At 70.6% G+C, this 56,494-nt stretch carries 49 protein-coding genes and 1 tRNA gene (2 of these 50 cut by a window edge); 14 read left to right on the top strand and 36 right to left on the bottom strand.

Going from position 1 to position 56,494, the window contains the following annotated elements:
- On the top strand, positions 1–62 hold the end of the coding sequence (locus ACGF2Y_RS17250; RefSeq protein ID WP_392947763.1) for a cold-shock protein. It extends 139 nt beyond the left edge of the window; 62 of the gene's 201 nt are visible here — the last part of the coding sequence; its start codon lies beyond the left edge, outside the window; it ends in the stop codon at positions 60–62.
- On the opposite strand, the gene ACGF2Y_RS17245 is transcribed toward ACGF2Y_RS17250, so the two are convergent.
- A complete protein-coding gene (locus tag ACGF2Y_RS17245; protein ID WP_392947732.1) occupies positions 13–474 on the bottom strand; it encodes an STAS domain-containing protein in 462 nt (153 codons plus the stop codon). The genes ACGF2Y_RS17250 and ACGF2Y_RS17245 overlap by 50 nt on opposite strands.
- A gap of 841 nt (positions 475–1,315) precedes the next feature.
- Here ACGF2Y_RS17245 and ACGF2Y_RS17240 point away from each other — a divergent pair.
- Positions 1,316–2,920 carry an ABC-F family ATP-binding cassette domain-containing protein gene (locus tag ACGF2Y_RS17240; protein WP_392947729.1) on the top strand — a complete coding sequence of 535 codons (1,605 nt, stop codon included), beginning with the start codon at positions 1,316–1,318 and terminating at the stop codon, positions 2,918–2,920.
- Positions 2,921–2,996: 76 nt separating this feature from the next.
- On the opposite strand, the gene ACGF2Y_RS17235 is transcribed toward ACGF2Y_RS17240, so the two are convergent.
- Entirely contained in the window at positions 2,997–3,764 is a 768-nt protein-coding gene (locus ACGF2Y_RS17235; RefSeq protein WP_392947726.1) for a class I SAM-dependent methyltransferase, read from the bottom strand.
- Positions 3,765–4,207: 443 nt separating this feature from the next.
- On the opposite strand from ACGF2Y_RS17235, the gene ACGF2Y_RS17230 reads away from it, so the two are divergent.
- Together ACGF2Y_RS17230 and ACGF2Y_RS17225 are read left to right on the top strand one after the other, a co-directional pair.
- A complete protein-coding gene (locus tag ACGF2Y_RS17230) occupies positions 4,208–5,050 on the top strand; it encodes a hypothetical protein (protein ID WP_096624631.1) in 843 nt (280 codons plus the stop codon).
- Between the two features lie 72 nt (positions 5,051–5,122).
- Positions 5,123–5,809 (top strand): hypothetical protein, encoded by a 687-nt coding sequence (locus ACGF2Y_RS17225; RefSeq protein WP_392947723.1) that lies wholly within the window; start codon positions 5,123–5,125, stop codon positions 5,807–5,809.
- Between the two features lie 211 nt (positions 5,810–6,020).
- On the opposite strand, the gene ACGF2Y_RS17220 is transcribed toward ACGF2Y_RS17225, so the two are convergent.
- From ACGF2Y_RS17220 to ACGF2Y_RS17190, 7 genes are all read right to left on the bottom strand, one after another.
- The gene (locus ACGF2Y_RS17220; RefSeq protein WP_392947720.1) at positions 6,021–6,884 is read right to left on the bottom strand and encodes a cytochrome c biogenesis CcdA family protein; all 864 of its coding nucleotides are present in this window, start codon (positions 6,882–6,884) and stop codon (positions 6,021–6,023) included.
- A gap of 6 nt (positions 6,885–6,890) precedes the next feature.
- Positions 6,891–7,298: a redoxin domain-containing protein gene (locus ACGF2Y_RS17215; protein ID WP_392947718.1), complete on the bottom strand. Its 408-nt coding sequence runs from the start codon at positions 7,296–7,298 to the stop codon at positions 6,891–6,893.
- A gap of 269 nt (positions 7,299–7,567) precedes the next feature.
- Positions 7,568–8,287, bottom strand: a complete 720-nt coding sequence (locus ACGF2Y_RS17210; RefSeq protein WP_392947715.1) for a Crp/Fnr family transcriptional regulator — start codon at positions 8,285–8,287, stop codon at positions 7,568–7,570.
- A 188-nt stretch (positions 8,288–8,475) separates the two neighbouring features.
- Complete coding sequence (locus ACGF2Y_RS17205; RefSeq protein ID WP_392947712.1) at positions 8,476–8,958, bottom strand: hypothetical protein; 483 nt, start codon at positions 8,956–8,958, stop codon at positions 8,476–8,478.
- A gap of 83 nt (positions 8,959–9,041) precedes the next feature.
- Positions 9,042–9,851: a class I SAM-dependent methyltransferase gene (locus tag ACGF2Y_RS17200; protein ID WP_392947710.1), complete on the bottom strand. Its 810-nt coding sequence runs from the start codon at positions 9,849–9,851 to the stop codon at positions 9,042–9,044.
- A 12-nt stretch (positions 9,852–9,863) separates the two neighbouring features.
- Complete coding sequence (locus ACGF2Y_RS17195; protein WP_392947707.1) at positions 9,864–11,456, bottom strand: radical SAM protein; 1,593 nt, start codon at positions 11,454–11,456, stop codon at positions 9,864–9,866.
- Positions 11,453–11,926 carry a MauE/DoxX family redox-associated membrane protein gene (locus tag ACGF2Y_RS17190; RefSeq protein ID WP_392947704.1) on the bottom strand — a complete coding sequence of 158 codons (474 nt, stop codon included), beginning with the start codon at positions 11,924–11,926 and terminating at the stop codon, positions 11,453–11,455. The genes ACGF2Y_RS17195 and ACGF2Y_RS17190 overlap by 4 nt, the downstream gene beginning before the upstream one ends.
- 206 nt (positions 11,927–12,132) lie before the next feature.
- Here ACGF2Y_RS17190 and ACGF2Y_RS17185 point away from each other — a divergent pair, with 206 nt between their 5' ends.
- Positions 12,133–12,408: a hypothetical protein gene (locus ACGF2Y_RS17185; protein ID WP_392947701.1), complete on the top strand. Its 276-nt coding sequence runs from the start codon at positions 12,133–12,135 to the stop codon at positions 12,406–12,408.
- Between the two features lie 1,187 nt (positions 12,409–13,595).
- On the opposite strand, the gene ACGF2Y_RS17180 is transcribed toward ACGF2Y_RS17185, so the two are convergent.
- From ACGF2Y_RS17180 to ACGF2Y_RS17155, 6 genes are all read right to left on the bottom strand, one after another.
- Positions 13,596–14,435, bottom strand: a complete 840-nt coding sequence (locus ACGF2Y_RS17180; protein WP_096624651.1) for a helix-turn-helix transcriptional regulator — start codon at positions 14,433–14,435, stop codon at positions 13,596–13,598.
- A 538-nt stretch (positions 14,436–14,973) separates the two neighbouring features.
- Positions 14,974–15,609 carry a transposase gene (locus ACGF2Y_RS17175; protein ID WP_392947698.1) on the bottom strand — a complete coding sequence of 212 codons (636 nt, stop codon included), beginning with the start codon at positions 15,607–15,609 and terminating at the stop codon, positions 14,974–14,976.
- A gap of 1,120 nt (positions 15,610–16,729) precedes the next feature.
- Positions 16,730–17,881 carry a tyrosine-type recombinase/integrase gene (locus ACGF2Y_RS17170; protein ID WP_392947696.1) on the bottom strand — a complete coding sequence of 384 codons (1,152 nt, stop codon included), beginning with the start codon at positions 17,879–17,881 and terminating at the stop codon, positions 16,730–16,732.
- Positions 17,882–18,101: 220 nt separating this feature from the next.
- A tRNA-His gene (locus ACGF2Y_RS17165) sits at positions 18,102–18,174 on the bottom strand.
- Between the two features lie 120 nt (positions 18,175–18,294).
- Positions 18,295–18,900 (bottom strand): oligoribonuclease, encoded by a 606-nt coding sequence (gene orn / locus ACGF2Y_RS17160; RefSeq protein ID WP_392947694.1) that lies wholly within the window; start codon positions 18,898–18,900, stop codon positions 18,295–18,297.
- Positions 18,901–18,910: 10 nt separating this feature from the next.
- The gene (locus tag ACGF2Y_RS17155) at positions 18,911–20,128 is read right to left on the bottom strand and encodes a helix-turn-helix domain-containing protein (protein ID WP_392947691.1); all 1,218 of its coding nucleotides are present in this window, start codon (positions 20,126–20,128) and stop codon (positions 18,911–18,913) included.
- A 1,037-nt stretch (positions 20,129–21,165) separates the two neighbouring features.
- On the opposite strand from ACGF2Y_RS17155, the gene ACGF2Y_RS17150 reads away from it, so the two are divergent.
- The gene (locus ACGF2Y_RS17150) at positions 21,166–21,687 is read left to right on the top strand and encodes a universal stress protein (protein ID WP_026290787.1); all 522 of its coding nucleotides are present in this window, start codon (positions 21,166–21,168) and stop codon (positions 21,685–21,687) included.
- Between the two features lie 189 nt (positions 21,688–21,876).
- On the opposite strand, the gene glmS is transcribed toward ACGF2Y_RS17150, so the two are convergent.
- The 9 genes from glmS to ACGF2Y_RS17105 form a co-directional block, all read right to left on the bottom strand.
- Positions 21,877–23,706, bottom strand: a complete 1,830-nt coding sequence (gene glmS / locus ACGF2Y_RS17145) for a glutamine--fructose-6-phosphate transaminase (isomerizing) (RefSeq protein ID WP_392947688.1) — start codon at positions 23,704–23,706, stop codon at positions 21,877–21,879.
- 72 nt (positions 23,707–23,778) lie between these two features.
- Positions 23,779–24,054, bottom strand: coding sequence for a hypothetical protein (locus ACGF2Y_RS17140; RefSeq protein ID WP_336680360.1), 276 nt, complete (start codon positions 24,052–24,054; stop codon positions 23,779–23,781).
- An 86-nt stretch (positions 24,055–24,140) separates the two neighbouring features.
- The gene (locus ACGF2Y_RS17135) at positions 24,141–25,022 is read right to left on the bottom strand and encodes a DUF4429 domain-containing protein (protein ID WP_392947685.1); all 882 of its coding nucleotides are present in this window, start codon (positions 25,020–25,022) and stop codon (positions 24,141–24,143) included.
- 130 nt (positions 25,023–25,152) lie between these two features.
- A complete protein-coding gene (locus ACGF2Y_RS17130) occupies positions 25,153–26,931 on the bottom strand; it encodes an IucA/IucC family protein (protein ID WP_392947682.1) in 1,779 nt (592 codons plus the stop codon).
- Positions 26,928–27,482 (bottom strand): GNAT family N-acetyltransferase, encoded by a 555-nt coding sequence (locus ACGF2Y_RS17125; RefSeq protein WP_392947679.1) that lies wholly within the window; start codon positions 27,480–27,482, stop codon positions 26,928–26,930. Before ACGF2Y_RS17125 ends, ACGF2Y_RS17130 begins: the two co-directional genes overlap by 4 nt.
- Positions 27,479–28,756, bottom strand: a complete 1,278-nt coding sequence (locus ACGF2Y_RS17120; RefSeq protein WP_392947676.1) for a lysine N(6)-hydroxylase/L-ornithine N(5)-oxygenase family protein — start codon at positions 28,754–28,756, stop codon at positions 27,479–27,481. The genes ACGF2Y_RS17125 and ACGF2Y_RS17120 overlap by 4 nt, the downstream gene beginning before the upstream one ends.
- Positions 28,740–30,188 carry a pyridoxal phosphate-dependent decarboxylase family protein gene (locus ACGF2Y_RS17115; protein WP_392947674.1) on the bottom strand — a complete coding sequence of 483 codons (1,449 nt, stop codon included), beginning with the start codon at positions 30,186–30,188 and terminating at the stop codon, positions 28,740–28,742. The genes ACGF2Y_RS17120 and ACGF2Y_RS17115 overlap by 17 nt, the downstream gene beginning before the upstream one ends.
- Before the next feature lie 260 nt (positions 30,189–30,448).
- Positions 30,449–31,312: a siderophore-interacting protein gene (locus ACGF2Y_RS17110; protein WP_392947671.1), complete on the bottom strand. Its 864-nt coding sequence runs from the start codon at positions 31,310–31,312 to the stop codon at positions 30,449–30,451.
- Between the two features lie 226 nt (positions 31,313–31,538).
- Positions 31,539–33,014, bottom strand: a complete 1,476-nt coding sequence (locus ACGF2Y_RS17105) for an MFS transporter (RefSeq protein ID WP_392947668.1) — start codon at positions 33,012–33,014, stop codon at positions 31,539–31,541.
- Positions 33,015–33,230: 216 nt separating this feature from the next.
- Here ACGF2Y_RS17105 and ACGF2Y_RS17100 point away from each other — a divergent pair, with 216 nt between their 5' ends.
- Positions 33,231–33,674 (top strand): winged helix-turn-helix transcriptional regulator, encoded by a 444-nt coding sequence (locus ACGF2Y_RS17100; protein WP_392947666.1) that lies wholly within the window; start codon positions 33,231–33,233, stop codon positions 33,672–33,674.
- Between the two features lie 473 nt (positions 33,675–34,147).
- On the opposite strand, the gene ACGF2Y_RS17095 is transcribed toward ACGF2Y_RS17100, so the two are convergent.
- Positions 34,148–34,795: a YdcF family protein gene (locus tag ACGF2Y_RS17095; RefSeq protein ID WP_392947663.1), complete on the bottom strand. Its 648-nt coding sequence runs from the start codon at positions 34,793–34,795 to the stop codon at positions 34,148–34,150.
- Entirely contained in the window at positions 34,792–35,586 is a 795-nt protein-coding gene (locus tag ACGF2Y_RS17090; protein ID WP_392947661.1) for a GntR family transcriptional regulator, read from the bottom strand. The genes ACGF2Y_RS17095 and ACGF2Y_RS17090 overlap by 4 nt, the downstream gene beginning before the upstream one ends.
- 89 nt (positions 35,587–35,675) lie before the next feature.
- Between ACGF2Y_RS17090 and ACGF2Y_RS17085 the strand changes: the two genes are divergently transcribed.
- A complete protein-coding gene (locus ACGF2Y_RS17085) occupies positions 35,676–35,882 on the top strand; it encodes a hypothetical protein (RefSeq protein ID WP_392947658.1) in 207 nt (68 codons plus the stop codon).
- A gap of 81 nt (positions 35,883–35,963) precedes the next feature.
- On the opposite strand, the gene ACGF2Y_RS17080 is transcribed toward ACGF2Y_RS17085, so the two are convergent.
- The 4 genes from ACGF2Y_RS17080 to ACGF2Y_RS17065 form a co-directional block, all read right to left on the bottom strand.
- Complete coding sequence (locus ACGF2Y_RS17080) at positions 35,964–37,130, bottom strand: acyl-CoA dehydrogenase family protein (RefSeq protein ID WP_392947655.1); 1,167 nt, start codon at positions 37,128–37,130, stop codon at positions 35,964–35,966.
- A gap of 67 nt (positions 37,131–37,197) precedes the next feature.
- Positions 37,198–38,151, bottom strand: coding sequence for a hydroxymethylglutaryl-CoA lyase (locus ACGF2Y_RS17075; RefSeq protein ID WP_392947653.1), 954 nt, complete (start codon positions 38,149–38,151; stop codon positions 37,198–37,200).
- A complete protein-coding gene (locus ACGF2Y_RS17070) occupies positions 38,148–40,109 on the bottom strand; it encodes an acetyl-CoA carboxylase biotin carboxylase subunit (RefSeq protein ID WP_392947650.1) in 1,962 nt (653 codons plus the stop codon). Before ACGF2Y_RS17070 ends, ACGF2Y_RS17075 begins: the two co-directional genes overlap by 4 nt.
- Positions 40,110–40,116: 7 nt before the next feature.
- Positions 40,117–41,739: a carboxyl transferase domain-containing protein gene (locus ACGF2Y_RS17065; protein WP_392947647.1), complete on the bottom strand. Its 1,623-nt coding sequence runs from the start codon at positions 41,737–41,739 to the stop codon at positions 40,117–40,119.
- Between the two features lie 128 nt (positions 41,740–41,867).
- On the opposite strand from ACGF2Y_RS17065, the gene ACGF2Y_RS17060 reads away from it, so the two are divergent.
- A complete protein-coding gene (locus ACGF2Y_RS17060; RefSeq protein ID WP_392947644.1) occupies positions 41,868–42,485 on the top strand; it encodes a TetR/AcrR family transcriptional regulator in 618 nt (205 codons plus the stop codon).
- Between the two features lie 22 nt (positions 42,486–42,507).
- Here ACGF2Y_RS17060 and ACGF2Y_RS17055 read toward each other — a convergent pair whose 3' ends face one another.
- The 3 genes from ACGF2Y_RS17055 to ACGF2Y_RS17045 form a co-directional block, all read right to left on the bottom strand.
- Positions 42,508–44,778 (bottom strand): DUF4328 domain-containing protein, encoded by a 2,271-nt coding sequence (locus ACGF2Y_RS17055; protein ID WP_392947641.1) that lies wholly within the window; start codon positions 44,776–44,778, stop codon positions 42,508–42,510.
- 132 nt (positions 44,779–44,910) lie between these two features.
- Positions 44,911–47,946, bottom strand: a complete 3,036-nt coding sequence (locus tag ACGF2Y_RS17050) for an acyltransferase family protein (protein ID WP_392947638.1) — start codon at positions 47,944–47,946, stop codon at positions 44,911–44,913.
- Between the two features lie 265 nt (positions 47,947–48,211).
- On the bottom strand, positions 48,212–49,981 hold the full coding sequence (locus ACGF2Y_RS17045; protein WP_392947635.1) for a glycosyltransferase family 2 protein: 1,770 nt from the start codon (positions 49,979–49,981) through the stop codon (positions 48,212–48,214).
- Positions 49,982–50,462: 481 nt separating this feature from the next.
- Here ACGF2Y_RS17045 and ACGF2Y_RS17040 point away from each other — a divergent pair, with 481 nt between their 5' ends.
- Entirely contained in the window at positions 50,463–51,284 is an 822-nt protein-coding gene (locus tag ACGF2Y_RS17040; RefSeq protein ID WP_392947632.1) for a phosphatase, read from the top strand.
- 131 nt (positions 51,285–51,415) lie between these two features.
- Here the strand turns inward: ACGF2Y_RS17040 and ACGF2Y_RS17035 are convergent, their stop codons facing one another.
- From ACGF2Y_RS17035 to ACGF2Y_RS17025, 3 genes are read right to left on the bottom strand one after another with little or no spacing between them, the layout of a single operon-like run.
- The gene (locus tag ACGF2Y_RS17035) at positions 51,416–52,432 is read right to left on the bottom strand and encodes a cation diffusion facilitator family transporter (protein ID WP_392947629.1); all 1,017 of its coding nucleotides are present in this window, start codon (positions 52,430–52,432) and stop codon (positions 51,416–51,418) included.
- Between the two features lie 38 nt (positions 52,433–52,470).
- On the bottom strand, positions 52,471–53,355 hold the full coding sequence (locus ACGF2Y_RS17030) for an acyl-CoA thioesterase (RefSeq protein ID WP_392947626.1): 885 nt from the start codon (positions 53,353–53,355) through the stop codon (positions 52,471–52,473).
- A 17-nt stretch (positions 53,356–53,372) separates the two neighbouring features.
- Complete coding sequence (locus ACGF2Y_RS17025; RefSeq protein WP_392947623.1) at positions 53,373–54,530, bottom strand: acyl-CoA dehydrogenase family protein; 1,158 nt, start codon at positions 54,528–54,530, stop codon at positions 53,373–53,375.
- A 230-nt stretch (positions 54,531–54,760) separates the two neighbouring features.
- Here ACGF2Y_RS17025 and ACGF2Y_RS17020 point away from each other — a divergent pair, with 230 nt between their 5' ends.
- The 4 genes from ACGF2Y_RS17020 to ACGF2Y_RS17005 form a co-directional block, all read left to right on the top strand.
- Positions 54,761–55,102, top strand: a complete 342-nt coding sequence (locus ACGF2Y_RS17020; RefSeq protein ID WP_392947621.1) for a DUF5713 family protein — start codon at positions 54,761–54,763, stop codon at positions 55,100–55,102.
- A gap of 52 nt (positions 55,103–55,154) precedes the next feature.
- Positions 55,155–55,574, top strand: coding sequence for a helix-turn-helix transcriptional regulator (locus ACGF2Y_RS17015; RefSeq protein ID WP_392947618.1), 420 nt, complete (start codon positions 55,155–55,157; stop codon positions 55,572–55,574).
- 10 nt (positions 55,575–55,584) lie between these two features.
- Complete coding sequence (locus ACGF2Y_RS17010; RefSeq protein ID WP_392947615.1) at positions 55,585–55,998, top strand: VOC family protein; 414 nt, start codon at positions 55,585–55,587, stop codon at positions 55,996–55,998.
- Between the two features lie 134 nt (positions 55,999–56,132).
- Positions 56,133–56,494: the beginning of an excinuclease ABC subunit UvrA gene (locus ACGF2Y_RS17005; protein WP_392947612.1), read on the top strand. The gene runs 2,026 nt beyond the window's last position; 362 of the gene's 2,388 nt are visible here — the first part of the coding sequence; it begins with the start codon at positions 56,133–56,135; its stop codon lies beyond the right edge, outside the window.

The raw sequence follows: 56,494 nt of genomic DNA, 5'->3' as shown, positions 1-56,494 counted from the left end.
TCGAGTACGAGGTCACGCAGGGCCCGAAGGGCCCCCAGGCGAGCGCCGTGACCGTGATCTGATCTGCCCCGGCCCTGCGGCCGCTGCGGTGTACCCGGTCGCTGTCCGCTGCGGTGGCGGGCTGCCGGGACGGCCGGCGGGCTCGATGGTGAACGCGTCGCTGGTGTGGGTCAGCCGCAGCAGTCGGGCCACGGCGGGTGGCACCGCCCGCAGCCGCAACTCGGTGCCGTGTTCCTTCGCGCGGTGACGGGCGGCCAGCAGGGCACTGAGGCCGGTGCAGTCGCAGAACCGGACACCGCCCAGGTCGATGACCGTGCACGGGTAGGTCAGCACGGCCTGCTGGAGGACGTGGCGCAGTTCCTCGACCGCGACCGCGACCACGTCCAGGTCCCCGGCCACGGACACGTCACAGCAACCGGGAGTCCGGGGCCGGACTTCCACGCGGAACGACTCGAGCACGGTGCCCTCTCTCATGTGCCGACACGGGCTTCTGCTTCCAGGGAACGCCCCTGGTGACGCGATGTCCACATGGTGACGTGGTGACCGGCTGCGGCCTCGGAACGCCCCTGGTGACGCGATGTCCACATGGTGACGTGGTGACCGGCTGCGGCCTCAGCCCGACACGATCCGGCCCGATGAGCACCCGGAGAATGGGAGCGGCCAACAAAAGGCAGTATGGGCAGGAGAGTAGGACCAGCCGGTTCTCGGCCTTGTGAAGGAGCCTTGATCGGTGACCTCCGGCCGTCACCGGGCGGAGCACTTGGCACGGTCGGGGACGGCGAGCGGCTGCAAGCCCTGCTGTGGCGGGCGCGAGCCGGCCGGCGGATGAGTCAAGCAGCGCGGTCCGCGGTGGAGGTATGGGCGAGCGAGCCTGGGTCCTCAACGCCCAGAGCGCCCAGGTCTCTCAACGGCTGCCGTCGCCCTGACCTCGACCGGCATCTTGAGGAGCGGTTCCGTGGTGCCGGCATGCGTGGCCGAGGTGCTGGGCTGGTGAGGCCCCCGATGTCACCCGCTACGGGCGTGTGCGCGACAGTGGCGTCGAGACCGTCGTCACGATGGCTATCCAGGGCTGTCAAGCAAACCCGCTGGTCGTTGGCAGCTGAGTGGACAAGGCGAGTAAGGCAAGCTGAGGGTCAGCGCGCTCCGGAGTGGTGTCCGCAGACGAAGCCCTGCCGTGGCGGCAGGTGCGTAACGGAAATGCGCCTGGTGAGGGGTTTGGGTATTCTGAGGACATGTCTACGCCCCGAGTTTCTTAGCTCAAGGACCCGCTTCCACGCCACTCGTGTGTCCTTCTGCTGTCTCGGAGCGTTACCTTATGATCACCATTCGTGGTGTCGATGTGCGCGCAGGCGCCCGTCTGCTGCTGTCCGACATCTCCTTCACCGTCGCCCCCGGCGACCGCATCGGCCTGGTCGGGCGTAACGGTGCGGGCAAGACCACCCTGATGAACGTCCTGGCCGGCCGGGCGAAGCCTGCCGCGGGAACCGTCACGCACTCCTCGCCGGTCGGGTACCTGTCGCAGGACTCCCGCGCGGCCGACCCCGGTGCCACCGTCACCGACCGGATCCTGTCCGCCCGGGACCTTGATCTGGCCGTCCGTGCCCTGCGCAGGGCCGAGGCGGCGATGGCCTGCACGACGGACGCGGCCGCGCAGGAACGGGCCATGGGCTCCTACGTCCGCGCCGAGACGGAGTTCCAGACCCGCGGCGGTTACGCGGCCGAGGCCGAGGCGGCCCGGGTGGCCGCGGGGCTCGGCCTGCCGGCACGGGTCATGGACCAGCCGGTCGGCGACCTGTCCGGCGGTCAGCGGCGTCGCGTCGAGCTGGCCCGTATCCTCTTCGCCGGCCACCACGGCACACTGCTGCTGGACGAGCCGACCAACCACCTCGACGCCGACTCCGTAGCGTGGCTGCGCACCTTCCTGTCCGGCCACCAGGGCGGCCTGGTGGTCATCAGCCACGACACCACGCTGCTGGCCGACACCGTCAACCGGGTCCTGCACCTCGACGCGCAACGCACGACGATCGACGTGCACAACACCGGCTGGCACGCCTACCTCACCCAGCGGGAGACCGACGAGCGGCGCCGCACCCGCGAGCGGGCCAACGCCGAGCGCAAGGCGGCGAGCCTGCACGCCCAGGCGGACAAGATGCGGGCCCGGGTGGCCACGGCCGTCGTCGCGAAGAACATGGCCCGCCGTGCCGAGCGCATGCTCTCGGAACTGGAGCCCGCGCGGCGTACGGACAAGGTCGCCAGGATCCGGCTCCCGGAACCCGCCCCGTGCGGACGGACACCTCTCGCAGCCGTCAGCCTGACCAAGGCCTACGGCGACCACCGGGTGCTGACCAGCGTGGACCTGGCCGTCGACCGGGGCAGCCGGCTGGTGATCCTCGGCCTGAACGGCGCCGGCAAGACCACCCTGCTGCGCCTGCTGGCCGGTCAGGAAAGGCCCGGCAGCGGGCGGGTGGTGCACGGGCACGGCCTGCGCCTGGGCTACTTCGCCCAGGAGCACGAGACCCTCGATGCCACTCGCACGGTCCGGGAGAACCTTGCCGCCGCCGCACCCCACCTCACCGACGGCGAGGTACGCCGGGTGCTCGGGGCATTCCTGTTCACCGGGGACGACGCCGACAAGCGCGCCGGAGTGCTCTCCGGCGGGGAGAAGACCCGCCTCGCCCTGGCGGGTCTGGTCCACAGCGGTGCGAACGTGCTCCTGCTGGACGAGCCCACCAACAACCTCGACCCCGCCTCCCGCCACGAGGTCCTGGCCGCGGTGGACACCTACCCGGGCGCCATCGTCATGGTCACCCACGACGAAGGCGCCCTCGACGCCCTGCACCCCGACCGCGTCCTGCTCCTCCCGGACGCGGAAGAGGACCTGTGGAGCGAGGAATACCGGGACCTGGTCGCCCTCGCCTGAGAGCGGACCGGCCGGCAGCGCAACGCATCGGTCCGCGGATCAGCCAAGGCAGCTGATCCGCGGGCCGGTGCGCGCGTCAGGTGTGCCGGGGCTTGCGTGCCTCGATGAGCGTGCGGCAGGAGTGGGCGACGAACGGACCCTCGGCCTCGATCTTTTCGTGGAGTTCACGCAGCCGGTCGCGGTACCCCTCGACGGTGAACCCGGGGACCGTCCAGATCACCTTGCGCAGAAAGTAGATGACCGCCCCGATGTCGAAGAACGCCATCCGCAGCCGCTCCGTACGAAGGTCCGCGATCTCCAGCCCTGCCGCCCGCGCCTGCGCCGTCTCCTCATCTGGGTGGCGCTTGCGGCGCACCTCCTCACCGAGCGGGCCGAGGAAGACCTCGGTCAGCTCGAAGACGGTCTCCGGTCCGACATGCTGCGCGAAATACGTGCCACCGGGCTTGAGCACCCGGGCGATCTCCGCCCACCACACCGTCGCCGGGTGGCGGCTGGTGACCAGGTCGAACGCCGCATCCGCGAAGGGCAGCGGCGGCTCGTCCGGGTCCGCGACGACCACCACGCCGCGCGGGTGCAGCAGCTCTGTGGCCTTGGCCACGTTCGGTGGCCAGGACTCCGTGGCGGCCATGGCCGGCGGGAACTTCGCCGCCCCTGCCAGCACCTCCCCACCACCGGTCTGGATGTCGAGAGCTGATGATGCGGACGCCAGCCGCCCACTCATCAGCCGCTGATAGCCCCACGACGGGCGCTCCTCGGTAGCCCGCCCCACCAGCCAGGAGAAATCCCAGCCATCCACCGAGACAGCGCCTGCCTCGTCTGCAAGTTCCTCGAAAGTTCGTGACATAACGACATCATCAGCCCCAAACTCCACAAAAGGCAAATACCATTTCGGACTCAACTGGCAGGCCGGGAAGGGCATTTCGCCTGCGCTCGTCTGCTCACGGCCCGGCGCCGCCTGCCTTGCCGGGCCAGCAGGAGTGGCCAGTGAGGAAGTGGTCCACTGCCCGAGCCCGCAGACCGGCTTACGTGCGCTGCGCACACCGCGCCCTCAGCAGCCGGTACCCGGGGTCGGGTCTTGCGGGCTTGGTGCCGACCTCGACATTGATCCCCGCGGCCTCCTCATCGTCGCTGACGCGGGTGCAGCCCGGCCCGACTTGACGTTCCAATCGCGCTGATCAGAGCCGGTGAGCGTCAACACGGCACAGCGCAAGGCATCTTGGAAGATCAAACGGTACGCATTCACCCGATTACTCTGTGCGCTCATCATGTCGGTTCAATGAGATCCGTATGAGCTACACAGACCAGGACGTGCGCGAGGGCCGCCGGCTGATGAACGAGGGCTGCGAGAACCGCCTCGTCATCGGCGACAAGCTGCTGGCCGTCACGGCCCCGGGCGGCCAGGACAGCGCTTTCGACCGGTACTGCGACGAGATCGGCCTGAGCCCCAAGACGGCCCGGCAGTACCGGCACACCGCCCGCATGTGCACCCCGCCCGTGCGGCGGCTCGTGGCCGACAGCGGCGTCCATGTCAGCTACAGCGCGCTTCGCGAAGGGGCCCGTCTGGCGCCCTCCGGCAAGCCGTACGACGAGGACTACAGCACCCTGCGCAGGCTGCTGCGCGAAACGAGCGAGGCCGGGACCGGCCGCATCAGCGCTCCCCGGTACCGCCGAGCGCTGGGCATCGGTCCTGCCTTGCAGGACTTGTTGGACCCCTCCAGCAACACATCCTTGGCGGACTATCTCGCCTCCCTCGCACCCCAGGAGCGTGATCAGGCTCTCCGGGACCTGGTGGAGAAGAAGACGGAGGTGCACAACGCTCTGAAGCGGGTCATGGACCAAAAGCGTCGCCGGGACCGCGAGACCCGCGGTCCCGAGTGCGGTGGCGGGAAGCCCGACAGGGCCGCGGTCGTGGCCCGGGACCTGGTGCGGCTCAGTGACCAGGGGGCCGCGTTCATGAGCCGCTACCCGCCTTCCGCCTCGCTGGCCTTCACCAACGAGCAGAGGGCCGCCTGCAAGGAAGCGCTGGGGACCCTGGATGTCCTCGCCACGTGGATCAGGGTCAGGGTCCTCGACGACCAGTCGGCTGCCGCTGACAACCGGACCGAGACCCGCGATCTGGTGGGTGTGTGATGGAGCCGTCCGCAGCAGACTGCCTTTCACGAAGCCTGGAAGCGGGCGGCCGCAGACGGCATCGTCCCGCCGGTGAGCGACCTCACGCCCGGCGTCCATGTCGACCTGCCGGACGAGGAGGAGGCCCCGTTCTTCGGCGAGCACGGCTACTACCGCAGCTACGAGACCCGCATGAACAACGGCGAGCGACGGCAGGCGATCGAGCAGGAAGCCGAGCGGGCCGGGATCAAGCCGGGCTCCCCTGTCTATGTGGCTCAGCGGCCGAAGGCTCTGAAGACGGCGATCCTGGCCGACGCGGATACCCGTGCCGTCGCCCAGGAAGCGTTGGCGGAGTTCGAACGGCGCGAAGCACGGGCGGACTTCGAAGACCGTGCAGCAGCCCGACAGGCGGCCGAGGCAGGCGACCGCGCGGAGGATGTGGAAGAAGCAGCCCCAGGTCATCAGGTGCGGGAGGCGGAAGCCGAGGAAGCCGAGCGGGCGGTCCGCATCACGTCGAGGGAACAGTCCGAACCCGACGTGGCTCTCCAGGTCTTCACCGAGATGACCGAGGTCCGCCTCGCGACGCTGCGGGCTTTGTCGCTGTTGCAGCGTCACCAGGTGGAGTTCACCGGCGACCGCAGTCGGGCCATCACTGACCTGTGCACCGCGTCGGAGGCTGCCCTCGCCTTCATCCGCGACCTGGCCGCCGGCCCCTACACGGCGCTGAACGACGACGCTCTGCAAGCGTTCCTGGACGAGAGCGAGAAGAAGCTCCGGTGAGCCCCAAACGCGACAGAGACACTCCCTCCCAGCTGGAGCAGGACGCCATCGACGTCCTGCTGTGGCTCGGGCCCAACGCGGGCCGTGAACTGTCCTACACGGACATCTCCCGTGGTACCGGCATCCCTGACGGCAGCCGCCTGCGGCGTGCGGTGTGCGGGGCGGGCGGCTGCCCCGGTAGGTGCGGCGCCGGCCAGGACCGCGCAATGAATCAGCCCTGCTCGGGACGGGAGGGCCGGCGTGTCCGCCTGCGGCGGATCGCCCAGGCCGTCAGGAGCAGGGCGGCAAGGAGTCCGGCGATGACGGCGGGTCCGGCGGAATCGAGGGTGTCGGCGAGGACGCGCTGGACGGCGCCGGCTCCGTCGATGACGGGGTCGGTGGTGGCGGGGTCACGCTGGACGCGGATTTCGTACCAGCCGTAGTAGGCGACGTACGCGCCGACGAGGAGGAGGAGTCCGCCGCCGATCCTGGGCGCGAGTGCGCCGGCGCGGCGCAGGTGGCCGACGGCGGTGCTGCGGGTGAGGGCGACGGTCAGGGACGCGACGCCGACGATCAGTCCCATGCCGGCCGCGTACGCGGCGAACAGGATGATTCCCTCGCCCGTGGAGCCGCTGCGGAAGGCGGAGACGACGATGGCGAGGAACGGGGCGATGGTGCAGCCGAGTGAGGCGGTGGCGTAGGCCATGCCGAACAGGGCCATCGAGGGGACGGTGCGGGTCACCTTGGGTGCCCGTCGGACTTTCGGCATCAGGGCGGGCAGCTGGCGTCCGGCCAGCAGCCAGGCTCCGGCCAGGGCGATGAAGATGCCGAAGGTGATGGTGAACCAGGGCAGGTGTTCCTGGACCTGTCCGGCGATGGGCTGGATCGCCAGGCCGAATATCCCGAACAGGGTGGCGAAGCCGACGGTGATCGAGGCGGTCGCGGTCAGGGCCCGGCCGACGGCGACGGCGCGGGTGGGGCTGTCGTCGCCGAGGACGAGCAGGGAGAGATAAGCGGGAAGCAGGGCGAAGCCGCACGGGTTGACGGCGGCGAGGATGCCCGCGGTGAGCGCGAGCGCGAGGGGGAGGTCGGACATCGTGGTTCAGCCGGTCAGTCCGGCGACCTTCTCGGCCAGTCCCTTGCCCCCGGGCAAGACTCCCTCGTAGACGGTCTTGCCGTCCTTGTCGAGGATGACGTAGCGGCTCTGCTCGGTGACCTCGAACCGCTTCCAGACCTCGCCCTTCTCGTCCGACAGCTGCGGGAATCCGCCGGTCGTGGTGTCGGCGACGAAGTCCTTCATGGCGGCGTTCTTGTCCAGCCCCGCGACGCCGACGACGTTGACCCGGCCCTCGTAGTCGGCGGCCACCTTCGCGGTCTCGGCGGCCTGCGCCTTGCACTTGGGGCACCAGGGCGCCCAGAACCACAGCACGGTCGGCTTGCCCGCCAGCGTTGCGGCGTCGAAGGGCTTGCCATCCACCGTGGTCGCGGTGAACTGCAGCGCCTGCGGCACCGCGGGCTTGGTGGTTGTGCTGTCGCCCGCATCGGGTGAGGCGGGCGGCTGTGCCGGGGACGAAGCGTTCGAGGGGGGAGGTGCCTGCTGCCGCGTCGTCGGAGCCGCTGCCGGATCCGCATCCCGTCAGGGTGATGAGGGCGGCGGCGAGGGCTGCGGGCAGGACGGTGCGGGCGCGCATGGAGGGCTCCTGTGTGCTCGGGATGAGTGTGACTGTAGATCCAGCGTGCCTGCCTTGTGGGGGGTGGTGGTCTTACGGTTCGGTGACGTCAGCCCGCGGCGTCCTTGAGCTGGTTGAGGTCGAGGACGGTGATGCGACCGCGGGCGAGGCGCAGCAGGCCGCGGTCGGCGTAGTCGTGCAGGACCTTGGTGCAGGTTTCGCGGGACGTGCCGGCGAGGGCGGCGAGCTGTTCGTGGGTGAGGGCGATCTGCGGGTGGCGTCCGACCGGCCGCAGCGGTCCGGCGGCCGGCTGGGCACTGGTGAGGGTGGTCAGGGTGGTGGCGATGCGCTGGGCGACGGTCTTGAACACGCTGTCGGACAGCCGTTGCTCCAGTTCGGCGAGGCGCCGGCCGAGAATCGCGGTGATGCGGGCGGCGATGCGGGCGTCGGTCAGCAGCAGCCGGTGCACGTCCGCGTGGCTCATCACGCACACGATGGTGTCGTCGAGGGCTTCGGCGTAGTTGTCGTACATGTGCTGTCCGAGCAGGACCATCTCGCCGAAGATGGTGCCCGGGGAGATGATCGCGGTCGTCAGAGCGCGGCCGTCGGCGGAGACCCTGAAGACGCGGACCTGGCCCTTCTTGAGGATGAACAGCACCTCGGAGGGCTGGCTGGGCGAGTACAGGATCTCGCCCGCCTGGTAGGTCTTCATCGGTGCCGCGGCGGCGATGGCTTCCATCTCCGACTCGGACAGGTCGCAGAAGATGTCGACCTCGGCCAGGCACCAGGTCCGCTCCGCTTCCTCGTCGCCGGTCGCGGTGTGGTCCATGTGGTGTGTCTCCTCGCGTCGTCCCGGCGCCCACGGCGGAGGCGCGGCACCCCACACCGGGCTGGCCAGCGCCTCGGCGCTGCTGAGCAGACAGTAGGGCACCGCACGACTGTCGCCGGGCATGCGGCGCGGCGCCGCGCCCGGCGCAGGGGCGGCGGCGGGGGAGGCCGGCGTGGGAGCCTTGGGGTTCATCGGGCCGGGCCGGTGCGCTTGCCCATGGCCTGGGCGATGCCCGCGAACGTCGCTCCGGCGAGCAGGCCGAAGACGAGGTGGGCGCCGAGGCTGGAGGCGGTGACGTCGTTCCACTGGAATACCGGCATGCCCATGTTGGCGGGCATGATCCACAGCGCGCCCAGCACCCACCACGCGGCGCCGTAGAGCAGGCCCAGGACGACGGCGGGGGCCAGGCGCTGGGCGAACTGGCCCAGCACCACGCCGAAGGTGATGCCCGCGAAGGTGGCGATCGAGAGGTGGATCAGCCAGCCGGCGAAGGCGTTCGTGGAGCCGAGGAGACCCGCGACCATGGTGATCATCGCGGTGTCCATCGTCGGCCGGGACACCGACATCCAGATGCCCATCCCGACGCCGCCTACCAGCCCGGCCGCGGCACCCCACATCGCGTGTACGGGGATCGCGGCCATCCTCGACGATGCCTGCACGGTGGTGGCCATGATGATCGTCCTCCTCGATCGGCAACACGTCCTACTTGTCGCTGACGCTAGAAGCCGTGGACAGCGCGGGTATGTGAGCGCGGTTACGTACCCGTGGGTAGACCGCCGGATGGTTTCACGGCGGTCAGCAGGGCGTAGCCGAGGACGCCGTCGGTGACGGCTGTGCGGGCCGCGTCCAGCACGGCCGGGGCGGCGTCCAGGTCCACGCCGGCGTCGGCCAGGCGGTCGGGGGCGGTGATGCGCAGCAGGCTGAGGCGGGCCTGGATCTGGTCGATCATGCGGAGCATCGCCTCGTCATGCCGCTCGGTGACCAGGATGCGCAGACCGGCGGCGGCCAGGATCTCGGCGTACGCCTGAATAGGGCGGGCGTCGGCGATGCAGGCGATGCGCGCGCCGAGCGTGGACAGCTCAGGCGGCAGGCGGCCGGGTGTGGCGGTGACGTCGGTGATGCCGACCCGGCCTCCGGGCCGCAGGACGCGGGCGAACTCGGCTGCGGCCCGCGCTTTGTCCGGGAAGGTGCACAGGGCGCACTCGCTCACCACCGCGTCGAAGATGCCGTCGTCGTAGGGCAGGTGCTCGGCGTCGCCGGTGGTGAAGACGGCCCTCTCGGCCAGGCCGGCCGCCTCGGCGGCGCCCTGGGCGAGGGCGGTGTTGGCGGGCGAGTAGTCGACACCGTCGGCTCGCACCTGGTAGGCGTCGGCGAGCAGGAGCGCAGTGGTGCCGCGGCCTGAGGCCACGTCCAGGACCCGCATGCCGGGGGCGAGGGCGAGGCGGTCGGCGAGGCGGCGGGTCAGTGCGGTGCCGCCGGGATGGTAGGAGTCGCCGAGCAGCATCGCGACGATGTCCATCGCGTAGGCGTCCGCGCAGCACGCTTTGATCTCCTCACGGTTCACGGCCGGGCCTCCTCAGTCCTCGGTGCGGGTCGTCTTTGAGCCGTAGGGGGTGGTGGTGAGCCGGTCGGCGAGGGGCAGGGCATTGGGGGCTACCTGGGCGACGGGGACGCCGGACATCTGGGCGCGGACCTGTTCGCGGTAGCCGACGGAGTTGTAGGCGCAGAAGGGGATGAGGCGGCCGTCGGGGGTGATCTCCTCGACGCAGCACTTCATCAGCTGTTTGACGTTGAGGGTGTAGGGGTCCTGGAAGTCCTGCACGACGATCATGAATGCCTTGTCGTTCAGCTGCTTCACGGTCTCGGGAAGGTCGATGCCGCACGTTTCCGCGCAGTTCAGGGCCTCGGCGGTGGCCCGCAGCTTCTCCTCGGTGGTGGCGGTTCCCATGAACGCGGAGGCGGACCACAGCTTCTCCAGGGCCTCGCGGATACCGGCGTCGGGCATGACGCGGTTGGTGACGTAGTCGAGGTAGTCCTCGACGTTCAGCAGCCTCGGGATCGGCACGATCGTGCGGTTGCCCGGTTCGCCGTCCACGAGGAGGTAGGTGATGGAGCGGCAGGTGGGGAAGCAGCAGGGGACGGGGAAGAAGTCGCCCTTGGCGAACCACTGCGGGCGTTGGGCGTTGATGAGCTTGATGACGTCGGGGTTGGTGAGCCGGTTCAGCGGGTCGAAGGCCACGTGCCGGCCGGAGTGGGTGACGGGCTGGAAGGCCACCGACCGGACGGCCGGGTGATCGATGCCGTACTCGACGATGTCGCCGAGCTCGTGCTCGTTCAGGCCGCGCTCGACGGCGGCGACCAGGGTGACGGTCAGCCCGGCCTCGGCGCAGTTGTCCAGCGCCTTCTGTTTGAACGTGCGCAGGTCCCGGCCCCGGATCTCCAGGTGTGTGCGCTCGTCGAAGCCGTCGAACTGGAGGTAGATGTTCACCGACTTGCCCGGGGTCTGGTTGCGTTTGCCGAGTTCGGCGACGAACGTCTTGTCGGTGGCGAGGCGGATGCCGTTGGTGTTGAGGTTGACGTTCTTGATGGGGCGGGCCTGGGCGAGGTCGATGAAGTCGAGGATGTGCTTGTGGATGGTGGGCTCGCCGCCGGAGAACATCACCACCTCCGCCTCGCCCTCGGAGGCGACGAAGGCATCGAGCATCCGCTCGCACTGCTCGTGCGTGATGGAGTAGCCGTCGCTCTGGTGGCCGGAGTCGGCGAAGCAGATGGGGCAGTCCAGGTTGCAGCCGGTGTTGACTTCGATGATTCCCAGGCAGGCGTGCTGCTTGTGCTCCGGGCACAGCCCGCAGTCGAGCGGGCAGCCGTCCTTCACCTCTGTCTGGAAGACCAGCGGGATCGTGCCGGGTTTGTTGAACCGGGCGGAGGACAGGTACTCCTCCGCGTCCCCGTAGACGAGGGCCTCGAACTCGCCGTGCTCGCGGCATCGTTTGCGCAGGTACACCTTGTTGTCGCGGATGTTGACCTGGGCGTCGACGGGTGTCTTGCACAGGGGGCAGATCGACTTGGTGAACTCCACGAACACCTCGTCCCGGTCCCGTTTGGCCCGGGGCCCGGCCTGCGGGACCGCTTCTTGCTGTACGGGCTGCGTGCCCTCGTCCGCCGTCATCGGGTGGGTCCCTTCCCTGCGTAGTGTGCTGCGTCGCCACTGTGGTGAGCGGTGATCGCTGGTGCCGGTCTGGCGCGGCGGGCACCGCGCAGGAGCAGGGCCGCGTACAGCAGGAGGAGTGCGTCCTGCGCCAGCACGAACCAGGAGAGCCGCTGGGACAGGTAGACGCCGAAGCAGCCGCAGTTCTCGACCACCAGGCCCCGGGCGAACGCCTGTACCGCCAGCGCGCTCCAGATCACGGACACGCCGGTGAACACCCACACCGGGGCGATGGCCGTCGAGCGCGGCCGGGCCAGGAACCACGCTGCACACGTCAGCTCTCCCGCGATCAGCAGCACGGTGAGCGCGGTCGCAGCAGGGCCGTCCACCAGCCCGTACGAGCCGAGAATGCCGGGCATGGCGTCGAAGGAGGCGAGCTGCCCGGCTGCCATCGCCGCGTAGAGGGTTCCCAGCACCAGTCGCAGCACCATGCCCACCACGCTACGGGTGAAAGCGGCCCCAGGTATGGAGCGGCGCTCACCGTAGCCGGGCAGCTACCGAATCCTGCCGAACGGACCGGGCTGCTCCTCGTCCGAGGGCTGCGGGCGCCGTCGTAGGAGGGCAGGCCGCGAACTGTCGGGAGAGCCCTGGCGGCTCCCAGGGGCGTAGCCGCGCCGTGCGAGGCAGAATCAAGGGTGTGCGCAACAGCGCCGGTCTGGTTGGCAGGCCCGGTGAGGAGCGGCGCCGCGCGTCGTCGGCAGTCCAGGGTTCGGCCCGATGGGAGGTTCGCGGCATGGTTGCCTTCCTGCTTCTGATCATCGCCGCGTTCGTCCTGGGGATCATCGATGCCACGGTCGCCAAGCTGGGCTACCTGCTGATCATCGCGATCGTCCTGTTCGCCGCCGATGTGGTCGTCGGCGTCTGGCGCTGGTCCCGGCAACGAGGGCGGCGTGCCGAATGTGCGGCCGGATGAAGCCCTGGAGGCAGGACCTCGGCATGGTCAGCGCGGGACACGCTGGGGATCCCCCGCTTTGAGGAGACCTGGCCGGTGGCGCTGAGTCGTGCTGCCGGGGACGCTGCACCAGAGGGAGTTCTGTACGTGTTGTCCTTCTGGCTCGAAGAGCCGCATGCGGGTGCCGGCCCGGCCCGACGGCCTGAGGGTCGTGAACGACGCGTTCGACGCCACCCCCGACTCCGTGGCGGTGCCCCTGGCCGCGCTGGCCGGTACACGGCGTACGATCGCGGTCCTGGAGCGGGATGAAGGAGCTGGGCGGCCAAGCCCTCGGCGGACACCGGCAGGCTGGCAAGCTCGCCCGACTGCGGCATCCAGGTCCTGGTGGCCGTGGGAGGCGACCTCGTCCAGGAGTTCGCCGAGCGCAGCCATCGGCGCTCCTGCGGCGGTCAGTGCCGAGAGTGCCCGGAAAACGGTGGAAGTAATCTCTACGAACAGTGATCTCCGCTGGTCAGCGGCAGCGTATGGCTGTCTCTGTCCGCCAGATCCACCGTTCTCCGGGCAGTCTCCGTCAGAGTCAAGCTGAGGCCGGACAACCTTGAGGGAGGCTCACGACTTGTCCTGGGTCGTTGCGATCGCCCATAGCACGATGGCCTGGTCGTCGCTGATGCTGAGAATGACGGTCGTGTACCCGGCGGGGTCGAGGGAGGCCATTGTGGGGCCGCACGGGGTATGAGGAAAGCGGTGCCGGGTTCCCTCGGCGGTGTATCCGGTGGGGGCGGCCGAGCCCTGAGCGTGGCAGCGGTAGATGATGCGGCGGGTCCGGGGGGCCGTTCCAGGTGGCACCTGTAAGGAAACGGGGAGACCTGCTTTCGAGGTTCCGGAGTCCACCACGACTTCGCCGCTGGGGCGGGAGTTGGGAACGTCGTCCAGAAACTGTCGGTAGGCGCCTGCCGCCGGGTCTTCTCGGGGAACCCGTGGTGTGGTTGTGGTGAGGGATCCAGACGCCACCAGGACGATGGAGGCCAAGCCCGCTACCACGACGGCGAGCACGTTGGCGGTGCGTCGTCGGGCGTAGGGATGAAGGGTGTCGTCCTCGGCTCTTGGCATGGTGGGCCTCGGGCGGTGGTGCTGTGATTCCATGGGGCTTCTGCCTTCTGCCGGGAGCCGGCAGGGCCCGGCACGGTCGGGCCCCACCGATTCGGCGTTCAGAAGCGCAGAGCGTCGGCGATGAGGTTGAAGACGGGGCCGCCGTGCACGGCCAGTTCGGTCAGGCGTCTGAAGTCATCGAGGTAGAGATTGACCTCATGCTTCTGCTTTACCGTCAGGTAAGCGGAGACGAGTTCCACGTTGACCTGCCGCTCATCGAAGATCCAGAAGTCTTCGACGGGCGGCATGAGAGTGCGGTCGGTGGTGCGCGGGATGATGCCGATGAGCACGTTGGGCAGGACTGCGGCCTTGACGAGATGGCCGAGTTGCTCGGCCATCACGCCCGGCTGCCCGACCCGTCTGTAGAGGACGGTCTCCTCCAGGACGAAGGCGAACTTCTTGGCCGGGTCGTTCAGCACCTTCTGCTTTTCCACCCGAGAGGCCACGGCCTCCTCGACGTCGTCGGTGAGTCGACGGCGTTCACGGATGGCTGTGAGGACGGTCCGGGTGTATTCCTCGGTCTGCAGCGGACCGGGAATCAAGTTCTGCGAGTAGGACTTGAAGTCTTTCGTCCTTGCCCACAACGGCCGTACCAGATCTTGTGCCGGCCGCAGCCCTCTGCCTTCCATCGACCGCCACTCGACGTACATGACCTCGATGCTGCGGGCCGCTTCAATGAGGTCCTCTGCCTCGGACTCGGCTCTGCATGCCTGCGCCCAGGCCCGGATCGTCTCGGGCGACGCTGGAGCCCGGCCGTTCTCAATCCGGCTGCACTTCGCCCGGTCCCACCCACACCTGCGTGCTAACTCCGCTGCCGTGAGCCCGTTGTCCTCGCGCAGTCGGCGTAGACGCTGACCAAGCGCTAGACGGGCTTCGGTGATGCTGGATGAGGTAGGCATGCGGCCCAGTGTGCAGTCCTGAGCACGAAGCCGTGGAACAGCCCGCACAGCACCAAACGCACCATATGCAACAGTTTATGACTGTATGTCGGCTCTTGGGATTGCGTGGACGTGCGACTCCGTCCCCGGCTTGGGGAAGAGTGGCAGGAGCCTCTTGGGGAACTCGACGACGGTCTCGTGGTCGGGGACTGTGATGGACGCCAGCCTGGCTGCGTCGACCACCTTCCAGGACTGGAGCAGGTAGCTGTCGGAGACGTCGTCATAGTACAAGGTCGGACTGCCATTGTTCGGGCTCTCCGGGTCCTTGCACAGCAAATGAAGCGCCATTGGTCCTCCAAGTGGTCAGGTGACTGCTGACGGTCTGAGCGTGATCCGTCGCGCAGAGCCCATCGCTACGTGATTGCGTGATGTTGCGCCCTGAAACTTCGAGAGAGCCAAGGGTGTGCGCATTGTTGCGGTGCTGTGAGATCGGTCATGCCTGTCGTTCGTCGCGGCAGTGCCCCGCTCGGGCGCCCGAAGGGGTGATTGCCATCAGCGATCAGATGACCGCTCCGGGCTTCTGATCGTCGCGGCGATGCCGGGTCCATGCCCCGCCATCCCCCGCACACTCGAGGACCGGGTGGTGGAGACGGTCGCCGGACGCGGTCGGCCTGGGCTTGCCGTGCTGCGCACGGTTCGTGGAGTGCATGAGCGGGTGCGGACCGGCACTTCGCACGTCAGCGAAGGCTTGTGGGCGCACCGCCATGTCGTTCCCGGGGCTGAGGGCGAAGACGCGTGTCCGCGACGGCCCACAACGATCCCGGTATGGGCCTGGGGCTCTCCGGGCGGATCGGGCCGCGTCGCTGGGATCGGTCTTGCGGCCCCGAATCCCTTTGAGGTGGGCCGGGTTGACCAGCATCAGATTCAGATGCGGCTGCAGCAGGTAGTAGACCGGACGCCAGTAGTCCGAGGTCGCCTCCATCACCACCACCTCGACCCGCCGCTCCAGCAGCCAGGCCAGCAAGCGCCGGACTTCAGCCGTCGTGGTACCGAACCGTTCGGTCTCCAGGGACCAGCTGCCGGCCCGTTTCGTACTCGGCGTCCGTACGCATGCAAGCAGGAACCGTTTGCCGAGGTCCACGCCGGCGGACCGTAGATGGAATACCTCGTCCTTGGAATCCTGGAGCCGGGCCATCCTGTTCTCCCTCCCGCCCGATACATCCGTGTGCGGCGGGCGTCCCGGAGGGGCCAAGGAAGTGGCGGAATCTGACACGCGTGCTCCAGGCGGCAGACAAATACCGCCCTGGCAACAATCCGTGGTCCCCTGGCCGGCCCCCATCGCCATCCTGTAAAACGAGCTTGCCAGCATCGCAGGCCCATCGGCTGACCGGGACGTCCGACCCCATTTTCCCGTACCCGAGGTGATCAGCGCAGCCAATCTCGCCCACCTATAAAACGTTCGGCTCTGTCTCACATCCGGTGGTAACGGACGGTGAGTTTCGTTGCAGAGAGTGCGGTTGGCGTTCTGGCCTTGATGTCTTTGGATCGGACGGTGCTGCAGCGGGATGCCAGCCCCGGTACGTCGGGCTCGCATCGGCTGCTGCCGCGCAGGCCGGCCGATTCCGTCAACGATCGCTGCAACGTCCGGACCTGCGACTCCGTGATACAGGGTCCATCCATCGCCATCACTACCGTCCGTCACCACCGGATGTGAGACAGAGCCGCTCGTTTGACAGTCCCCGGCCTGGCTGGCCTCTCCGTCCTCGTGGTCGTGCTTGTCAGCTTCGTGGGGCTGCGCCAACTGGCGTCTGCCCTGTCCGAACAACCTGGCGCAGGCGGCCACAGCCACGGCGGCGGCTCTGAACCGGAGCCCGAAGAGCACGCGCCACAAGAGGAAGACCGGCCGGGCGGCGCGTCCTTCCCCGCAGAATCCCCGAAGGCGAACACCTCGACGGCAACAGGGGGCGACGCTGCGGAATCCGGGAACGAAGACGGCCACAGCCACTGACCTGGCGGTCCCCCGCGTCACCGTGAACCGTCCCGGGCGGACTGGAGGACGGATCCCTGGCCGTACGAGGCATTGTGGAAGCTCTACAACTCGCGTGGCGCTCCTTGTTGCCGTCATCGGCGCGCCTCTCGGTGGCCAGTCGGTGGCCGGACGCCTTTGGACGACGTGATACGAGCGAGCACAGACCAATCAGCCGCACCTGCTCTGATCAGGCAGGACGTCACTCAGTAGCACGGTCAGGCACCACGCAACATGATCGCTCACGGTCTCGTAATGCGTAGGTCCTTGAAGGGCTCCCGGGTGTCGCTCAAGCGCCGACCAACCGCAGGCCGCGATCAGACGGCGGCTGGCCTCCCATGGCCGCCTGTACGGCGGCACTGATGTCCGAGTCGAGTGCCCTGACCAGGTGCCCGTAGCGGTCGATCGTCGTCTGGATCGACTCGTGGCCCAGCCGGGCCTGGATGGCCGGCAGAGGGATGTTCGCAGCCACCAGCCAGGCAACATGGGTGTGCCGTAGGTCGTGAATCCGAGGTTGGCGGGGGAGGCCGGTCTCCATCGCGGCAGCGACGGCGGGTATCCATTTCCGGTTGTAGAAGTTGGCATGCCTCCACGCTTTGCCCGTCGGCGTGCGGAAGACGAAGGCCTCCGATGGCATTCCATGCGTCAGCTTCTGCGCGAGGTCCACCTGCGTCGGGGCAAGAGCGACCAAACGGCGCGCCTTCTTGGTCTTGGGGGGCCCGAGGAAGAAGGAGCTCTGCGCGCCCCTGGGGGACCTCTTCCAGGCCCTCTGGACGTTGGCTGTCGGTACGGGGCCGCCAAGTCGAAGATCTTGTACCTGGAGGGCCGTAGCCTCGCCCCAACGCATGCCTGTACCGATCAACCAGTCGGCGAGGTCTCGCGCCGCTGGGTCGGGGAGGTGCTTGCGGAGGAGTTGGTACTCCTCCTGCTCCAGAAAAACCATCTCCTCGGACGTCCCGTCGTCCACGCGCGGAAGGCGGGTGTTCGCACAGCAGTTCTTGGTGCGCAGCGGGGGATCGGCATCGATCGCCGCTTGCACGATGCACCACAGCAGGCCGTGGCGATTGGCTGTGGACTTCGGCGAGGCCGGTCGACGGACCCACCGCCCTGCCTTCGTGTCCGGCTGGCCTGCTTCCTGAAGCCGAACCCAGTCCTGGACGTCGTCAGCGGTGATGTTCCCGATCGTGGCCGGCATCACCAATCCCGATCGGTTGGTGTGCACCATGAGGGAGATGTGCCGGTCCACCTCGCGCCGGTAGTCGTCCCGGGTCCGCGGATCGATACCGGTGAGCCGGTCGACGTAGCGCCGGGCCCAGTCGGTCAGGAGCACGTCGTCAGGGTTTTGCTCGGGCTCGACGAAGCCCTGGCCGGGGACCCACCCGTAGGGCCACTGCTGCTTGTGGGCGTCGACGAGCTTCTTGAACGCGTCGGCCTGCTCCACGTCCTCGAACCTTTCGGCTTCCCAGGTGCCGCCCCGCCCTCCCTGGAGCCAGCGGACCTGGTAACTCGCCGTTCCGTCCTTGCGGACCCGCTTCCTGATCGTTGCCATGGGGCGCACGTTAGGTCGAAAATCCGGCCGCGTTTGGCCGCGGTTTGGCCAGCCCGGAACACGAAGAAGCCCCTGCCCTGCGTTTCCGCAGGTCAGGGGCTTCTCCTTCAAGGGTGAGTAACGGGACTTGAACCCGCGACATCCTGGACCACAACCAGGTGCTCTGCCAGCTGAGCTATACCCACCATGTCGCCCGGTCGTTTCCGACCGGCCGAGAAAAAGTGTACAGGGTCCGGGAGGGTGCTCGCGCCCCCGTTCCCCGGGGCCGGTCCACGGGCGCTTCCGCGCCCGTGACCAGCGGGTTCCTACGGTGCGGCCGGAGCCGCCGAGCGCGCCGCGATCTCCTTGGCGCGCTCCGAGTCCGGGCCGGGCTGCGGCACGAAGACCGCCTCCCGGTAGTAGCGGAGCTCCGTGATGGAGTCACGGATGTCCGCCAGCGCCCGGTGGTTGCCGTTCTTGTCCGGGCTGTTGAAGTACGCCCGGGGATACCAGCGCCGGGCCAGCTCCTTGACCGAGGACACGTCCACGATCCGGTAGTGGAGGTAGCCCTCCAGCTCCCGCATGTCCCGAGCCAGGAACCCGCGGTCGGTACCGACCGAGTTTCCGCAGAGCGGGGCCTTGCCGGGCTCCTTCACATGCTCACGGACATAGGTCAGGACCCGCTCCTCGGCGTCCGCCAGGGTGGTGCCCCCGGCCAGCTCGTCGAGGAGACCCGAGGCGGTGTGCATCTGCCGCACCACCTCGGGCATGGTCTCCAGGGCCGCGTCCGGCGGGCGGATCACGATGTCCACCCCTTCACCGAGCACGTTCAGCTCCGAGTCGGTGACCAGGGCGGCCACCTCGATGAGTGCGTCGTCCGTCAACGAGAGCCCGGTCATCTCGCAGTCGATCCACACCATGCGGTCGTTCATGCGCCCCACCCTACGGGGCACTCCGCTGTCCCGGCAGGGCCGGGCGTCCGGGAACGTACGCGTCAGGACCTGGCAGGGAGTGCTCCCCGGACCCCACCGACGCCGCCACGGCGACGGCCGCGGCGGACACGGGCGAGCCCCGGCGCCCGGACGACGGCCCCTGGCTGGGCACCATCGTCTCGACCACCGTCGCGGCGCTCTCCGCCACCCCGTGCGGACGGCGGGACCGATAGGCGGCCCGGTACGCGGCGGGGGACGAGCCGAGCTGGCGGCGGAAGTGCCCGCGCAGCGCGACCGGGGAGCGGAAGCCGCAGCGGCCGGCGACCTCGTCGACCGAATAGTCGGAGGTCTCCAGCAGCCGCTGCGCCTGCAGCACCCGCTGGGTGATCAGCCACTGCAGCGGTGCGCTGCCGGTGAGCGAACGGAACCTGCGGTCGAAGGTCCGTCTGCTCATATAGGCGCGCGCGGCGAGCGTCTCCACGTCGAACTGCTCGTGCAGATGCTCCAGGGCCCAGGACACGACCTCGGCGAGCGGGTCGGACCCGATCTCCTCCGGCAGGGACCTGTCCAGGTAGCGCTCCTGCCCGCCACTGCGCCGCGGCGGCACGACGAGCCGGCGGGCGAGTGCCCCGGCGGCCTCCGTGCCGTGGTCGGTGCGCACTATATGGAGGCAGAGATCGATGCCGGCGGCCGTGCCGGCGGAGGTGAGCACATCACCGTCGTCCACGAACAGCTCGCGCGGATCGACGTGCACCGACGGATAGCGCTTGGCCAGCGTCGGTGCGTACATCCAGTGTGTGGTGGCCGGCCGGCCGTCCAGCAGGCCGGCGGCCGCGAGTACGAAGGCTCCCGTGCACAGACCGACGATGCGGGCGCCCTCCTCGTGGGCGCGGCGCAGCGCGTCCAGTGCCTCGGCGGGCGGCGGCGAGGTGATCGACCGCCAGGCGGGCACCACCACGGTGCCGGCTCTGCTGATCGCCTCCAGGCCGTACGGCGCGGTGAGTTCGAGCCCACCGGTGGTGCGCAACGGCCCTTCCTCGCCGCCGCAGACCAGCAGGCGGTAGCGGGGAACTCCCGCGTCCTGCCGGTCGATTCCGAAAACGGAGAGCGGGATGGAGCTCTCGAAGATAGGGCCGCCGCTGAACAGCAGCACGGCAACGACTTCCCGGCGTCGCCGCCCGGTCAGCTTGCGTGCGGCCTCCGTCGCGGCGGCGGAGTCCTGGCTCATGACGCTAAGCCCCCCTTGGTGTTCGCGTCTCCCTGGTCCTTACGGGCCTGTCGCTCCTGCACGTTTCCCCTCGGTGTCGCACGTGTCCCCAGTCTCCGATTTCCAAGATCGAATCTACTGCGTTGCGTGGTCCCGCCGTGACACCTTCCCCCACCAGCTCAATGTCGATAAGGAAACGTGGCGTGAAGCGTTCGATCACGAAGCGTTCCACTCGCGAAGCGCACAGGGAAGTGCCCTTCGACAACGTGGCCCGTCCGCGTCGGGTGAAAGCGTACCGCGCGGTCCGTTCCTGCCTGGTGGGCGGTGGGGTGTCCGGCCATCCGGCGAAGGATTCGGCACCCGGGCGAAGTTGGCTGAAAATCATCGGTTGTGTGTGCTGTATCCGGTCACGCCGGGCGCACAACCACCGTGTGACAGCCGCGCCGGTGCGCTCCCTCGAAACCGTGCTCCATGGCCCGTCGGGCTCGCCGCGGGGGCTTGCGGCGGGCCGTCGTGGCACGGCCGGTGCCGGGGTTCCACGGGGCCGCAGGACCGACCGATGTGCCGTGGGACACGAGAACCGCAGGTTCGGGCGGCCGACCGGCGGCGGCCCGCCGGACCGTGTCGTCCGCCGGTCCGGGCGCCGTCGCCGGGCTCACTTCGGGCGGGGGGCGCGCCGGGTTCGGCGCGGCGTCACTCCGCGGGGTGCGGGCCCGGTGGCAGGGTGGCCAACGGAGGCCGGGTGCGGGCCTCACCGGCGGTCTGCGCGACGGTCGCCGGCCGTCGCGCGGCCGTCACGAAAAACAGGACGGGCGACAGTGTTCGACCCCTCCGAGGCCCGTGTACCACGCAACCGGCATTGCCATCCCGGACACGCTCGGGCATGCTCCCTCCAGCGTCACGCACGCTTTTGCGAGGGTCTGGGCGGTGGAGGAATGACCCCGTACCCTTGGGGGTATGGGGTTGGGAAGATGATTCCCGGACAGAGCTTCACCACCAGCTGATGCACCTCTCGAAACCGTTCCCTCCTCACGAGGACTCTCTTCGCCGAGACACCGATGGCCGGTCACGAAATCCCTGAACCCAAAGACCGCAAGCCGGTAGCCGACCCCGGGTCGGAACCGCGGACGGTCGAAGAAGCGCGCCATGCGTGCGATCCCGCCTTCCGGCACGGAGTCGTGGTCGGTTTCGACGGCTCCACGTCCAGTGAGCGGGCTCTCGCCTACGCCATCGGCATGGCCGGACGCTCGGGCTCCGGCCTGATCATCGTCCATGTCGCCAACCGGCTGCCGACCACGGTCTGGGCGGGCTGCGAGCCCCCCGTCTTCGTCGACGTCCCCGATCACCGCACCGAGGTCCTCGGCCTGGAACTGGCCTGCGCGGACTACCTCTCCGAGGTGCCCTGGGTGCTCGTCGAGCGCGGCGGCGACATCTGCCACGAGCTGGAGGAGGTCGGCCGGGAGTACGCCGCCGACGCCATCGTCGTGGGCTCCACGCACGGCATCGTCGGCCGGATCTTCGGGTCCGTGGCCGGCCGCCTCGCCCGCCGCGCGCAACGCCCGGTCATCGTCATTCCCTGAGCGGCCCGAGGCACCTGAGCGACCTGAGCGGCCCGAGGGACCTGAGCGATCGGAGCGGCGCAGCCTTGAGGGAGCCGGGCGGCGGCCGGGAGGGGGTCTGAGGGTTCGTCAGAAGGCGCCGGAGCAGCACGAGACCGGCCCCGTACCGTCGCGCGACGGTACGGGGCCGGTCTCGTGCCGCTCCGGCGCCTACTCGACCGTCACGGACTTCGCCAGGTTGCGCGGCTTGTCGATGTCGCGGCCCATCGCGAGGGCCGTGTGGTACGCGAAGAGCTGGAGCGGGATGCCCATGAGGATCGGGTCCAGCTCGTTCTCGTTCTTCGGCACGACGATGGTGTGGTCGGCCTTCTCCTGCACCTGGTGGGCGACGGCGAGGATGCGGCCGCTGCGGGCCTTGATCTCCTCCATCGCGGCGCGGTTCTTCTCCAGCAGGTTGTCGTCCGGCACGATCGCCACGGTCGGCATCGCGGGCTCGATCAGTGCGAGCGGGCCGTGCTTCAGCTCGGAGGCCGGGTAGGCCTCCGCGTGGATGTACGAGATCTCCTTCAGCTTCAGCGATGCCTCACGGGCCACCGGATAGCCGCGCACCCGGCCGATGAACATCATCGACCTGGCGTCCGCGTACTCCGCCGCGAGCCGCTTGATCTCGTCCTCGTTCGCGAGGATCTCGCTGATCTGCTCGGGCAGCCTGCGCAGCCCGTCGATGATCCGCTTGCCGTCCGCGACCGACAGGTCACGGATCCGGCCCAGGTGCAGCGCGAGCAGCGCGAAGGCGACCACGGTGTTGGTGAAGCACTTGGTGGAGACCACGCAGACCTCCGGGCCCGCGTGGACGTACATACCGCCGTCGGCCTCCCGGGCGATCGCGGAGCCGACCACGTTGACCACGCCGAGGACCCGGGCGCCCTTGCGCTTCAGCTCCTGGACGGCGGCCAGCACGTCGTAGGTCTCACCCGACTGGGAGACCGCGATGTACAGGGTGTCGGGGTCCACGACCGGGTTGCGGTAGCGGAACTCGGAGGCCGGCTCGGCGTCGGCGGGGATGCGGGCCAGCTCCTCGATCAGCTGGGCGCCGATCTGGCCCGCGTGGTACGAGGTGCCGCAGCCGAGGATCTTGATCCGGCGCACCCCGCGCGCCTCCCGGGCGTCCAGGTTGAGCCCGCCCAGGTGCACGGTGGAGAACCGGTCGTCGATCCGGCCGCGCAGGACGCGGTCCACGGCGTCGGCCTGCTCGGAGATCTCCTTGTGCATGTACGTGTCGTGGCCGCCCATGTCGTACGACTCGGCCTCCCACTCCACGGTGGTCGGCGTGGCCGTCGTGGTGGAGCCCTCCGTGGTGTACGTACGGAAGTCGTCGGCCTTCAGGGTGGCCATCTCGCCGTCGTCCAGGGTGACGACCTGGCGGGTGTGGGCGACCAGGGCGGCGACGTCGGAGGCGACGAACATCTCCTTCTCGCCGATGCCGAGGACGACCGGGGAGCCGTTGCGGGCGACCACGATGCGGTCGTTGAAGTCGGCGTGCAGCACGGCGATGCCGTAGGTGCCCTCGACCGAGCGCAGCGCCTCGCGGACCTTCTCCTCCAGGGTGTCCGCACGGGCGCGGGCGATCAGATGGACCAGCACCTCGGTGTCGGTCTCGGAGAGGAAGACGATGCCCTCGGCGGTGAGCCTGGCGCGCAGCTCGGAGGCGTTGTCGATGATCCCGTTGTGGACGACGGCGACCTTGGTCTCCGCGTCCATGTGCGGGTGGGCGTTCTCGTCGCTCGGCGCGCCGTGGGTGGCCCAGCGGGTGTGCGCTATGCCGGTGGTGCCGGCGAACCGCTTGGGAACCTTGGCCTCCAGCTCGCGGACCCGGCCCTTGGCCTTGACCATCTTCAGCGCGCCGGGCTTGCCCGCCGCCGCCTTGCCGGTGATGACGATGCCCGCGGAGTCGTACCCCCGGTACTCCAGCCGCTGCAGGCCTTCCAGCAGCAGCGGAGCGACGTCACGCCTTCCGATGTATCCGACGATCCCGCACATGAGTTCTCTGCCCCTCCATCGACGTACCCGTACACACGCGTTCGGCGCCCCGCGCACGGGCGCCCGGCTCGCTCAGCCGTAGACGATGCGGCGCAGCTGGCGGAGCGAGAGCTCCGGCGGCGCCACGGCGCGGTGCGGCAGCTCGGCCGCGATCCGCTCGAAGATCTCCGTGTTGACCAGGCCGCCGGACCGCAGTTCGCGGTGGCGGCGCCGGACGAAGTCGTCGGTGCTCTCGTCGAAGTACGCCAGCACGTCGAGGATCACCCGGGCCGCCTCGCCGCGCTGGAGCGCGGTGGAGCGTACGAGGTGATCGATGAGGTCGTCGTGCGACGAGCGGCGTTCAAGCACTCGTCGATATTGCGTGTCAGGGCGTGCTTATGCAAGAAATCTGCCCGGAATCGGGCAGAGATCCCCCGGAAGGCTGCCCGATCGCGTCACATGCTGCGCAGAACGGCCTGTTTCGCGGTGCTGAACTCCTCGTCGGTGAGCACTCCCGCCCGGTGCAGCTCGCCCAGCTCCCGCAGCCGCCGCAGCAGCGCGTCGTGGTCGCCCGCGGGCGGGGCGGCGGGCCCGGCCGCCTTGGTCAGGGCCGGGGGCGCCTCCGGTGCGTCCGGTGCCGTACGCGCCCCGGGCAGCCGCACCAGCACCGCCGCCGCGACCAGGACCGCGGTGTACTCCTTCTTGGACAGCCCCCACAGGTCCAGGGCGTACGTGTCGAACTTCGGCGGAGCGGAGACGGCCCCCTCGACCGGGTCGAAGCGCAGATAGCCGTTCTCCAGCCCGATCGAGGGCAGCCACCGCACGCCCGCGATCCGTGCCAGCGGCAAGGTGGACGGACCCCCGGCGGTCTTGGACTCCTCGGCCTTCCAGTTCCAGGTCAGCCGGACGGTCTCGCCGTCGAAGGACGCCGTGCCGTCGCCGCCCCCGCCGGAGACCGGCAGTGCGGGGCCGGGCAGCAGGAAACGGTCCACGGGGCCGTCCGGGACCTGCTCGATCAGCAGCGCGTTGCGGACCTCGTCGACGAAGTACTCCGCGACCCCCGTGCGGTCCTTCTCCACGCTCAGCACATAGGGGTCGGCGCCGTCCTTCAGACGGCCGTCGGCGGCCCGCAGCACCGGGCACGCGCCGCCGCGCAGCCGCAGCCGCAGCCGCCCGCCCTTGCGGTCCGGTTCGAACGAGATGCCCGCCACGGCCTGCACGGGTACGGCGGTCTCACCCAGCTCCTGCCGGACGGGGTGCGCCTTTCCCCCCGGCACGATGCGCACGGTGTCCCCGTCGAACGTCCACGTTCCGTCCCGCTGGATGATTTCTGCCATGGCCCCGATTCTGCCAGCCCGCCGCCCGCCCGCGAGGAATCCGTCCTCCCGGGAAAGAAGGTGAGCGCCCGAGGGACCGTCCTCGGGCGCTCACCGGCCGTGGGGCCGCCGCGATCCGGCGGCCGGGGTCTCAGAACCCGGCGATCGGGTTCCGCAGGCGACCCACCAACTGGAGCGCACCCGCAGGGTCGTTGAGGTCGACCATCTGCTGGTTGTCGCGCAGCTGGAGGCGGTTGAGGCAGGAGAGCGCGAACTCCGCCTCGAACAGGTCGTACTGCTCGAACTTGTCCGCGAGGTAGGGGACCGACTCCTGGTAGTCGCGCACACACGCGGCGACCGTCCGCCAGAAGGCGTCCTCGTCCAGGATGCCCTCGGTGGCCAGGCCCGCGCCCAGGAAGCGGAAGAAGCAGTCGAAGACGTCGGTGAAGACCGACAGCAGCTTCATGTGCTCGGGGACCTCGGCCCGGATCCGCTCGACCTGCTGCGGCAGCACCGCGTCCGGGTCCATCACCGCGATCTCCTCGGCGATGTCCTTGAAGATCGTGCGGGTGACGACACCGTCCTCCACGACCAGGATCACGTTCTCGCCGTGCGGCATGTAGACCAGGTCGTAGGCGTAGAAGCTGTGCAGCACCGGCACCAGATAGGCGTCCAGGTAGTGCCGCAGCCACACCCGCGGGTCCAGGCCCGACTCGGCGATCAGCGCCCCGGCCACCGAGCCGCCCTCGTGGTCGGTGTGCAGCAGGGAGGCCATCGTCGCGACCCGCTCGCCCGGCTGGAGACCCGGCACGGGGCTCTCGCGCCACAGCGCGGCGAGCATCTTCCGGTACGGGGAGCCCTTGACGGTGGCCGCCTCGTAGGACCGGTGGTGGTAGCCGATCGCGGCCCGCTCCCGGATGATCGAGAACCGGGCCCCGCGCAGCAGGTCGTCGCGCTCGATCAGACCGGACAGCCAGTCGTTGATCGCGGGCGTGGCCTCCATGTACGCGGCCGAAAGCCCGCGCATGAAGCCCATGTTGAGGACGGACAGCGCCGTCTTGACGTAGTGCTTCTCGGGGTGGTCGGCGTTGAAGAACGTGCGGATCGACTGCTGGGCGAGATAGCCGTCCTCGCCCTCGCCGAGCACCACCAGATGCCGCTGGGCCAGCTCTCCGGCGAAGGTGACGGCGAGCTTGTTCCACCACTGCCAGGGGTGGACGGGCAGCAGGAAGTAGTCGTCCGGGTCGAGGCCGAGCCCGCGCAGCGCGCCGTCGAACCGCTCCCGGGTCGCCTCGCTCAGCTCGCTCTTCACCAGCGCGTCGTAGTCGAGACCGGCGCCCGCGGTGAAGGTGGCCCGCTCCCGGTGGGCGGCCAGCCAGACCAGCCGGATCTCCGAGGCCGTCTCGGGGGCGTACGCCCGGTACTCGTCCACGCCGAAGCCGAGCCGCCCGTTGTTGGCGACGAAGCACGGGTGGCCCTCGGTCATCCCGGTCTCGATGGCCTGGAAGCCGGCGGCGACGAGCGCCGCGGAGGTGGCCGGTTCCTTGGTGAGTTTGTAGGCGGTTCCGGCCAGGGTGGAGGAGATCTCCTCCAGGTAGACCGGCAGGACCTCCTCGGAGATCCCGAGGGTGTTCCGCAGCTCGATAAAGAACTCCACTGCGTCCAGAGGGAGTTCGGAGCCGTGCCGGTGCCGGGTGATGGTCTCGGCCTCGACCTGCCAGTGGTCCAGGGCGAAGAGGTGCGCGGTGAAGCCGTACTCGGTGGACGCGTCGTCGCTACGGACGGTGTACCGGTCCTCGCCGAGCGGCGTGGGGGGCAGCAGCCGTTCGTGGCTGAATTCCGCCAGTGCTTTACGTACCAGCAGTCGGTTTGCGGTGGCCCAGCGTCCGGGGGAGAGGTGGGCGACGCTGTCGGTGAGGGCGGTCGTCATCGGTCGTTACCTCCGGTTGCTGCTTCGAACTGCTCACGGGTGCAGGCGCTGAGAAGGGCGTCCTTCTCCGGTTTGGCGATCTCCCGGAGCACCTCGAAGCCGACGGCCTTGTTGAGGGCCTGCACGGCGCTGTTGGTCACGTCGGGCTCGACGACGACCCGGCGCACCGAGGGGTCGGCGAACAGGAAATCCATCACGGCGGTGATCACGGCCCGGGTGAAGCCGTGCACCGGGGTGTCGGTCGGGGCGACCAGGAAGTGCATCCCGACGTCGCCGGGCTCCGCCTCGTACAGCCCCTTCAGCTCGACCTCGGTGGGGTCGTAGCGTTCGATCAGGAAGGCGGGTGCGCCGTCGTGCAGCCCGATGAACGCGTCGTGGTGCGGGTGGGCGGCGATGTCCCGGTACTCCCGTTCCACGTCCGCGAGTGCGGCGCCGCCCATCAGCCAGAACGCGGCCTTGGGGTGGGTCACCCAGCCGTGCACCAGCTCGGCGTCGGCGGCGGGGTCCAGCGGGCGGACGGAGAACACGCCGAGTTTGTCGGGGCGGCTCATACAGCGAACTCCTGGAAGGCGATGGACTTCTCGACCGGGTAGTACTCGCGGCCGAGCAGCTCGCCGATGATGTACGCGTTGCGGTAGGCGCCCATGCCGAGGTCGGGCGAGGTGATCGAGTGGGTGTGCACCGAGGCGTTCTGGAGGAAGACCCCGCGCCCGGTGGTGTCGATGCTGTAGTTGCGGGCCACGTCGAAACGGCCCCGGCTGTCGTGGCGCAGCCGCCCGGTGACCGGCGCGAGGAAGGCGGGCGCCTCGTACCGGTAGCCGGTGGCGAGGATCAGGCCCTCGGTGGTCAGGGAGTAGTCCTTGCCCTGCTCCTCCTGGCGCAGCCCCAGGCTGTACGCGCCGCCCTCCTCGTCGTAACGCGCACTGACGAGCGCGGAGTTGGTCAGCAGACGGGTCGGGGCCGGGCCGGACAGGTTCTTCTGGTAGAGCAGGTCGAAGATCGCGTCGATCAGCTCCCCGTCGATGCCCTTGAACAGCCCCTTCTGCCCGGTCTCCAGCCGGTAGCGGGTCTCCTCGGGCAGCGCGTGGAAGTAGTCGATGTACTCCGGGGAGGTCATCTCCAGCGTCAGCTTGGTGTACTCCAGCGGGAAGAACCGCGGGGAGCGGGTGACCCAGTTGAGCCGGTAGCCGTACGTGTCGATCTCGGAGAGCAGGTCGTAGTAGATCTCCGCCGCGCTCTGCCCGCTGCCGACCAGGGTGATCGACTGCTTCTTCTGGAGCTCGGCCTTCCCCTCCAGATAACGGGAGTTGTGCAGGAAGTCACCGCCGAGCCCCTGGCAGGCGTCGGGTATGTACGGCGGGGTGCCCGTCCCGAGCACGAGGTGCCGGGCGCGGAACTCCTCGCCGGAGGCGGTCCGTACGGTGTAGAGGGCCGTGCCCTCGTCGTACGTCACCGTCTCGACGGTCTCGTTGAACCGGATGCTGCTCAGTTTCGCGGCTGCCCACCGGCAGTAGTCGTTGTACTCGGTCCGCAGCGGGTAGAAGTTCTCCCGGATGTAGAAGGAGTAGAGCCGGCCGCGCTCCTTGAGGTAGTTCAGGAACGAGTACGGCGAGGTCGGGTCGGCCATGGTGACCAGGTCCGACATGAACGGCGTCTGGAGATGGGCCCCTTCGAGGAACATTCCGGCGTGCCACTCGAAGTCCGGCTTGGACTCCAGGAAGACGCCGTTCAGCTCGCCGATCGGCTCGGTCAGGCAGGCGAGGCCGAGGTTGAACGGGCCGAGCCCGATCCCGATGAAGTCGTGGGGTTCAGGAAGCGCGGACAAGGGATTCTCCCAGGTACTTCTCGGCGTGGCCGGAGATCAGATCGAGGACCGCGGCGATGTCCCGCACGGTCGTTTCGGGGTTGAGCAGGGTGAACTTCAGGTACTGGCGGTCGCCGACCTTGGTGCCCGCGACGATCGCCTCGCCGGAGGCGAACAGCGCCTTGCGGGCGTGGAGGTTGGCGCGGTCGATCTCGTCCGGGGCGGTGACACCGGACGGGATGTAGCGGAAGACGAGAGTGGAGAGCTGCGGCTCGACGACCACGTCGAAGCGCGGATCGGCGGCGAGCAGCTGCCAGCCCTCGGCGGCCAGGTCGCAGACCTCGTCGAACAGCTCGCCGATACCGTCCGCGCCCATGACGCGCAGCGTCATCCACAGCTTGAGCGCGTCGAAGCGGCGGGTCGTCTGGAGCGACTTGTCGACCTGGTTGGGTATCCGCTCCTCGGCCATCCGGCGCGGGTTCAGATACTCCGCGTGGTACGTGGCGTGGCGCAGGGTCGCCCGGTCGCGGACCAGCACCGCCGAGGAACTCACCGGCTGGAAGAAGGACTTGTGGTAGTCCACGGTGACCGAGTCGGCGTGCGCGATGCCTTCGAGCAGCCCGCCCCGCTGACGGGAGGCGAGCAGCCCGCAGCCGTACGCGGCGTCCACGTGCATCCAGGTGGCGAACTGCTCGCAGAGCGCGGCGATCTCGGGCAGCGGGTCGATGGACCCGAAGTCCGTGGTGCCGGCGGTGGCGACGACGGCCATCGGGACGGACCCTTCGGCGACGCAGCTCTCCAGGGCGCGGGCGAGGGCCACGGTCTGCATGCGCTTGTCGCGGTCCACGGGGACGGAGACGACCGCGTCCGGGCCGAGGCCGAGGAGTTTGGCGGACTTCTGCACGCTGAAGTGGCTGCACTCGGAGGTGAAGATCCGCAGCCGGGTGTAGTGCTCGGGCCGGACCTTCGCCTCCTCGCGGGCCAGCAGCAGGGCCTGGAGGTTGGACTGCGTACCGCCGCTGGTGAAGATGCCGTCGGCGGCCGGGCCGAGCCCGATGCGCTCGGTGGTCCAGTCGATCAGCCGGCGCTCGATGAGGGTGCCGCCCGCGCTCTGGTCCCAGGTGTCGAGGGAGGAGTTGATCGCGGAGAGCACGGCCTCGCCGAGCACGGCGGGTATGACGACCGGGCAGTTGAGGTGGCCCAGGTAGCGGGGGTGGTGGAAGTAGACGGCGTCGCGGAGGTAGACCTCGCCGAGCTCGTCGAGGGCTGCGGCGGCATCGCCCAGCGGCCGGTCGAGGTCGATCGCGTCGACGACGGAGGAGAGCTCGTCGACACCGACCCCGCTGAAGGGGCGCTCGGTGGCGGCGAGGGTGGCCGCGACCCGTTCCACTCCTGCGGAGACGGTGCTCCGGTAGTGCTCCGCAGTCGTGTTGTTGAGCAGGTGCGAACGCATGAAGGGGTCCTCCCGGGTGAGGGGAACTTCATCGCGGCCTCCGGGCAGGAAGAGGGTGCGAGGGCGCGATGTCGAAGTAAGGGGAGCCTAACCTAACTCGAAATCGATCGTTCCCCGCCCCCCGGGGGTGCGTAGGTTGTCCGCTTTGCTTCTGCTATCCGCTTGGTTGCTCGTTCTGCTTCGCTTTTGGGTGATCTGCGCCGCTGCTCCGGGGGCCGTCGCAGTCTGGGCTACGCGTGCTTGTGCTTGTGCTCGTGCGCCTACGTCTGCGTCTGCGTCTTTGCTTCGACTTCCCGCGCCTGTTCCGCGCTGAGTCCGCGACGCCAGTACGCGGCGGACGTCACCCGCGCGGGTTCGAAGCCCCGCTCCCGGACCAGGTGGTGGTGCAGTGCCCGCACCCCGGACGCCTCGCCCGCGATCCACGCGTACGGCGTGCCCCCGGGCAGCTCGGCGGCGCGCACGGCCTCCACGTCGCAGACGGCCCCCTCGTTCCGGACGAGCCAGCTGATCCGGGCCTTCGCCGCGGTGTTCAGCGCCTGCCGGTCCTCGGTGTGCGGGACCTCCAGCCAGACCCGGGCCGGCAGCCCCGTGGGCAGCCGCTCCAGGGCGGCGGCCGCGGCGGGCAGGGCGGTCTCGTCGGCCCGGATCAGCACCCAGTCGGTGTGGGCCGGCGGCCGGAAGCGTACGGCGGCGTTGTCCGCCACGGTGGGGCCCAGCACCTTCAGCCGGTCGCCGGGTGCGGCCGTCATCGCCCAGCGGGAGGCGGGGCCGCCGTCGCCGTGCAGGACGAAGTCGAGATCGACCTCGGTGGAGCCGTCGGCCCGCAGCCGCTGGGCCCGTACGGTGTACGAACGCGCCACCGTCCGTACGTCCTCGGGCAGCGCCCGCCACTTCCCGGTCCAGGTCCCGCTCCCGCCCGCCGGGGCCACGGGCTCGCGCTGCCCCGGGCGCGGCAGGAGGACCGACAGGCTCTGGTCGCGGCCCCCGCTGCTGAAGCCCTCGGCTCCCGGCCCGCCGAGCGTGATCCGGAGGATGGACGGGCCCAGCCGCCTGGTCCGCAGAACGGCCAGGTCGAAGAGCCGGAACGGGGCGGCTTCGGGGGCGGTGGCGGTCGTCGACGTCAACGGGAGCTCCTCCGGGACGGGCCGGAGCGGCGGGCGGACGGGCCCGGCTTCCGGCGGGGGCGATCCGAAGGAAGGTTAGCCTACCCTTGCCTAATGGGGTGGGCGTGTGGGCCGGGCGACCCCGGCCGCGCGCCCGCCGGTTGCGGGTCCTGGGCCCGCGCTCACCTGTTGCAGGTCCCGGCCGCCCGCCCGCCTGTTGCAGGTTCCGGCCCGCGCGCCCGTCTGTTCAGGCCCCGAGCCCGACCGGCTGCTCGGTCCCGCCCGGGGCGCCGGTCCCGCCCTGCGCGGTCCCGTCACCCGGAGGGGTCCCGCCTCCGGGGGAGTTGCCGTCCGTCGTCGCCGCGCGCCGGGCGCGGAGCCCGAACGCGCTGACGGCGGCGGCGATCAGGGCGGCGGCCAGCGGGACGACCAGGGCCGCCCGGTATCCGTCGAGGAGGGCAGCCGGTGAAGTCCCGTCCGTGGCAGCGACGTTGACGGCGGCCACGGCGGACAGCCCCAGCGCGGCGCCGAACTGGAAGGAGGTGTAGAGCAGTCCGCCCGCCACGCCTTGCTCCTCCTCGGCGATGCCGTCGGTGGCCACGATGGTGAGCGGCCCGTAGACCAGGGAGAAGGCAACGCCCAGGAGGAGCAGGCCCGGGAACATGGCCGCGTACGTCCAGTCCGCGGCGATCGGCAGGAACAGCGCGTACGACAGCGACGCGAGGAGCAGCCCGCCGAAGATGAGCCGGGCGTTGCCGTACCGCGCCACCAGCCTCGGGGTGAGGAGCGGCGAGAGGGCCGCGTCCACACCGATGACGATCAGCGCGAAGCTGGTCTGCAGGGACGACCAGCCGCGCAGTTCCTGGAGATAGAGCACGGCGATGAACTGGAAGCCGAAGAATCCCGCGGCGAACAGCAGCCCCGACACGTTGGCGCGGACCAGCGACCCGCAGCGGAAGATGCCCAGGCGCACCAGCGGTGAGGAGGAGGCGCGTTCGATGAGGACGAACGCGAGGAAGAGGAGCAGGGCCGCGCCGATCGTGACGACGGTCGTCGAGGCCGCCGCGTGCGCGGCCCGCTCGACGCCGAAGACGAGCAGCAGGATCCCGGCGGTGACGGTGACCGCTCCGGCCAGGTCGACGCCCTTGCCGGTGCGGTCCGGGCGGGGCGAGACGGGCACGAGTGCGAGCGCGGCGACCAGGATGGCGAGGGAGAGGATGACCGGCGCGAAGAACACCCAGCGCCAGTCGATGGCGGAGAGCAGCCCGCCGACGACCAGGCCGATGGAGAAGCCGCCCGCGGCGGTGCCCGAGTACACGAGCAGGGCCTTGTTGCGCTGCGGCCCCTCCGGGAAGCCGGTGGTGATGATCGACAGGCCGGCCGGGGTCATGAAGGCCGCGGCGATCCCCGTCACGAAGCGGGCGAGGATCAGCATCCAGCCCTCGGTGGCCAGGCCGCCCAGCCCGGAGAAGAGCAGGAACACCACGAGCCAGAGGATGAACATCCGGCGACGGCCGAACAGGTCGGCCGCCCGTCCGCCCAGCAGCATGAAACCGCCGTAGCCCAGGACGTACGCGCTCATCACCCACTGGAGCGTGCCGGTCGGCAGGTCCAGATCCTCACGGATCGCGGGCATGGCCACGTTGAGCATGGCCACATCGATGCCCTCAAGGAAGATCGCGCCGCACAGGACGAGCAGCACGCCCCAGGCGCGTCCGGTCATGCGGTCACTGCTCGGACCCGAAAGGGATGGTGATGAGGACACGGGACTTCTCCTTGTGCGCGGACGAAACGGGCGCGGTGCAGTGCCGCAACAGCGGTCAGGTGGTACGGGGTTCGCGTGCGGAGGCCTCAAGCAGCGCGAAGCAGAGGCGAGTTACCGAACTGCAGGTCGGTTCCCTCTTGTAACCACTTGAAGCTTGCGGCACCGTGGGGAGGTATGGAAGAAGGCACTTCGAAGTCACCGAGTCACTGCGCGGATACCGGCGTCGGGCAGGACTACGACATCAGTCAGTGGGACGTCCGCGAGGGATGCGAGGTGCGGCAGATCCTCGACCGCGTCGCGGACAAGTGGTCGCTCCTCGCCATCGCCCACCTGGAACGCCGCACGCTGCGCTTCTCCGAGCTGCGCCGGCTGATCGAAGGCATCAGTCAGCGCATGCTGACGGTGACCCTGCGTCAGCTCGAACGCGACGGACTGGTGCGGCGCACGGTCTACCCCGTCGTCCCGCCGCGCGTGGAGTACGAGCTCACGGAGCTGGGCGCGACGCTGCACACGACGATCCGGTCCCTGGTCGACTGGACCGAGAGTCACCAGCAGGAGATCGCGAAGGCGCGCGCCGACTACGACAGCCGTCAGGGCGTCGGGGCGCCCGCCCCCTGATGGGCGTCTCGCCAGGTCCACGCGGCCCGGTCGGCGCCGCACCGCGGTGAACCGGAGACCACACCTCAGCGAAACGCCGTGTCGCGCGTGGACGAGGGCGACTGCGAGCGTGCCGTGCGGCGCATGGCGGGTGCCCAGGGTCCTCAAGGTCGAGTCCGCCCTCGGGCGGGTGCGCCGTCCGGTGGCGAACTGCGCCACCCCGCCGGTTCATCCGGCACCCTGACGTCCCCTGGGCGCGGGTGCGGGCTGTCCGATCAGAGACAGGCCCGGCCGGGAACGGCTGCGGTCTCCTTTCCTTCGGCACGCAGCTCGACGAAAGCCATGATCGCGGCGACGATGGCCAGGACGACGATGTAGACCCCTACGAGGAAGTCGGCGGTGCCTTCCGCGGCAGAAGTGCAGGTCGTTGCCCACGTGTCACGCTGCGTGCGAGTACCGTTCGAGAGGCCGGGGCGGGGACGTCAGGCCGTGTCCTACCGGACCAGCCGACTCGTGAACCCGGCGTCGACCAGGCGCTCGTACGCCGCCGCGACCTCGTCCGGGACGGGCTGCTCGGTCATGAAGCCCTGAGCCGGGTAGACGAGCAGCCTGTGCAGGGTGCCGACGAGCATGTCGATGACCATCCGGTCGTCCCCGATCGAGGTCACGTACTCCTCGAACGTCATCGGGCTAGACGCGCTGACGACGTCCACGCCCGGCCACAGCCTGCGGGCCGTGGCGTACGACCGCCGCTCCTCGTACGGCTTGCTGACCAGCAGCACGGATTCCACGTCCACCCCGGCCTCGTCGAGGACGGCCCGCGAGAACCGGATGTTCTCCCCGGTGTTGCGCGCCTTCGGCTCGACGAGAACGGCGGAGTCCGGCACACCGAGTGCGAGGGCCCGCTCCCGGTAGTGCACGGCCTCTCCGCGAGGCATGCGGTGGCGGGTGGTGGGGCTGGTCGCGCCGGTGAACACGATGAGGGGGGCCAGCCCGCGCAGGTAGAACCCTGCCGATACGTCGGCCACTCCCAGGTCATGGCTGCCGAGCCCGACGATGACCGAACAGGGGCGGGGCGTGTGGTGCATGAGGTGGTGGTTCCACACCTGCCGGGCGTCCGACCAGGACTGGGGGGAGATCATGACGTATTACCCTTCCTCCGAGCCGAGTCGGGTACCGCGAAGTCGTACGTCCACCGGAACCTGGACGCGGCGTGCACGCCGATGGCGAACTCGACCACCGTTCCGTCTGCGGTGAAGGCGGTTCGATGGAGCTCCACCACGGCTTCACCGCTCGGAAGCTGGAGCAGTTTCACCTCCTCCGGCATCGCGGGGCGGGCGAACAGCTCCTCACGCATGTGGTTGATCTCGTACCCGGCGTCGTACAGGACGCGGAACCCTCCACCGCGCCCCGCAGGGCCGGGCGCCGGGTCGACGAGGCGTGTCCCCTCGACATGTTCGGGGCGGTAGTAGCTGGTCAGGGTGTGAGTGGGGTGGCCGCTCTCCTTGACCAGGCGAGCACGCGCGTACACATCGGACCCTGGTCGCAGACCAAGGGCGACGGCAACGGCCGCCGTCGCCCCGACGCGGCTGACCGTCTGCGTCTGGTCGCCACGGTTGTGCGGCCGTCCTGAGGCGACTCGGTCCGCGATGAAGGCGACTTCGTCGCCGTCGCGCCACTTCGCCTTGTCGTAGCGGTCGATGCCTAGCCGCTTGAGTGCCGTCGGCGGCCGCACGACCGTGCCGTGACCGCGCGAGGAAGTGACCAGACCTTCCGCCTCCAACGCCTTGTACGCCGCATGAACCGTGGACTTGGAGCCTTCGCCTGCTGCCACGAGATCCCTGATGTGCGGCAGCTGCTGGCCCGGCGCGTACTCGCCGCTCCTGATGCGTTCGGCCAGTTTGTCGGCCAGGTTCCGCCACTTGGGCGCCATGCGTCGCTCCTCTCAACAGGAGCAGTCGAGCACAGCAGGGAGCGGTCTGACAGTCCCGGGACTGCGCGTCGCGATGAGCTGGACTTGAGATGGCGGAGAACAGTGGTGGGCGGCAATACCTCTCTCGACTCATGCGGGAGCTGGGCAGCGACGGAGTCCTCATCGTCCCGAACGCCGACCCCGGCCAGGGTGGCATCGACGCCGACCTCGTCCCCGGCGCCGCGCTCCGATGGCCGCCCTGCGAGTGTGGGTATTCACTGTGCCCCGACCTGGTGCCGCCGGAGGGCGACCAGTGACCACGAGCTGACACGTCCGCCCCGGACGCCGTGAAAGCAGCTCTCGGCGTCCGGGGCGGTCAGTGCGTCAGGTGGTGCGGCTCAGCCCGGCAGCCCCAACTCCCGCGCGATCAGCATCCGCTGCACCTCGCTCGTCCCCTCGCCGATCTCCAGGATCTTCGAGTCGCGCCACATCCGCGCCACCGGGTACTCGTTCATGAAGCCGTAGCCGCCGTGGATCTGCGTCGCCTCGCGGGCGTTGTCCACCGCGACCGTGGAGGAGTACAGCTTCGCGATCGCCGCCTCCTTCTTGAACGGCTCGCCCGCCACCAGCCGCGACGCCGCGTCGCGCCAGCCCACGCGGGCCATGTGGGCCCGCATCTCCATGTCGGCGATCTTGAACTGGATCGCCTGGTTCGCGCCGATCGGCTTGCCGAACGCGTGGCGCTCGGCCGCGTACTTCACCGACTCGTCCACACAGCCCTGCGCCAGGCCCGTGGCCAGCGCCGAGATCGCGACCCGGCCCTCGTCCAGGATCCGCAGGAACTGCGCGTAGCCCCGGCCCGGTTCGCCCAGCAGGTTCGACGCCGGGACGCGGACGTCGGAGAAGGACAGCTCCCGGGTGTCCGAGGCGTTCCAGCCGACCTTGGAGTACGGGGCGGCGACCGTGAAGCCGGGGGTGCCGGAGGGGACGATGATCGCGGAGATCAGCGGGCGGCCGTCCTCCTTGTGGCCGGTCACCGCGGTGACCGTGACCAACTCGGTGATGTCCGTACCGGAGTTGGTGATGAAGCACTTCGAGCCGTTGATCACCCACTCGTTCGTTGCCTCGTCCAGCACCGCGGTCGTGCGCGTGCCGCCCGCGTCCGAGCCGCCGTCCGGTTCCGTCAGGCCGAACGCGCCGAGCGCCTCGCCCGAGCAGAGCTTCGGCAGCCACCGACGCTTCTGCTCCTCCGTGCCGAACAGGTGCAGCGGCATCGCGCCCAGCGAGACCCCGGCCTCCAGGGTGATCGCCACCGAGGAGTCGACCCGGGCCAGCTCCTCCAGGGCGATCCCGAGCGCCAGATAGTCGCCGCCCATGCCCCCGTACTCCTCCGGGAACGGCAGCCCGAACAGGCCCATCCGGCCCATCTCGCGCACGATCTCGTACGGGAACTCATGGCGTTCGTAGAAGTCGCCGATCTTCGGCGCGACCACGTCGTGCGCGAACGCCTCGACCGTGCGGCGCAGTTCCTCGTGCTCGGCGGTCAGCCGGTGGTCCAGAGACATGGGGTAACTCACTCCTTGTGGGAGGCGGGAGAAGAGGAGAGGGAGGGGCTGGGAGGCGTCCGGCGGATCACGGCCGGACACCCCCCAGGGCGCGGACCGTGCGCGATGGGCTCGGCCGGCCCAGGTGTTCGGCCAGCCAGACGCTGGCGGCGGTCAACGCGTCGAGGTCGACGCCCGTCTCGATGCCGAGGCCTTCGAGCATCCACACGAGGTCCTCGGTGGCGAGATTGCCCGTGGCGCTCTTCGCGTACGGGCAGCCGCCCAGGCCGCCCGCCGACGCGTCGACCGTGCTCACCCCGTGCTGGAGCGCCGCCAGCGTGTTGGACAGTGCCTGGCCGTACGTGTCGTGGAAGTGGACGCCGATGGAGGGTGTCGCCACGCCCGCCTCGTTCAGGGCTGTCAGCAGCGCCGTCACGTGGCCAGGCGTCGCCACCCCGATCGTGTCGCCCAGCGACAGCTCGTCGCAGCCCAGGTCCATCAGCGCCTTCGCGACGCCGACCACCCGCGCCACCGGCACCGCGCCTTCCCACGGGTCGCCGAAGCACATCGACAGATACCCGCGCACGTGTGCCTTCTCCGCCTTGGCGCGGGCCACCACCGGCTCGAACATGGCGAGGGACTCGTCCACGGTCCGGTTCAGGTTGCGCGCGGCGAACGTCTCCGTCGCCGAGCCGAACACCGCGATCGACCGGGCCCCGAGCGCCAGCGCCCGGTCCAGTCCGCGTTCGTTCGGCACGAGGACCGGGAGGGAGACGTCACCCACGTCCGCGATGTCCCCGAGAAGGGGGAACAGGGCTTCCGCGTCAGCCAGTTGGGGCACCCACTTCGGGTGCACGAAGCTCGTCGCCTCGATGGTGGTCAGGCCGGCCACCGCCAGGCGGCGGATGAACTCCGCCTTCACCTCCGTCGGGACGACGCCCTTCTCGTTCTGGAGGCCGTCCCGGGCCCCCACCTCGTGGATCCGGACCCGGGCGGGCAGCCCGGGGGCCGGGACCTTCATGGGGAGCGTGCGTGTGCTCATGCGTCCTCCTGATCCGAAGCGGCCGCCACCGGAGCTACTACCGCCAGGACCTGGTCCATCGCCACTGTCGCGCCCGCCGTGACGTCCAGCTCGGTCACGGTCCCCGCGTGCGGGGCGGAGATCACGTGCTCCATCTTCATCGCCTCCACCACGAGCAGGCTCTGACCGGCCACGACCTCGTCCCCGACGGCCACCTTCACCACCGTGACCGTGCCCGGCATCGGGGCCGCCAGCGTGTCCGCCCCGCCCCGGCCCGCCCCGCTCAGGGACGCCTCCACCGGGTCGTGGTCCTGGACGTGCCAGGTGTCGCCGTCCCGGCCGAGCCAGTCGCCGGAGCGGTGGAAGTGGCCCACCGTGCCGTCGAGTTCGACCGTGACGCGGTCCGGCGTGACCATCGCTCCCGCCGGAGCCCCGTACGTCACCGGGTCCGCGCCCGACACCCGCAGCGGGAAGCGCGGTGGCGTCGGCACACCCCCCGTCCGCCACCCGCTCGGCACCGAGAACGGGTCGGTCCAGCCGCCCGCGTCCGGCCGGGGCTCCAGCGCGTCCCGGCGGACCGCGGCGGCCGCCGCGTACACCTCGTCCGGCACCCCGTCCGGCACCAGGCCCGCCGCCTCGCGCTCCACCAGACCGGTGTCCAGGTCGCCGGCGACCACGTCCGGGTGGGCCAGCAGGCGGCGCAGGAAGCCCGCGTTGGTCGGGACGCCCAGGATCACCGTGTCCGCGAGGGCCGCCCGCAGCTTGCGCAGGGCGCTCGCGCGATCGGGGCCGTACGCGATGACCTTCGACAGCATCGGGTCGTACAGGCTGCCCACCGGCACGCCCTCGCTGAGCCCCGAGTCCGTCCGCACCCCGCCGCCCTGCGGTTCGCGCAGCGCCAGCACCGTACCGCCGGAGGGCAGGAAGCCGCGGGAGGGGTCCTCGGCGCAGATCCGGGCCTCGATGGCGTGGCCCGTCAGGCTGATGTCTCGCTGTGCGTACGGGAGTTGCTCGCCGGACGCCACCCGCAGCTGCCACTCCACCAGGTCAATCCCCGTGATCAGCTCGGTCACCGGGTGCTCGACCTGGAGGCGGGTGTTCATCTCCATGAAGTAGTACGAGGCGGGGTCGTCGCCCGGGACGATGAACTCCACCGTGCCCGCACCGGCATACCCGCAGGAGCGCGCCGCCTGTACGGCCGCCTCGCCCATCGCCGCCCGGGTGTCCGGAGTGAGCAGAACGCTCGGGGCCTCCTCGATGATCTTCTGGTGGCGGCGCTGGAGCGAGCACTCGCGCTCACCGAGGTGGATCACGTTGCCGTGGGTGTCGGCCAGCACCTGGATCTCGATGTGGCGCGGCCGGTCGATCCACCGCTCCACCAGCAGGGTGTCGTCGCCGAAGGAGGCGCGGGCCTCGCGCCGCGCCGCCGTGATCTCCTCCGCCAGCACCGCCGCGTCGCGGACCAGGCGCATGCCCTTGCCGCCGCCGCCCGCCGAGGGCTTGAGGAGGACCGGGGTGCCGATCTCCCGCGCCGCTTCCTCCAGTTGGGCGTCGGTCAGACCGCTGCCCGAGGATCCGGGGACCACCGGGACCCCGGCCGCCGCGACCGTCTCCTTGGCCCGGATCTTGTCGCCCATGAGCGAGATCGCGGCGGCGGGCGGGCCGATGAAGACCAGCCCCGCGTCCGCGCAGGCAGCGGCGAAGGCGGCGTTCTCCGCGAGGAAGCCGTAGCCGGGGTGCACGGCCTGCGCGCCGGTGCGGCGGGCCGCCTCCAGCAGGGCGGGCACCGAGAGATAGCTCTCCGACGCGGCCGGCGGGCCGATCCGTACCGCCGTGTCCGCCTCCCGTACATGCCGGGCGTCCGCGTCCGCGTCGCTGAAGACCGCGACCGAGCGCACTCCCTGTTCCCGCAGGGTCCGGATCACCCGGACCGCGATCTCGCCGCGGTTGGCGACCAGAACGGTGTCGAACATCGTCATCTGTTCCTCACATCCGGAAGACGCCGAAGCCGGGCCCGGCCGGGTCCTTCTGGGGCAGCGGGGCATTGGCGCAGGCGGTCAGGGCGAGGCCCAGCACCTGCCGGGTGTCCACGGGGTCGATCACGCCGTCGTCCCAGAGCCGGGCGGTCGCGTAGTACGCGTTGCCCTGGGTCTCGTACTGGGCGCGGATCGGGGCCTTGAACGTCTCCTCGTCCTCGGCGCTCCAGTCGTCGCCGAGCTGGTCGCGCTTGACGGTGGCGAGGACCGAGGCGGCCTGCTCGCCGCCCATCACCGAGATCTTGGCGTTCGGCCACATCCACAGGAAGCGCGGCGAATACGCCCGGCCGCACATGGAGTAGTTGCCCGCGCCGTACGAACCGCCGACGACGACCGTCAGCTTCGGCACGCGGGTGCAGGCCACGGCCGTGACCATCTTCGCGCCGTGCTTGGCGATGCCGCCCGCCTCGTAGTCCCGGCCGACCATGAAGCCGGAGATGTTCTGGAGGAAGACGAGCGGGATGCCACGCTGGTCGCACAGCTCGATGAAGTGCGCGCCCTTCTGGGCCGACTCGGAGAACAGGATCCCGTTGTTCGCGACGATCCCGACCGGGTGGCCGTGGATCCGGGCGAAGCCGGTGATCAGCGTCGTGCCGTACTCCGCCTTGAACTCCTGGAACCGCGAGCCGTCCACCACCCGGGCGATCACCTCGCGTACGTCGTACGGGGTACGGGAATCCACCGGGACCGCGCCGTACAGCCCCGCCGGGTCCGCCTTCGGCTCCTCGGCCGGCTCGACCGACCAGGGGAGCGGGGCGCGGTCCGGGAGCGTCGCGACGATGTTGCGGACGATCCGCAGGGCGTGCGCGTCGTCCTCCGCGAGATGGTCGGTGACCCCCGACGTACGGGAGTGGACCTCGCCGCCGCCCAGCTCCTCCGCCGTGACGACCTCACCGGTGGCGGCCTTCACCAGCGGCGGGCCGCCGAGGAAGATCGTGCCCTGGTTGCGGACGATGACGGCCTCGTCGCTCATCGCCGGGACGTACGCCCCGCCCGCCGTGCAGGACCCCAGCACCGCCGCGATCTGCGGAATGCCGGCCCCCGACATCCGGGCCTGGTTGTAGAAGATCCGCCCGAAGTGGTCCCGGTCGGGGAAGACCTCGTCCTGCATCGGCAGGAACGCGCCGCCCGAGTCGACCAGGTAGAGGCAGGGGAGACGATTCTCCAGCGCCACCTCCTGCGCGCGCAGGTGCTTCTTCACGGTCATCGGGTAGTACGTGCCGCCCTTGACGGTCGCGTCATTGGCGACGATCACGCACTCGCGGCCACTGACCCGCCCGATCCCGGCGATCACCCCGGCCGCCGGGGCCGCACCCCCGTACAGCCCCTCGGCCGCCAGTGGCGCCAGCTCCAGGAACGGCGAGCCCGGGTCGAGAAGGGCGTCCACCCGGTCCCGGGGGAGCAGCTTGCCGCGGGCCTCGTGGCGGGCCCGTGCCTTCTCACCCCCGCCCAGCCGTGCCGTGGCGAGGCGTCCCGCCAGCTCGTCGGAGAGCGCGCGATGCGCCGCCTCGTTGGCCTGCCAGGCCGCCGAGGCGGGATCGGCCGCGCTCGCCAGGACCGGTGCCTGCTGCATCGTGTCGAGCCCCCTTGCCCGTACCGCGATAGTCAGCCGCCGCCGTGGTCGGCCGCTGCTGTTAATGAGCGTTAACGCGTTTCCATCAGGTTAACGAGCGCTAACGACCCTGTCTAGAATGAATCCTCATGAGCACCCATGCCACCGCCCGCGTCGCGGCTCCCACCCGCCGCGAGCAGATCCTCCGGGAGGCCGCCCGGCTCTTCGCCGAGCGCGGCTTCCACGGTGTCGGCGTCGACGAGATAGGCGCCGCCGTCGGGATCAGCGGTCCCGGCCTCTACCGCCACTTCCCCGGCAAGGACGCGATGCTCGCCGAGCTCCTGGTGGGCATCAGCGAACGCCTGCTGGAGGGCGGGCGGCTGCGGGTCACGGAGGACGCCGCCCGGGGCGACGGCTCCCCGGAGGCCCTCCTGGACGCGCTCATCGAGGGCCATATCGACTTCGCCCTCGACGACCGCCCCCTGATCACCCTCCACGACCGCGAGCTGGACCGGCTGCGCGACACGGACCGCAAGCGGGTGCGCCGGCTCCAGCGCGAGTACGTCGAGGTCTGGGTCGGCGTCGTCCGCGCCCTGTATCCGTCGCTGGCCGAGAACCGGGCCCGCGTCACCGTGCACGCCGTCTTCGGCCTGCTGAACTCCACCCCGCACCTGGCCCGCCCCGAGGCCCTGCCCGGCCGCGCGGCGACCGCGGCCCTGCTGCACCGACTGGCGCGCGGGGCGTTCGCGGCCGCGGAACCCTCCTGAGCAGCGGTTTCGAAAAAGGCCGTCAGCGGCGGCCGACGGCCCGGATGTCCTGCAGTTCGGTCAGCCGCCGCACGACGGCGATGGACAGGGCGATGCCCGGGACGCACAGCAGGTTCAGGAAGATGCCCCAGTGGGTGGCCGAGAGCATCCGGTCGAAGTAGATGGCGTTCGGATAGTCGACCGCGCCCCTCATCACATCGGGGAGGAAGAGGACGACGGTGGCACTGACGCTGAAGGCGATGCTCCACGCCCACCACAGGCTGAGCAGCCGCCGCCCCGGCCACCGCCGGGTGGTCTGCCAGCCCCACTCGTCGGGCCTGCCGCGGTGCCGGTCCTGGAGCGAGGCGTACCAGATGTCGAAGGTGATCCTGGCCGGGATGATCCAGCTGGCGACCGGGATGAACCAGCTGCCGATCGCCATACCGGGGGAGTAGCGGTGCTCACCCGGCGCGAACCCCTCGGCGTTGGTGCGTACGCGCCAGAACCACACCAGCGTGGTGGCGCCCCCCGCGAGTATCAGCAAGCTGTCCACCAGGATCAGCGTGTCCGCCTTCCCGACCAGCGTCTCGACATCGGTCCACAGGGCGAAATCCGCCTCCTGCCAGTCGCCGATCTCCCCCGCGAAACCGAGGAGCATCACGACGGCCACGCACTTGAAGGCGATGTAGACCCCGTAGATCCAGGACAGCGCGATAGCCAGACTCTCCGGCGACCGGAACGCCGAACGCTGCGCGGACCAGTGCGTGGCGGGCGCGGCGGGCGCGGCGGGGGGTGAGGGGAGTGAGTGCGGCGGCCGGGACGAGGGGGAGCGCTCCTGGCGTACGTAATGGGGTCGCGGGACGGGTGCCGGTGCGGCGGCGGGGCCGGATGCGGCGGGCGTCCGGCCCTGGTGGGAGGGCGCGGGTGCCGGTTCCGGCGAGGGGGCTCGGCGGGAGGGCGCGGGTGCGGGCCCTGCGGCCGTCGGACGCTCCGGAGGCGGCGGCATGGGCCCGGTCGGGCGCGGGGCCGCTTGCGGGGCGGGGCCCGGGGACGCGGCGATCGTCGGTACGTACGCGAGCGGGGCGGACGGCGGCGGTGGCGGCGCGGCGGAGGAAGCCGAGGAACGGTCGCCCGCGGGGTGAGAGCCCGGCGGACCGTCTCCCGGTTCGGGCGTGTCCGGCCCCGGCCGGGGGTCTCCCGGGGCGGCGGGGGACGCCGGCGGGCGGTCGCCCGGTCCGGGCGTGCCCGATGGGCTGTCTGCGGGCCCGCCCGTGGCCGGCCGGCCGGCGTCACCGGGTTCGGGCGGACCCGCCACGCCCCCGGCACCCCCGCCGGAGCCCACCGCACCGCCACCGTCCCCCTCCGGCCGCCACTCTCCCTGGGACGCCGCTCGTCCGGAGATCCGGGCGACCTCGGCGATGGCGCGGGCGGGCAGCCACGGTTCGGCTTCGGCGCTGTCGTCCAGCAGGGCGGCGTACGGGGCCAGCCGGGCGGCCAGGGCAGGGGCGCCGGGGCGGTCGGTGTGCTCCTTGGCCAGGCACTCCGCGACCAGTGGGCGCAGCTCGGCGGGGACGTGGTCCAGTTCGGGGGCGTCCTGGACGACCGCGTACATCAGCGCGTGCTGGTTGGTGGAGTCCGGCACGGGGAAGGGCAGCCGGCCGGTGGTCGCGAACACCAGCACGCCGCCCAGGCCGAAGACGTCACTGGCGGGCGAGAGGGTGCGGCCCAGCACCTGCTCGGGCGACATGTAGCCGGGGGACCCCACCGACGCCCCGGTGCGGGTCAGCCCGCCGCCGGTCGAGGCGTCGACGAGCTTGGCCACCCCGAAGTCGATGAGCCGGGGCCCCTCGACAGTGAGCAGGATGTTCGACGGCTTCACATCGCGGTGCACCAGCCCCGCCGCGTGCACCGCCTCCAGGGCTCGGGCCAGCCCGGCCGCCAGGGCCCCGGCGCTGCGGGCGGGCAGCGGCCCCTGCGCCGCCACCAGCCGCTGGAGCGGCAGACCGGGGACGAACTCGGTCGCCACCCAGGGCCGTTGCCCGCCCGCACCCGGCTCCGCGTCCACGACCTGGGCGATGCCTTCGGCACGTACCAGACTCGCGGCCTCGATCTCGCGCGCGAAGCGCACGCGGAAGTCGGGATCCTCGGTGTATCCGTACCGGATGGACTTCAGGGCGACCCGCTCGCCCCCGCCGCCCTCCGCCAGGTACACCGTCCCCATGCCGCCCTCGCCCAGCCGCGCCAGCAGCCGGTACGGCCCTATCCGGGCGGGATCCGCCTGGTCCAGCGGCCACATGATTCGGTCCTCCCCCATGACGCCCGTCATCTGACGCCTGCCATCCGACACCTGCACACCGTCAGCCGAAACCGATCTTGCGATCGTGGCAGTAGCCTGCCCGACACAGGAGCGTGCACGCCAGTCCGCGGCCCGGGGCGGTGCGCGTGCTCAGCCCTCCCTGGTCCGTACGGTGACGTGGTCGACCCGCATCGGGTGGCCCGGCTCCGTGTCCGGTCCGGCCGTCGCGCCGTCCGCCTCCGGGAGCTTGCCGCCGATCGCCACGTTCAGGATCAGGAACACCCCGTGATCCACCGCCTGTTGCCAGGTCCGCCTGTCCATCCGGTCGGCGCGCACCCGGTGGTACACCCGGCCGTCCAGATACCAGCGCACCTCCTCCGCGCCGGGGGAGAGGTCGACCTCCACGGCGTACGTGTGGAACTCCGTACGGCAGTCCGCGCACGTCTGCGGCCCCGACGTCAGCCCCACGGGCTCCTCGCACGGGCCGCCCTCCAGCACCCCGCAGTGCATCGAACCGAACACGGTGTCCCGGCCGTTGACGGACTCCATGATGTCCAGCTCACCGACCCCGGGCCAGCCGGTGTACCCGTCGCGCAGCGAGTCGCCCAGGGTCCAGAACGCGGGCCAGTAGCCCGCCGCCTCCGGGCCCGTCACATCCGGCAGCGCGATCGACGCCTCGATCCTCAGCACCCCGCCGGGCGGCGGCGCGAAGTCGGACCGTACGGTCGTGATCCGCCCCGAACTCCACTGCCCGTTCTCCCGGGTGGGCACGATCTCCAGTGCGCCCTCGCCGTCCACGCGCACGTTGTCGGTCGAGTCGGTCATGGTCTCGATCTCGCCGGTACCCCACTGCGGAGCCGGGCAGCCGGGGTAGCAGGTGCCCAGGTCGTACTGCCAGTCGGCGGAAGAGGGGCGGCTTCCCGCCGGGCCCTCGAAGTCGTCGCGCAGCAGCTCGGTCCAGCCGTCCTTCCCGGGCGCGGGAGGAGGCATCGGTCGAGCGGGGTCGCCGGCCGGGGGCAGGGCGCCCGCCTCCGTCAGCAGCCGCTCCAGCCGGGGGGTCAGCACGGTGGCCGCCACGTTCGTCAGGTGGGCGTCGTCCCGGTAGAGCAGGATCCGGTCCCGTACCGCAGGGCAGGTCGGGCCGTTCCCCGGGCACAGCACCGGGTTCACGCTGACGGACCGCACGCCCGGTAGCGCCCCCGACGCGATCCGCCGCGCCAGCGGGTCGGCCGGAACCGCGTCCGCCCGGCTGAACGCGCAGGCGGCGGTGTCGTCCGGAGCGCCGGAGACGCACGCCGGGATGTCCGTCCCCGGTACGGGGGTGTCCTCGATGTACACGATCGGGACGCCGGTCGCCCGCAGCGGCTTCAGCGTCTTCTCCCAGGCGGCGGTCAGGAGCTTCTCGTCGGTGGTGTACCGGTTGAGCGAGGCGATCACGATGAGCCGGGGCCTGGGCCCCGTACGCAGGCGGTCCAGGGCGTCGGCCCGCCAGGTGTCGCACTCCCGGTAGACACGCCCCAACTGGGGGTTCTTCACCGTCAGTTCCGGCAGCGGGCAGCCCTGCTTCACCAGCTCCTGGAGCGCCCAGCCGCGCTGGGAGGCCAGCGCGAGCAGCGGCGAGAACCACTGGCCCGCGTGCGAGTCGCCGAGCAGCACCACACGGTCCGGGCTGTCCACCGCCCCGAACAGGCACTCCGGGCTGCGGGTCACCGCCGGGGCGACCTGGCAGGCCCCGTCCGGCGGGAAGTCCTTGCGCGCCTGGGCCGGGCCCGGCACCAGCGGGCCGTCCGCGAGCGCCGAACCGTCGGTCCGGGCGAGCAGCGAAGGACCGGCGGCCGCACCCGGCGGGAGACCCTTGGCGTCGACCGGGCCTGCCGGGCCCATCAGGTGCAGCGTCGTGGTGCCGACGACCAGCGCGAGCACGACCGGCAGGACGATGGCGGAGATCCCCACCGCCAGTCCCCGGCGCGGGAGTTCGGAGACCGTACGGCTGCGGCGCAGCGGCTGCTCGACCCAGCGCATCGTGGCGAGGGCGGGCAGCGCGGCCGCCAGCGTCAGCGCCGTCTTCGCGGGCCAGCCGAGCGCCCCGAGCCGCGCCTCGGCGAGCACGAGCACCGGCCAGTGCCACAGATAGAGGTTGTACGAGAGCCGCCCGACCGCCCGAGGGGCCCGCCCGGCCAGCAACCGCCCGACACCGTGGGCTCCTTGGGCGTCGCGCTCGCCCCGGCCAGGGATCGCGGCGAGGATGACGGCGGCCGTGCCCAGGGTCGGGACGAGCGCCGCGTAACCGGGGTACGGGGTCGACGCGTCGTACGACACGACACACCAGACGATCGCCGCGGCCCCCGCCCACCCGCACATCAGCCGCAGCGGACGCGGCCCGCGCAGCAGATGCCAGGGCAGCAGCGCCAGCAGCGCGCCGACGGCGAACTGCCAGACCCGCGAGGGCGTTCCGAGGTACGCGAGCGAGACGGAGTCCCGCGTCCAGTACAGGGACAGCGCGAACGAGGCGACGGCCACGGCGGCGGTGACGAGCGCCACGACCGCGCGCACGGCCCGCCCCCGGCGGACCGCACGGGCGGCGACCAGCACGGTCACCGCCAGCAGCGGGGCCCAGAACAGGTAGAACTGCTCCTCGACGGCGAGCGACCAGAAGTGCAGCAGCGGACTCTGGTCGTGCCCGGCGGCCAGGTAGTCGGTCTGCTGGGAGACGAACCGCCAGTTGGCGACGGACAGCGCCGCGGCGAGGACGTCCTGCTCCAGGCCGGCGCGGAGCAGCGGTACGGTCAGCCACGCCCCGGCGACCGCGACCGCCGCGAGGACGACCGCGGCGGAGGGCAGCAGCCGTCGGGCCCGGCGGGAGAAGAAGTCGCCGAGCCGGATCCGGCCGGTGGTGATCGCCTCCCGGACCAGGAGCCCGGTGATCAGATAGCCGGAGATGACGAAGAAGACGTCCACGCCGACGAAGCCGCCCGCCGCCCCCGGTATCTGGGCGTGGAAGGCGAGGACCGCGAGGACGGCGACCGCGCGCAGCCCCTCGATGTCGGGCCGGAACGTGGACCGGTGCGGGCTGGGCCCGGACTCGCCGCCCGAGCCGCCGGAGCCGCCCGAGCGCGGGGGTGCGGCCGACGGGGGCGGGGGAGCGGATCGCTTCCGGCGGGGGCCGTGGGCAAGGAGGAAGGGCATCGGGTGGCGCCTTTCGGGACGGCTCAACTCAGACCCACCGGCAATTGGGGGGTGGAGGAAGGAGCGGGGCTGGGTGCGTGCAGCTGCAAGGCGGAGGATTGAGGCAGATGGGGTCTCCCCTGGTCGAGCGGAGCCGAGAGCTTGGGGAAGGAGCCATGGTGATTGACGACAACGCGGGAGGGGGCCCCTCCCTGCTCGAGCGAAGCCGAGAGCTTGGGGGAGTGCGTGCCCAGCCCCGCGACGCCGCCCCCCAATTGCCGGTGGGTCACAGCCACGGGAGCATCGGGTTGACCCACCCGGAGGCGAGCAGGCCGGTGAGCAGGAGGACGGCGGAGGCGGCGAGAGTCTCGGGCCAGCGACGGGGCAGCACGCCCGTACGGGTCCGGGACCGGAGGCCGGCGAGCAGCTTGCCGGACGCGGCGGGCGTCGCCCTGCCGGCCGGGCGCAGTTCGGACAGCAGATCCCGGATCAGGGGCACGTTGATCTGCAACTGGACCAGGAGGTAGAGGCCGAGACCCCAGTTGGGCTCCCAGCCGTTACGGGCCACGGCCAGCGCGAGGCCGGTCGCGGCGGCCCCGTTGGACAGGACCAGCCAGACCAACGAGGTGCCCACGACCCGGCGGGCCATCGAGCCCGAACTCCTCTTGCTCCGGGCTGCCTTGCTCCCCGCCGCCTCGCTTCCCGCAGCCTCGCTCCGCGCATCCTCGTTCCGCGCTTCCTTGCCCTGTGCCCCTGTGGGCACCCAGGCGGCGCTGCGGCCCCGCAGGGTGTGCCAGAACGCGGTGGCGGCGGCCACGCTGGTGAGGACGTTGGCGCGGATCACCTCCACCCGCCACCGGGTCCGGCTGATCCGGGGCAGCAGCACGTGCCACAGCCACAGCGGGGCGAGGAGCGGCAGGACATGCCAGGGGCGTATGTGGTCCGGGTACCAGAACATCATCACCAGCGGCGGCAGCGGTGCGGCGAAGGTGTTCACGGCCGTGGTGAGGTAGCCGACGACGCCTTCGTAGAAGCACAGCCGCATCCGCCAGGGCGCGCGCATCCGTTGCAGCACCGGCGTGCCGAGGAGGTGCAGATTGCCCATCGCCCACCGGTACTGCTGGTTGACGAACGAGGTGACGGTGTCCGGCGAGGTGCCCTTGGCGACGAGGACGGGAACGTACTGGGTGCGGAACCCCCGCTCGTGCAGGGCGAGTCCGGTGTACAGGTCCTCGCTGTGGTCGAGCCGGGCGAAGCCGCCCGCCAGGTCGATCGCGGCCCGCCGGTAGACGGCGTTGCTGCCGCAGCAGATCGCGGCGTCGCTGGCGTCCCGCGAGGGCTGGATCCAGCGGAAGAACCACTCCTGCGCGGCCCCGGCGGCGCGCTGGATCCAGTCCATGCCCGCGTCGGTGTCGAAGCACTGCGGGCTCTGCACGATGCCGACGGCGGGGTCCGCGAGATACGGGACGAGATGGCGCAGGAAGTCCGGCCGGGGCGCGAAGTCCGCGTCCAGGATCGCGATGAACTCGGCGTCGGACAGGGTGAGGGCGTGGTTGAGGTTCCCCGCCTTCTTCAGGTGCCCCCGGTCGGGGCGTACGACGTACCGGTAGCCGTGCTCGGCCGCCAGCGCCGCCACCTCGGCCCGGTCGGCGTCGTCCAGCACCCAGACGGTGAGCGCGTCGGGCCAGTCGAGGGCGGCGACCGCGCGGTAGGCGTTGGCGAGGACGGGCAGCGGCTCGCCGCAGGTCGGCAGATAGAGGTCCACGCCCGGCAGCCCGGCGGGCCGCCAGGCACGGACGAGCACCTCGTGGGAGGCCCGGGTCAGCCGGCGCTGACGCAGGCTGTTCACGGAGGACAGCAGCAGGGCCACGACGTTGAGCCCGAGGATCGCGAGGAACGCCCACAGCGCCGGGGTCCGCAGCGCGAAGGTGAACATCGTCGCCGCCGTGAACACGAAGGCCAGCGAACTGCTCACCAGTACCCACCGGCGTTGCGGCCCGAAGTACCAGTAGAGCTCGTCGTCGGACGGAGGTTGCGGAAGGTGATGCACGGTCATAAAGCCCCCCACGGCTGTGTATGTGCCCGTTTCAGGTGGCCCACCCTAATGTCAAAGGTATAGACCACTGACCCGAGAAGGCTGCAACGGCTGGAATCGGACACCGGTTTGGCGCGACTCAATTGGTCCAGACCTCTGGGTGGTCCTATTCGAGCCCGGCACCCGCCCGACGGGGGAAGAAGCAGGTCACGCGAGGGTGAACAGCCTCGGAAGACTTGCCCGGTCGGACGTCCGACCAGGTGCCTGGCCGGGTGCCTGGCCGACCGCGGGCCGTCCGGCGGGCCGACCATGGGCCGCCCGGCGATCCGGAAACCCGGCCGGAAGTCCACCTGGAAGTCCACCCCGGCAGCCCACCCGGATCCCGGACCGTCCGCCGGGCAGCACACCGGGCGCACCCCGTCCGCCGGACAGCGCACCGGGAACACCGTCCGCCGTGCAAGACACCGGGCACGCCCCGCACACCGGACGGCACAATGGGTCCATGCCGATACCCAGCCGCGCCGCCCTCGTCGACCACCTCGTCCGTACGCGTATCGCGGGGGACGTCGCCACGCCACGCGACAACAACCTCTCCCACTACCGCAAACTCGCCAACGGTGACCGCCACTACTGGCTGGGCCTGGAGCTCGGCGACCGCTGGACCGACGAGCAGGACGTGCTCGCCGTGATGGCCGAGCGCTGCGGCGTCAACGACGACCCCGCGCACCGGCAGGGCCAGGACACCATCGACCCCGAACTGACGGTCGACGCCCTGGAGCGGATGGCGGCCCGGCTGCGCAAGGCCGCGGACGGCCGCGAGCGCGTCCTCTTCGCCACCGGGCACCCCGGCGGGATGCTGGACGTGCACCGGCAGACGGCGGACGCGCTGCGCCGCGCGGGCTGCGAGATCGTCCGCATCCCGTCCGGGCTGACCGCGGACGAGGGCCTGGTCTTCCAGTTCGCCGACGTCGCGATGCTGGAACGCGGCGCGACGCTCTGGCACACCCACTCCCCGGCCCCGATGGCCGCCATCCTGGACGCCATGGCCCACCAGGGCCGCCCGCTGCCCGACCTGGTCGTCGCCGACCACGGCTGGGCGGGCTGCGCGGGACAGCGGGGGCTGGACGCGATCGGTTACGCGGACTGCAACGACCCGGCCCTCTTCCTCGGGGAGGCGGAGGGCACCCTCCAGGTCACGGTCCCGCTGGACGACCATGTCACCGACCCGCGCTTCTACGACCCGATGACGGACTATCTGCTGCACGCGGCGGGGCTGCTGGAGGAGGAGCCGGCGCAGGAGCTGGCCGAGGAGCCCGCCGCGTAGGGATGAGGGCCGAGGGTGAGCTTCCGGCGCGGCACCTCCCGGCCGCGTCGGGGGCGGCGGATGACGAAGGCGGCGGCGGAGCCCCCCAGCGGGCGCTCAGGAGCCGGGGTGCCGCCGCGACCCGTAGCGCATCACGGGCCGCTGCCGCGACCGCTCCGAGCCGGCCCCGGCGTCGGATCCAGATACACCCGCCGGACCGACGGGAACCGCTCGCGCAACTGCGCTTCGGCCTCCTCGCAGGCCCACTCGACCTCCGCGGCGGTGGCCATGTCCCGGAAGTCGATCTTCGCGGCGATCAGGATCTCGGCCGGCCCCTGGATGAGCGTGGTCAGCTCCAGGACGTCCACGATGTGCGGCACCGACAGCAGCTCCTCGCGGACCCCGGACCGCATCGCCGGGGGCAGCGGCCGCCCGATGAGCAGTTGCGCGTTGGACCGGCCCAGCACCCAGGCCACGTACACGAGCAGCAGGCCGATCAGGCAGGACGCGATCCCGTCCCAGACCCCCGACCCCGTCAGCTGCCCGCCGAGCAGCCCGCCCGCGGCCAGCAGCAGGCCGATCAGGGCCGCCGAGTCCTCCATGACGACGGCCTTCACCGCCGTGTCCGGGGTGTGGCGCAGGTAGTACCGGTCCGGCACCCGCAGCCGTGACGCCTCGCGCCGCACCTGCTTCACCCCGGTGCGCAGCGAGTAGCCCTCCAGGAGGAAGGCGACGCCGAGCACGAGGTAGGAGATGAGCGGATCGCCCAGCTCCTCGCCCGCGACCAGCGTGTGCACCCCGTTGTGGACCGAGAACACGGCCCCGCCGACGAAGGTGGCGATGGAGGCGAGCAGCGCCCAGATGTAGCGTTCGGGGCCGTAGCCGAGGGGATGGCTCTCGTCGGCCGGTTTCCCGCTCCGCTTCAGCGCGGTGAGGAGCATGACCTCGGTGACGGTGTCGGCGACCGAGTGGGCGGCCTCGGAGAGCATCGCGCTGGAGCCGCTGATCAGCCCGGCGACGGCCTTGGCCACGGCGATGCCGAGGTTGGCGACGGCCGCGACGATCACCGTGTACGTGGACGCCCCGCCATCAGCTGTGCCATCAGCTGTGCCGCCGGCTTCGCCCTCGGTCTCGCCCCCGGCCTGGCTCCCGGCTCGCGCGTCGCTCATGGTGGGGAGTATGTCCGAAATAACGCGTCAGATGGTGCTCATCCCCGGGGGACGCGGACGACGCCTTCCTGGATGACGGTGATCGCCAGCCGCCCGTCGGCGGTGTAGATACGGGCCTGGCCCAGTCCGCGCCCGCCGGAGGCGGAGGGCGACTCCTGGTCGTACAGCAGCCACTCGTCCGCCCGGAACGGCCGGTGGAACCACATCGCGTGGTCCAGGCTCGCGCCGACCACGTCCCCGACCGCCCAGCCGCCCCGCCCGTGGGCGAGCAGCACCGAGTCGAGCAGGGTCATGTCGGAGACGTACGTGGCCAGGCAGACGTGCAGCAACGGGTCGTCGGCGAGCTTGCCGTTCGTCCGGAACCACACCTGCGAACGGGGTTCGCGCGCCTCGCCCACCGTGCCGAACGGCGGCGCGTCCACGTACCGCAGGTCCACCGCCGCCCGCGCCTCGATCAGCCGGTCCACGACCCCGGGGTCGCTGAAGCGGTCCGCGTACCGGGGCAGCATCTCGGCGGCACTCGGCAGGGTCTCCGGGTCCGGTGCGGCGGGCATGGGCGCCTGGTGCTCCATGCCCTCCTCGTACGTCTGGAAGGACGCGGAAAGGTGGAAGATCGGCTGCCCGTGCTGGACGGCGACGACACGGCGGGTGGTGAAGGACTGCCCGTCGCGGATGCGGTCGACGCTGTAGACGATGGGCGCGCCCGGGTCGCCCGCCCGCAGGAAGTACGCGTGCAGGGAGTGGGCGCCCCGGTCGGCGGGGACGGTGCGGCCCGCGGCGACGAGCGCCTGGGCCGCGACCTGGCCGCCGAACACCCGGGGCACGAGCGAACTGCGGCTCACGCCCCGGAAGATGTCCCGCTCGATCTGCTCCAGGTCGAGCAGGTGGAGCAGATCGAGCAGGGGATCGGGACTCTCGTTCATGGAGGGAACGTAACCCCTTACAGGCCCATGGACTTGGCGATGATCGACTTCATGACCTCGCTGGTGCCACCGTAGATGCGGTTGACCCGGTTGTCCGCGTACAGGCGGGCGATCGGGTACTCGTTCATGAAGCCGTAGCCGCCGTGCAGCTGGAGGCAGCGGTCGATGACGCGGTGGGCGACCTCGGTGCAGAACAGCTTCGCGGAGGCGGCCTCGGCCGCCGTCAGCTCACCGGCGTCCAGGGCCTCCAGCGCGCGGTCGGCGACGGCCTGGGCCGCGTCGACCTCGGCCTGGCAGGCGGCCAGCTCGAACTTGGTGTTCTGGAACGAGGCGACCGTCTTGCCGAAGACCGTGCGCTCCCGCACGTAGTCCGAGGCGAAGCGGACGGCGGCCGCGGCCTGGGCGTACGCGCCGAAGGCGATGCCCCAGCGCTCGGAGGCCAGGTTGGTGCCGAGGTAGCCGAAGCCCTTGTTCTCCTCGCCCATGAGGTCCTCGACCGGGACCTTGACGTCGACGAACGCCAGCTCGGCGGTGTCGGAGGTCTTCAGGCCCAGCTTGTCGAGCTTGCGGCCGACGGAGTAGCCCGCGGACTTCGTGTCGACGGCGAAGAGGGAGATGCCGAAGCGGCGGTCGTCCTCGCGCGGGGCGGCGGTGCGGGCGCAGACGATGACGCGGTCGGCGTGCACGCCGCCGGTGATGAAGGTCTTCGCGCCGTTGAGGACGTAGTGCGTGCCGTCCTCGGAGAGCTTGGCGGTGGTCTTCATGCCCGCGACGTCGGAACCGGTGCCCGGCTCGGTCATCGCGAGGGCCCACATCTCCTCGCCGGTGGCGAATTTCGGCAGCCAGCGCTTCTTCTGCTCGTCGGTGGCGAGCATCTTCACGTAGGGCAGGCCGAGCAGCGTGTGTACACCGGAGCCGCCGAAGGAGACGCCCGCGCGAGCGGTCTCCTCGTAGATGACGGCCTCGTACTTGTGCGAGTCGATGCCCGCGCCGCCGTACTCCTCGTCGACCTCGATGCCGAAGATGCCCAGCTCACCGAGCTTGAGGTAGAAGTCGCGCGGCACCTGGCCCGCGGCGAACCACTCGTCGTAGACCGGCACGACCTCGGCCGCGATGAAGGCGCGGATGGTCTCCCGGAACGCCTCGTGGTCCTCGTTGAATACCGTACGGCGCACGGGATGCCTCCTAGGTCGGCAGTCGATTCGCGGAATGCGCGGAACTCGCGGAACTCATGATGCTTGGCTAAGCGCTTGCTCAGACTCCCTTCGAAGTTACCCGCCGGTTGTGGTCGCTGTCCAGGGTGATGCTGGGCACGCGGACACGGGTGGGTCCGGCGGCCGGGCCCGATTGTCAGTGCTGTGGGGGAGTATCGGAACAACGCCGTCGGACGTATCGGGGGACCACCATGGCGATCACGAACGAGCAGCTGGCGGGACACGCGTTCCTGGCCCTGCTGTACGAGGACGACTATTTCCCGGACCACCTCCTGGACAAGGGCACGGCGGTCCTGCGCGCCCTGTGCGAGCGGATCGAGGCCGAGAAGCCCACGGACCTCACCGCCCTGTACGCGTTGACCGCGGTGGCGACCGAGGCCTTCAACGGACTGGAGGCGGAGTTCGAAGCGGCGGGCAGCGAGATGGAGACGGTCGCCCGCGAGGAGATAGGGGAGGCCTTCTGGATCATCGCGACGGCGTACGGCTTCACGGACGCGGATCCGGAGGAACTGATCGCCGAGCGCGAGTGGTGACCCGTTTCCGGATGACGGGCCGGGGCGTCGGCGGCCGTGGGAGGGTGAAGGAGTGAGGCTGGAGGACCTGGCCCGGCTGCGCCGGGCCCGCGACCGCATGGACCGCGAGTACGCCGAACCGCTCGACGTCCCCTCGCTGGCCCGCGCCGCGCTGATGTCGCCCGGCCACTTCTCCCGCAGCTTCCGCGCCGCCTTCGGCGAGACCCCGTACAGCTATCTCATGACCCGCCGCATCGAGCGGGCCAAGGCCCTGCTGCGCCGGGGCGACCTGTCGGTCACGGACGTCTGCTTCGCCGTCGGCTGTACGTCGCTGGGCTCGTTCAGCTCCCGCTTCACGGAGCTGGTCGGGGAGAGCCCGAGCGCCTACCGGGCCCGCTCCCACGACGCGGGCGAGACCATCCCCGCGTGCGTCGCCAAGATGTTCACACGACCGGTCAGGAATGGAGAAGCGGATCGCAAGCCCCGCCCGTAGCGTGAAACGCATGGACATCAAACTCTCGCAGTGCTTCATCGCCGTCGACGACCACGACCAGGCGCTCGCCTTCTACCGCGACGCACTGGGAATGGAGGTGCGCAACGACGTCGGATTCGAAGGCATGCGCTGGGTGACCGTCGGGTCTCCCGCGCAGCCGGATGTGGAGATCGTCCTCGAACCTCCGCTCGCGGACCCCAACGCCCCGGCCGCCGACCGTCGGACCATGGCCGAGCTGCTCGCCAAGGGCATGCTGCGCGGCGTCATCCTCTCCGCCGAGGATGTGGACGCGGCCTTCGAGAAGGTCCGCGCCGCGGGCGGCGAGGTGCTCCAGGAGCCGATCGACCAGCCGTACGGCGTCCGCGACTGCGCCTTCCGTGACCCCTCCGGCAACATGCTGCGCATCACCCAGGCCAAGAAGTAGCACCGCCCCCAGGGGCCGGGGCTCGATTCGGGCCCCGGCCCCGAGGCACGACCAGCAGGCTCCGCGCACCGCAGGCTCCGCACACCAGCAGGCTCCGCACACCAGCAATGGCCAGTTATGGAGAGACGACGAGCATGGCTCCGAGAACGAAGACCCAGCAGCCGCCCGCGCCGCACGCTGCCGACAGCCACGACCTGATCCGCGTGCACGGTGCGCGGGAGAACAACCTCAAGGACGTCAGCATCGAGCTCCCGAAGCGCCGGCTGACGGTGTTCACCGGAGTCTCCGGCTCGGGCAAGAGCTCGCTGGTGTTCAGCACCATCGCCGCGGAGTCCCAGCGCCTGATCAACGAGACGTACAGCGCCTTCGTCCAGGGCTTCATGCCCACGCAGGCGCGGCCCGACGTCGACGTGCTCGACGGGCTGACGACCGCGATCATCGTCGACCAGCAGCGGATGGGCTCCGACCCCCGCTCCACGGTCGGCACCGCCACCGA

It is taken from the genome of Streptomyces sp. NPDC048142 (assembly GCF_043202835.1).
Lineage (GTDB): Bacteria > Actinomycetota > Actinomycetes > Streptomycetales > Streptomycetaceae > Streptomyces.
This window is presented reverse-complemented; position numbering and strand designations above follow the sequence as displayed.

Bases quoted from the DNA above. Each gene is read 5' to 3' on its own strand.
- ACGF2Y_RS17245 (WP_392947732.1), bottom strand. From the start codon at position 474: ATGAGAGAGGGCACCGTGCTCGAGTCGTTCCGCGTGGAAGTCCGGCCC.
- ACGF2Y_RS17240 (WP_392947729.1), top strand. From the start codon at position 1,316: ATGATCACCATTCGTGGTGTCGATGTGCGCGCAGGCGCCCGTCTGCTG.
- ACGF2Y_RS17235 (WP_392947726.1), bottom strand. From the start codon at position 3,764: ATGTCACGAACTTTCGAGGAACTTGCAGACGAGGCAGGCGCTGTCTCG.
- ACGF2Y_RS17230 (WP_096624631.1), top strand. From the start codon at position 4,208: ATGAGCTACACAGACCAGGACGTGCGCGAGGGCCGCCGGCTGATGAAC.
- ACGF2Y_RS17220 (WP_392947720.1), bottom strand. From the start codon at position 6,884: ATGTCCGACCTCCCCCTCGCGCTCGCGCTCACCGCGGGCATCCTCGCC.
- ACGF2Y_RS17210 (WP_392947715.1), bottom strand. From the start codon at position 8,287: ATGGACCACACCGCGACCGGCGACGAGGAAGCGGAGCGGACCTGGTGC.
- ACGF2Y_RS17205 (WP_392947712.1), bottom strand. From the start codon at position 8,958: ATGGCCACCACCGTGCAGGCATCGTCGAGGATGGCCGCGATCCCCGTA.
- ACGF2Y_RS17195 (WP_392947707.1), bottom strand. From the start codon at position 11,456: ATGACGGCGGACGAGGGCACGCAGCCCGTACAGCAAGAAGCGGTCCCG.
- ACGF2Y_RS17190 (WP_392947704.1), bottom strand. From the start codon at position 11,926: ATGGTGCTGCGACTGGTGCTGGGAACCCTCTACGCGGCGATGGCAGCC.
- ACGF2Y_RS17180 (WP_096624651.1), bottom strand. From the start codon at position 14,435: ATGCCTACCTCATCCAGCATCACCGAAGCCCGTCTAGCGCTTGGTCAG.
- ACGF2Y_RS17175 (WP_392947698.1), bottom strand. From the start codon at position 15,609: ATGGCCCGGCTCCAGGATTCCAAGGACGAGGTATTCCATCTACGGTCC.
- orn (WP_392947694.1), bottom strand. From the start codon at position 18,900: ATGAACGACCGCATGGTGTGGATCGACTGCGAGATGACCGGGCTCTCG.
- ACGF2Y_RS17155 (WP_392947691.1), bottom strand. From the start codon at position 20,128: ATGAGCCAGGACTCCGCCGCCGCGACGGAGGCCGCACGCAAGCTGACC.
- ACGF2Y_RS17150 (WP_026290787.1), top strand. From the start codon at position 21,166: ATGGCCGGTCACGAAATCCCTGAACCCAAAGACCGCAAGCCGGTAGCC.
- glmS (WP_392947688.1), bottom strand. From the start codon at position 23,706: ATGTGCGGGATCGTCGGATACATCGGAAGGCGTGACGTCGCTCCGCTG.
- ACGF2Y_RS17135 (WP_392947685.1), bottom strand. From the start codon at position 25,022: ATGGCAGAAATCATCCAGCGGGACGGAACGTGGACGTTCGACGGGGAC.
- ACGF2Y_RS17130 (WP_392947682.1), bottom strand. From the start codon at position 26,931: ATGACGACCGCCCTCACCGACAGCGTCGCCCACCTCTCCCCCGGACGC.
- ACGF2Y_RS17125 (WP_392947679.1), bottom strand. From the start codon at position 27,482: ATGAGCCGCCCCGACAAACTCGGCGTGTTCTCCGTCCGCCCGCTGGAC.
- ACGF2Y_RS17115 (WP_392947674.1), bottom strand. From the start codon at position 30,188: ATGCGTTCGCACCTGCTCAACAACACGACTGCGGAGCACTACCGGAGC.
- ACGF2Y_RS17105 (WP_392947668.1), bottom strand. From the start codon at position 33,014: ATGACCGGACGCGCCTGGGGCGTGCTGCTCGTCCTGTGCGGCGCGATC.
- ACGF2Y_RS17100 (WP_392947666.1), top strand. From the start codon at position 33,231: ATGGAAGAAGGCACTTCGAAGTCACCGAGTCACTGCGCGGATACCGGC.
- ACGF2Y_RS17095 (WP_392947663.1), bottom strand. From the start codon at position 34,795: ATGATCTCCCCCCAGTCCTGGTCGGACGCCCGGCAGGTGTGGAACCAC.
- ACGF2Y_RS17090 (WP_392947661.1), bottom strand. From the start codon at position 35,586: ATGGCGCCCAAGTGGCGGAACCTGGCCGACAAACTGGCCGAACGCATC.
- ACGF2Y_RS17085 (WP_392947658.1), top strand. From the start codon at position 35,676: ATGGCGGAGAACAGTGGTGGGCGGCAATACCTCTCTCGACTCATGCGG.
- ACGF2Y_RS17080 (WP_392947655.1), bottom strand. From the start codon at position 37,130: ATGTCTCTGGACCACCGGCTGACCGCCGAGCACGAGGAACTGCGCCGC.
- ACGF2Y_RS17075 (WP_392947653.1), bottom strand. From the start codon at position 38,151: ATGAGCACACGCACGCTCCCCATGAAGGTCCCGGCCCCCGGGCTGCCC.
- ACGF2Y_RS17070 (WP_392947650.1), bottom strand. From the start codon at position 40,109: ATGACGATGTTCGACACCGTTCTGGTCGCCAACCGCGGCGAGATCGCG.
- ACGF2Y_RS17065 (WP_392947647.1), bottom strand. From the start codon at position 41,739: ATGCAGCAGGCACCGGTCCTGGCGAGCGCGGCCGATCCCGCCTCGGCG.
- ACGF2Y_RS17060 (WP_392947644.1), top strand. From the start codon at position 41,868: ATGAGCACCCATGCCACCGCCCGCGTCGCGGCTCCCACCCGCCGCGAG.
- ACGF2Y_RS17055 (WP_392947641.1), bottom strand. From the start codon at position 44,778: ATGGGGGAGGACCGAATCATGTGGCCGCTGGACCAGGCGGATCCCGCC.
- ACGF2Y_RS17050 (WP_392947638.1), bottom strand. From the start codon at position 47,946: ATGCCCTTCCTCCTTGCCCACGGCCCCCGCCGGAAGCGATCCGCTCCC.
- ACGF2Y_RS17045 (WP_392947635.1), bottom strand. From the start codon at position 49,981: ATGACCGTGCATCACCTTCCGCAACCTCCGTCCGACGACGAGCTCTAC.
- ACGF2Y_RS17040 (WP_392947632.1), top strand. From the start codon at position 50,463: ATGCCGATACCCAGCCGCGCCGCCCTCGTCGACCACCTCGTCCGTACG.
- ACGF2Y_RS17035 (WP_392947629.1), bottom strand. From the start codon at position 52,432: ATGAGCGACGCGCGAGCCGGGAGCCAGGCCGGGGGCGAGACCGAGGGC.
- ACGF2Y_RS17030 (WP_392947626.1), bottom strand. From the start codon at position 53,355: ATGAACGAGAGTCCCGATCCCCTGCTCGATCTGCTCCACCTGCTCGAC.
- ACGF2Y_RS17020 (WP_392947621.1), top strand. From the start codon at position 54,761: ATGGCGATCACGAACGAGCAGCTGGCGGGACACGCGTTCCTGGCCCTG.
- ACGF2Y_RS17010 (WP_392947615.1), top strand. From the start codon at position 55,585: ATGGACATCAAACTCTCGCAGTGCTTCATCGCCGTCGACGACCACGAC.